Here is a 57,267-nt window from a genome sequence, read left to right as displayed (position 1 = left end):
AGTGGATGCCCATTCGATTGCAAAACGGAAGGATCGCCAGTGCCTTAGTTTTTGCTGGCCGGGCAGACCATCCGATGTATGAGGTGGACAATAGCTCCCAAACCGTTGCTCAAGTGGTAATAAATGCCAAAGGTTATTTAGGTTCCAATGCTGAGTATGTACATCAGCTCAAAGCGGTGTTGGCGGAGTTTGGGATTTCTGACGGCTACGTCAATGAAATAGCTTGTGCGCTGCACGCCAGGCGACTTGATTCGCCGAAGTAATTTGAATAAGGGGAGGGCGGAGACGTCATCCCCGAATGTATTTCTGTTACGTAGACACTGAAGTTATACACACTTGTACAGCGCCATTGCGGATGGCGCTGCGCGGTATCTATTACATTGAATTTTGGAGTTGATCATGCGCCTTCTTGAGAAAGCCCTTACTTTTGATGATGTCCTGTTGGTGCCCGCATACTCAGAGGTGCTTCCCAAGTCGGTCTCACTGGCAAGCCAGTTCACTCGTAACATCCGACTGAATCTGCCATTTGCTTCTGCTGCTATGGACACGGTGACCGAGTCGCGGTTGGCCATTGCCATCGCACGTGAAGGTGGTATTGGCATCATCCACAAAAACCTCACGCCCCAGCAGCAGGCGGATCAAGTGGCCCTTGTGAAGCGATACGAAGCGGGCATTCTCCGAGACCCGGTCGTCACGACTCCTGCAGCGACTGTGGCTGAAGTCAAAGCGCTTTCGGCCAAGCTGGGCATTTCAGGTTTTCCAGTGTGCGAGGCCGGGAAGGTCGTTGGAATCGTGACTGGTCGTGACTTGAGGTTTGAAACTCGCTGTGATCTGCCTGTTGGTGAAATCATGACGCCTCGTGAGCGACTGATCACTGTTAAGCAGGGCACGACCCCTGAGGAAGCCAAGGCTCTTCTCACCAAACATAAGCTTGAGCGCCTGCTGGTTGTTGGCGAAGACTTCGAGCTCGCAGGCTTGATCACCGTAAAAGACATCAACAAGCAGACCGAATTTCCCAATGCTGCACGCGACGCATCAGGCCGCTTGCGGGTCGGTGCGGCGGTAGGTGCAGGCGCCGGTACCGACGAGCGTGTGGAGTTGATGGTCAAGGCGGGTGTTGATGTGATCATCGTGGACACGGCTCACGGTCATAGTAAAAGCGTGATCGACCGCGTGCGATGGATCAAGCAACACTACCCGCAAGTGGATGTGGTCGGTGGCAACATCGCTACTGGAGCTGCAGCTCTGGCGCTTGTTGCTGCCGGCGCCGATGCCGTGAAGGTCGGTATCGGCCCAGGTTCAATCTGCACGACCCGTATTGTCGCGGGCGTCGGTGTCCCTCAGATCACAGCCATCGATAACGTTGCAGAGGCTCTCAAGGGTACAGGTGTGCCTGTAATCGCTGACGGTGGGATTCGATTCAGTGGGGACATTCCTAAGGCAATCGCGGTAGGCGCATCGACAGTGATGATGGGTGGCGTATTCGCGGGTACTGAAGAGGCGCCTGGCGAGACCATCCTGTTCCAAGGCCGCAGCTATAAAAGCTACCGTGGCATGGGCAGCATCGCAGCGATGCAGCAGGTACAGGGCAGCGCTGATCGTTACTTCCAGGACAGCTCAGCCGACAATCCCAACTCCGACAAGCTGGTGCCAGAGGGCATTGAAGGGCGTGTGCCCTACAAGGGGTCGGCGCTTGGCATCATCTTCCAGATGGCGGGAGGCCTGAGGGCGGCGATGGGCTATTGCGGCTGCTCCACGATCTCCCAAATGCAGGAGCATGCATCATTCGTACAGATCAGTTCGGCTGGCATGAGTGAGTCCCATGTTCATGATGTTCAGATTACTGCAGAAGCACCGAACTATCGCTCCAATTGAAGCACTGAAGTTCTAAATCTTAGTCGCGTTGCCACTCCCTTGCGACGACTATCCTGACCCAAGCTCTGCTTGGGTTTTTTATGAATTATGGGTGGACTGTGATTCTAGCGTATGTGTAGTGATATGACAGAAAGCAGTCGTCGCCTCACCAACCTATGGTTCTAGTGGGGGCAGCTCCAGCAGAAGCGCTATGTCTTTCACGATATTCTTGACTGGGCTCTTTAGTGCCAAGGCGCGCTTAGTGGGGATCATTTTTCGATGCCCTCTGACGAAGAGTGGATCCTTGAAGACTTCTCTTAATCTGACTAGCGCCCCACTCATCGCTGGCTGCTTAACGCCAAGCCGGCATGCTGCTTTACTGACACTTTGCTCGTCAAGGAGGGTGTCCAGGCACTTAAGTAAGTTAAAATCGAGATCCAGAAGTACTTTCATGGGTAATCCGTAGCAGGCCATATTGCTATATGAGTCTAGCGTTTGCTGGCGATTCTTCGCTAAATCGCTTGCTCAGGTTGTGTAAGCTTCAAATTGGCGTCAACCTGATCGAGCAGGTCGGCGTTAGTTGAGGCCCACTCATAAAGCCCCATAAGTGGCTGAAGCAATTTCTGTCCAAGCTCTGTCAGTGAATATTCGACCACAGGTGGAATAACCTGATGAACCTTCCTGTGTATCAAACCTGCTGCTTGAAGCTCCTTCAGTGTTTGATTTAGCATCTTTTTGGAAATGCCAGGCATAACTCGCATCAATTCATTGGTGCGGAAGCTCCTCATGCCCAGTGCATAAATAACCATTGAAGTCCACTTGGGGGACAGCAGGTTGTGAATCCGCCGAGGAGGGCAATCCTCGTAAACAATATATTCGCTAACGTCTGACATATGACCCTCTCAATTGGTGCGTATGCTGCATTAGTGAAGTGCGCACCTTGCATTTGTCGAGGAAATTCAAGGGAATAGGTCTATGGGGTAACCAAATGGTTACCAGGTTTCTGAAAAGTGCCTAATAGACATAATGTTCCTCGTTCGGGCACAGTGTAATGGATTTTTAAGAGCTTACCTAGGGGCTTGGCTTATGAACTTGAAGGATGTGTTTCAACCATTGAAACTGGCCCGAGGGTCAGCGCTATCAAATAGAGTTGCTTTAGCCCCTTTGACAAATCAGCAAAGTAACGATGATGGAACGGCTTCGCTTGATGATCTTCAGTGGTTTGAGATCATTGCCAGTAGCGGGTATGGCTTCGTCATGACTTGTGCTGCCAACGTCCAAGCTAATGGCAAAGCCTTTAGTGGGCAGCTTGGGATCTATTCTGATCGTCATCTGGAAGGGCTGACCAAGATCGCTTGTACCTTGAAGAAGCGCGGCGTGGTCTCGTCTGTTCAGTTGCATCACGGTGGTATGCGGGCCGCATTTGCGGATCCTGATAATCGAGTGGGGCCAACCAAGAATCTGATGTACGAGTCTCGGGCTCTGTCCAACTCTGAAGTCAAAGAACTCCGAGATGACTTCATCCGAGCGGCAAAGCGCGCTCAGATTGCCGGCTTTGATGGTGTTGAGGTGCATGCGGCTTTTGGCTGGATCCTTACCCAATTCTTGTCCCCGGCCTTGAATCGTCGGGTGGACGAATATGGCGGCAGCTTCGAAAACCGCACTCGCCTGATTAGAGAGATCATCAGCGGAATCCGTGCTGAATGCCGTAGCGACTTCCAGATCGGCCTTAGGCTCTCAATGGAGCGGTATGGTCTGGAGCTTGCTGACATCGTCCAGCTGGCTCGAGTGGTCATTGAAGAAGGGGAAATCGACTATCTCGATCTTGCGCCTTGGGACGTAAACAAAGTGGTGCAAGAAGGCGAGTTTGCTGGGCGTCGCATCATTGATCTCTTCACAGAGATTCCGCGTGGGAATGTCAAGTTTGTAGTGTCTGGGAAAATCCTAGATGCTTCGGATCTATATGATGCCCTGGATTCCGGATTTGACTTTGTCATGGTGGGCAAGGCAGCAGTCCTGGAGCCGCGTTTCCCCAAAATGATCCAATTAGACGCCAACTATAAATCCCCCGACATTCCTGTAACTCCCTCGTATCTCACTGAGCAGGGGTTAAGTGATCGTTTCATCGATTACATGAAAAACTGGGATAATTTCGTTCGTTAATGTGGAGGCATTGCTCAATGCTGAGCTATTTGTTTTTAGGTGCCAATGATGTCGCCGTTTCTGCAAAATTTTATGAGGCAATTCTGTTCCCGCTGGGTTATGAGCGAAAGGACTGGTCTGGTAAGGCAATTTTCACGTTGCCTGGCACGCCGGATGAGTGGAACGGCCCTGGAGCTGTTTACATTGCAAAACCCTACGATGGTCAGCCAGCAACTGCTGGTAATGGCACAATGGCAGCGTTCCGGACTCAGACCCGCAAGCAAGTCGACATCTGCTACGCAGCAGGCTTAATTGCGGGTGGGGAGAATGATGGAGCGCCAGGCGTTCGCGAGGAGTACAGCGAAGATTTCTACGTCGCTTACTTGCGTGATCCGGCAGGGAACAAGGTGGCGTTTTTCTGTAACTACGAGTGATGCGAAAAGGGCAGGTGATTACCTGCCCCTTCTTCTGCCGCTTAGGCTAGTACTGGGTAGATGACCTCTGCCTTCCAGGCTTCTACCGGCTGGCTGTGCAGCTCCCAGAAGTGCTCAGCAACGTCTTGAGCTTCCTTGCTGCCTGGGTTGATAAAGGCCGCTACGGTAACCGTGGCCACGTGTACGCCAAGCGTGCGGGCACTGTCGAACAGGCCAAGGGCGAGTGCTCGGATACCAGCTTTACCGATGCTCAGCGACAGGTAGTCTGGACTTGGTGCAAGACCGAAGCCGCCACCAGTCAGCAGCAGAGTACCTCCGTGGCCAGACAATGCGGATAGGGTGCTCTGGGCAGCGGTGAGCGCACCACCGATGTTGACAGCCAGATCAGAGTTGAACGTGTCTGCAGGCTGATCCTGGACGTTAGAGGCGCGCAGATTAGCTGCGTTGTAATGCACCACATCCAGACGGCCATGAGAAGCAGCCACTTGCTTGAACAGATTCTGGATTGAGGCAGGGTCAGCTGCGTCAACCGTCTGGGCCACAGCTGTAATGCCCTTGGCCACCAGCTGGGCAGCGAGAGCCTCAGTCTTCTCCTTGGTACGAGCAGCCAGGATCACTTGGTAGCCCTCTCGACCGAACCGCTCTGCAGTAGCCAGGCCCATGCCAGGGCCGGCGCCGATGCTCAAAAACGTTTTCATAGCGAACCTCCGAGTGTTGATGTCAGTAGGTTAATTCATGCGCTATGATTAGATAATTGCCGGTATCAGCAGGTGTTAAATGCAAAATCAGCATGAGTTTCCTGGCAACGTTTCGATTGATGAGCTCGCTGCTTTCGTGGCCGTGGTGCAGTTTTCAAGCTTCAAGGGGGCTGGCAAAGCGCTAGGCAAAGACTCGACGGTAATTTCACGACGGGTAGGCCAGCTTGAGACTCACCTGGGGGTTCGTTTGCTTGCCAGGAACACGCGTAACGTTGCTCTGACAGAGGTTGGTCAAACGTACTTCGCTCGAATCTCTGAGCTGCTGCGGAGCCTTGACGACGCAACAAACGAAGCCCGCAACTTCACCTCGACCCCGCAAGGGGCACTGCGCGTTTCGTTGCCTGTGACTTTCGGGAAGCAGTCTGTGGCCCCGTTGCTGCCGGCGATTTTGAAGAAGTACCCCAAGCTGAAGATCGACTCGTTTTTCACCGATCGTTATGTAGACCTGGTGGGTGAGAGCATCGATGTGGCACTGCGAATCGGCAGTCTGGACGACAGTTCGCTCGTCGCTCGAAAGATAGCCTCCTACCGCAGCATCCTGGTTGCCTCGCCGGGTTACCTGGCTGAGCGTGGAGAGCCCAATAGTCCGGAGGATCTTTGCAATCATGCCTGTTTGGGATTCTCCAATCACGCGAGCTGGCCGGACTGGATTCTCACCAATGATGTGGAGCGCAGGGCAATTCGCCCTCAAGGGCCCCTGGTGTCGGATAGCAGCGAAGTGCTGTCCATGGCGGCCGTAGCAGGCACTGGAATCATCCTCGGCCCGACTTGGCTATTTGCCAAGGAAATGCAGTCGGGAGAACTTGTCCGTGTACTGCCCGAGTGGAGAAGCGCCGGTGATGGAGGAATCTATGCGATTCTGCCGCCAGGCCGGCTGGTGCCGGCTAAATCACGAGTGTTCGTGGACGAGCTGGTTGAGGCATTGTCCTGCGATTGGCTGTGATCAGGATTCGGTAGAGGTATGGTTCTCTAACCTGGCCAGCTCGCGCAGTTGGTTGAAAACGGTGATGAACCGCGAAACCTTTCTGAGGGATGAGTGCATGGTGATCCAGTAGCTCTTCTTCAGCACGATCTCATCCGGGAGGACGCGGAGGAGGCAGGATTGCTCTGCGATGAATGTAGGCAAGATGGCGATGCCTAAATTTGACTCTGCAGCTTTCATCTGTCCCAGAATGCTGGTGCTCCGGTATTTGATATGGCCAGGGGCGGTGTATTCCGCAGGTTTTGGAACGTTCTTGGCGAGCACCATCTCCGACACATAGTCGATGAAATCATGCTCCGATAGATCTGTTTGAGCGCTAATCGCCGGGCGTGAGGACAGGTACTGCGAGGAGGCATACAGGCCTAGTTCGTAATCTTGAAGCTTGGAAGCGATGTATGGCCCGCGCTCTGGTCGGTCGATAGTGATAACGATGTCAGCTTCGTTGCGTTGAAGCGGAATCACTCGGGGAAGGGCGAGCGTTTCCACTTTCAGCGCCGGGTAGCTCGCCATGATTTGTGCGATATATCCGGGCAGGATTTGCGTCCCATAGGCTTCGTTGCAGCCAATTCGAACAAGCCCTGATACGTCAGCATTCTCGTCCACACTGGCGGTGATATGGCTATAGGCGAGCTCCATGTCCTCGGCGCTTTCGAGTATTCGCTTGCCTCGTTCGGTCAGGGTGTAGCCGTCCTGTGTCCTAACCAGTAGCTGGCCACCCAGAGTGTTTTCCAAGGCCCTCACTTTACGCGCGACAGTGGTGTGTTCCACGCCGAGGCGCCTGGCCGAAGCTGTGAGCTTGCCGGTTCTAGCAAGGTCGAGGAAGAAGCGCAGGTCATCCCAGTTCAAGGTGTCCCCTCGGAAGGTGGTGCCAATAGGTGCCACTGTAACTCGGATCAGGATTTCCCTCACTGTGCATCAATGCACAGAAGGTGTGCGCCCGGCCTGTCTTCTAGGTGGGACGTGTGGCTGATATACCTATTCCCGCACATTCAACGCCCCTGCTTTACAGGGATTCCAATAATAAGAAGTCTGGAGGATGTATGTCGTCTATCGGATTTATTGGGTTGGGTAACATGGGTTTGCCCATGGTGCTCAATCTCATCAAGGCCGGCCATACGGTCAAAGCCTTCGACGTGAATACTTCAGCAATGGATGCGGTCTTGGCTAAAGGTGGTCAAGCTGTTTTCAGTGCTTTAGACGCAGCTGAGGGCAGCGAGATCGTGATCACTATGCTGCCTAACAGCAGTGTCGTAGAAAGCGTTTACTTGGGTGAAGGTGGCTTCATCTCCCGTGGGGTCAAAGGCAAGTTGTTCATCGACTGCTCGACCATCGACCCGTCTACCTCAAGGAAGGTTTCTGCTGCGTTAGAAGCACTTGAAGGTGCTTTCCTGGATGCACCGGTTTCAGGCGGGATTATGGGCGCTCAAGCTGGCACCCTCTGCTTCATGGTTGGGGGAGGCGAGGATGTGCTCTCCCGAGCGTACCCAGTATTCGAGTGCATGGGTAAAAAGATCATTCATGCCGGTGAGCCTGGCGCTGGCCAACTCGCCAAGATCTGCAACAACCTGATGGCAGGCATCCTGATGGCGGGAACTGCAGAGGCGCTGGCCCTCGGCGCCAAAAATGGCCTGTCGCCCAAAGTCCTCAGTGAGGTGATGGTAGGCAGCAGCGGAGGGAATTTCATGGTCGAGAAATGGAATCCCTGGCCTAACCTCATGCCCGGCGTTCCAGCGAGCAACAACTATCAAGGCGGCTTCCACGTGAAGCTGATGCTCAAGGATTTGGGGCTGGCGATTGATTGCGCCCAGGACTCCAATGCTGCGGTGCCGCTCGGCGCTGCAGCCCGCAACCTCTTTGCGCTCCACGGCAGTCTGGTAGAGGGCAATGAGTTCCTGGATATCTCGAGTATCCAAAAACTGTACTTCGCAAACATCGATAACTATAAGGGGTGATCAAATGCCAAAGGCCTACTGGATTGCGCATGTCGACGTCGTAGATGCTGAGCCGTATTCCGTTTACGCAAAGCTAGCGAGCGCGTGTTTCGCTAAACATGGTGCAAATATCCTGGCGCGGGGCGGCCCTTATCAAGGACTGGAAGGCAAGGTACGCGCACGCAACGTGGTAATCGAATTCGAGTCGATGGATCACGCGCTGGCCTGTTACAACTCTCCGGAGTACCAAGAAGCCAAAGCTCATCGTGAAGGCAAGGCGGAAGCAGAGCTGCTGATCGTCGAAGGCGCTTAAATCGCGACTGCTGCATTTTCTGCACATTTGTTTTTCGTGGGGTGAAGCAAATGTGCAGCTTGTTTTGTGTTACTTGATCTGGCCACACATCGGGATGTGGCCTGGTCATGAGGCAGCAATGCAATTTAGGCACTTGAAGGCCTTTATGGAGGTGGTACGACAGGGTGGATTCACCCCAGCCTCCAAGGTGCTCCAGCTGACCCAGTCGGCGGTGAGCAAACAGATTTCTCAGCTCGAGAAAGACCTGGGGTATTCGCTCCTTGAGCGCACCGTAGGCAGAATCTTGCTGACTCCAGCAGGGCAGGTGGTGTATCGGCGCGGCGAGCAGATGCTCATGATCCGCGCAGGCCTGCAATCCGAACTGGATGAGCTTGAGGGGCTGTGTAAAGGCGAACTTCACCTCGGCCTTCCTCAGGCTGGCTGCGATGCACTGTTCGGCAAGCTCCTTGCGGAGTATCGGCTCAGCTATCCCCACGTAGCGATTCGCCTTTTTGAAGGCACGAGCAGGAGTGTCGGTGAAGCGCTACAAGCAGGGCAGATAGAGATTGGTGTCGGCTCGTCATCAGCAAAGCTTTCATTCGACAGTCAGCCGTTCTGTGATGAGCCTGTCGAGGTTCTCCTGTGTGACTCTGATTCCCTCGCCTGCGCAACGGCACTGACACTCTCTGATCTCTCAGAGCATCCATTTCTGCTCCATCAACCTGGTTTATGTCTGAATGATCGGATCCTGCAGGTCTGCGCCCAAGAAGGATTCTCGCCTCGGGTTGGTTGCCGCAGCGCCCAGCTTGATTTTCTGATTTCGCTTGCAGCCTCAGGGCAGGGTGTACTCATCCTTCCAAGGGTCGTAGCTCATGCGGTGCACAAGCCTGGAATTACCAGGGTGCCACTTCTCTCCTCCACTGAGCTTCGGTGGCAGCTCTCCTTCATTGTGGAGAAAAAGCGCTCGTTTGACGTCACCCGCGCGTGCCTGGTTGGCATTGGCGGGCGATTTCACCTCGGCTTTGCGATAGGCCACTTAAGGTCAGGAACGGCTTGCGTATAATTTGACATCGATCGTTGTCAGATATTACCTTTCTGATCGGCAGAGGAGAGGCCATTGAGCCAGTTGGGAGGAAGTAATGCAGAGGAACGCCGTCTAGAGCGTCGTAGGAGGTTGCTTACAGCATCCACTGCTGTCTTTGCACGATCGGGCTTTCGAGGCACGACTGTGAAGGCAGTCTGCATAGAAGCTGGGCTCACTGAGCGGTGCTTCTTCGAGAGCTTCCAGAGCAGCGAGGCGCTCTATTGCGAGCATCACCGCGAGATAGGCAAGCGGATCATCGACGCGATACTGGAGGTAAAGGCCGACTTGGTGGCAGGGGCTCAACAAAAGTACAAGAGATGCTCCGCCGCTTCTTTGAGTTCTTTCGTTCCTACCCAGGCGAGGCGCGTATTTTCGTAGTGGAGTCCACGTACATAAGTCCTGATGTCCATGAGGTGTGTAGAGAGTGGCGCTCGACGCTGGGTAGCATCCTGGCCGAGACCATCAACCCTGATGGTTACTCTCCAGGAGGGATGGTGCCGGCGGCAGTCGCTCGCGCACTTTCGAGTATCGCTATCGACTGGATGGAGGATGGTTTTGCTAGCCCTTGCCATGAGGTCATCCGCGCAGGGATGGCCATCGTTACGGCGTTAAGGCCAAGCGGTGCCTACTGAGATTGCTGGATGCTCCACATTTGAGAATTGAGTGAGTGTGTAATGACTAAGCATCGGGTATTGGGGATCTCAGGCAGCTTGAGATCCCAGTCGACCAACAGCCTTTTCCTGAGGGTGATGGCGTGTGCCTGCCCAGATACCGTGTCCTTCAAGATTTTCTCCGATCTAGGGCGCATTCCGATCTTCAATCCTGACGATGAGGCTGAGCCTGGTCATGTCGTGACTGAGTGGCGGGAGACGCTTCTAGGGGCTGACATGATTCTCTTGACGAGCCCTGAATATGTCCATGGAGTATCGGGTGCGATCAAAAACGCATTCGACTGGATTGCGAGTAGTGGGGAGCTGATGGGCAAGTTGCTCGCCTTTCCGAATATTTCTTCGCGAGCCAGTATTGCTCATGCTCAGCTGGCCGAGACGCTTCACATCCTGGGCACTCGAAGGGTAGAGGAGTGCAGCCCAAAAGCTACCTTGGATGAGCCGCTGATCCAGCCTGATCAAGACGTCGAAAATATCTTGAGTCATCCGCTGACTGGCCCACGTATCCGTGCGCTTTGGACGAGCATCGAGAAGCGTTTGGACGTGGATAAGGATGGTCTCGATACTCCACCAAGCCTCACTCGATATCTGTGGTAGCTCCTGAAATCGTGACCCTGCAACCTATTGCGATGCGCTTGGAGAAACCAACAGAGTCCGGGCCAGCTCAAGCCACGCCTTGGCAGCAAATGAGAGCTGGCCTTGTCGACGCCAGGCCAGGGAGATCTTCCAGGTGAGCGACGGTGACTGGATCTCTGCGACTGTGAAACTGTCGGCGTGGAGCGTATCGCAAAAGACTTTGGGGAGCAGGGTGACGCCCACCCCGAGATTGACCAGCGAGGCCATAAAGTCCCACTGACCGCTGCGTCCGCTGACCTTGGGCGTGAAACCAGCCTCGGTACAGGCATTCGTTACCAGGTCGTTGAGTGCGAAGGAGTCTCCATAGAGGATGAACTCGCTCTCTGAAAGCTCCTTCAGATCCACGGCTGTCCGCCCATGCCAAGGTGAGTTCTTGGGTGCCAAGAGGCAGAGGGGCGATTCGAACAGTGGGAGCGAATCGAACTCTGACCACAGGTCGGTCGCGCCTGAAAAATCCAGCAGTGTCCCAAGCTCCAGCACGCCATCCCGAAGATATCCCAGAGTGGCGTTGCTACCAATCTCGAAGAGCTTGAGCTCGATCTTGGGGAAGGCGGAATGGTAGGCGCCAAACACTGGAGCCAGGATGGAATGGGTCGAGGGTGAAAGCCCCATGCGTAACACGCCTCGCTCGACCTTCTGAAGATCACTTACTTCGAGCTTCATTCGGTCGTGCAGCCCCATCATTTCCTTCGCGCGCTGGTACACGATCTCACCCGCGTCTGTGACGGTGAAGCGCTTACCTTCACGTGCCAGGAGGGGAACTCCAAAGCTCTGCTCTAGCACCTGAACCATTTTGCTCACCGTTGGCTGAGTCAGATGCAGGCGCGCAGCGGCCTTGGTGAAGCTCTTCTGATCAACGACCTCTACGTAATAACGCAGAGCGCGAATGTCCATGGTTCATTCCCAGCTTGCATGATTTTCATAATTTTAATTCATTTTTTCTTTGCATGCCTTGTCGGTAGCATTTACTTAACCATTTCAGCTACTCCCCAGGAATAAAACGATGTCTTCTGTATCCCGCTTGACCGACCCTAACCCCGCAATACGCTGGGTTAGAGCAGTCGCTCAGGTGCTGCTCTTGAGTGTGATTTGGTTTGCGGCTGATCGTGGCGCGAAGATGCTAGGTCTTCCGATCTCTGGTGGCATCTTCGGGCTGGGTATTCTCGTTGTGCTGCTGCTGACAGGTGTCATCAAACCAGCCTGGGTAGAGGGTGGGGCAGAATTGATTCTTGCCAATATGCTCCTGTACTTCATTCCCCTGGTGGTGTCGGTGGTTCAGTACACGGATCTCTTCGAGACCGAAGGCTTGAAGCTACTGGTTGCCATCGGCCTCGGGTTTTTGTCTGTCTTAGTCGTCACTGCGTTTGTCGTGGAGTGGGCATGCCAGCTGATCCGGAAGCGCCAATACACCAACCTCACTGAAGCTCGAAGAAACCGCGCACTTGTGGCAGGGCAGAAATGATCATGAAAGATTCCATGCTTTCCCTGGTTTTCCTGTTTGTCACGATTGTGGTGTTTTATGGCAACCAGGCCGTCTACAAGAAGCATCAACGCATCTGGTTGATCCCCGCGATCCCAACGTCGATCTTGCTGATCGCACTGGTACAAGCAACGTCATCCAGCTACCCACTCTACTTCAAGGACACCCAGTGGCTGGTTTGGCTGCTCGGCCCAGCAACAGTAGCCTTCGCTTTGCCGATTTATCAGAATCGTCGGATCGTCCGGAAATACTGGATGGCCTTGGTAGCTGGCAGCTTGGTCAGTATCGCGGTGTCGGTCGTGGTAACGCTGCTAGTCGCCCAGGCATTGAGCTTGGATAAGGAGATTACGCGTAGCCTGCTTTCCCGATCAGTCTCTACACCCTTTGCATTGGAAGCGACTGCCAACCTTGGTGGTACCGCACAGCTCACTGGGGTCTTCGTGATTATCACTGGCTTGTTTGGGATCGTTCTCGGCGAGGTGATTTTGACCTTGATACCACTGCGCAGTCGCCTTGCAAAAGGAGCCCCACTTGGTACCGCAGCGCATGGGTTTGGTTTAAGCATTGCTCGAAGCCTTGGTAACGAGGAGGGGGCGGTAGCGAGTCTGACGATGATATTCAGTGGCGTTCTGATGGTGGTGTTGTCACCCCTGATAGCGCGGATGGTGGCGTAATCAAACGCATCTAAATCGGGTGGTCTGGCACTGTGTCCGCTCCCCAACACAAAAACGGGGGCGGGCAGGTGTCAGTTTTGGTCTATGCAGGTTGGCAGTGACAGGCAGGCCAAGCTGGCGTGCGGGCGTTAGGTTAGATCAGGACTTGGAATCGGCACGATACGCATGGATTCCAGTGTTTTTGAGCTGACAGAAGAAGGTAAAAAAATGCCCAACGCAACCAAACCCATTGGCCTGGGAATCCCGACTCCAACACCGGAAGACATCCTGGCTATCTCGGCCAACCTCGGTCTGAAAATCAGTCCGGAAGATGCGGTTGCATACGCCGAGGTAGTTGGTACCAGCCTTCACAACTACAACATCGTGGACGGGTTGCTGGCAGACCATGTCACCCCCTCCAAGATCCAACGCGAATTCATGATTCCCTCCGTTGCGGAGAACCGTAACAACGCTTGGTATGTCCGCTCGAACGTACAAGAATGCAAAACCGGCAAGCTTGCTGGTCGCACCATCGCGGTCAAGGACAGCATTCCTGTCGCAGGTTTGCCGATGGTTGCCGGCTCCAATATCTTCGATGGTTACGTACCTGACTTCGATGCAGAAGTAGTGAGGCGGATCCTCGCTGCTGGCGGCACCATCACCGGCAAAGCACATTGCGAGTATCTTTGTTTTTCCGGCAGTAGCCATACCAGTGTGGGTGGCCGGATTGGCAACCCTTGGGATCAAACCCGCTCTGCCGGTGGCTCTTCCTCTGGCTCGGCTGCGCTGGTTGCTTCCGGTGAAGTTGATATGGCGCTGGGTGCCGACCAGGCAGGCTCCATCCGCATGCCTGCTTCCTTCAGCGGCATTGTGGGACTGAAACCGACCTTCGGCCTGGTACCGTACACCGGCATCCCTTCGCTCGATGCATCCTTCGACCACGTCGGCCCGATGACCGCCAATGTTGCCGACTGCGCTCTCATGATGAGTGTACTGGCCGGCCCGGACGGTATCGATGCGCGGCAGCAGGGCGTTGAAGCTTCTGACTACGAAGCCGCACTTGGCCAAGGTGTTAAAGGCCTGCGAATCGGCATCCTGAAGGAAGCTTTTGAAGTGCCTGGAAGTGATCCCCGTGTCGGAGCCCGGGTGCGTGAAGCGGCTGGCATCCTGGAGAAGCTGGGCGCTACGGTGGTAGACGTCTCTGTCCCAATGCATCGCCACGGGCTGGATATCTGGACGACCGTAGGTTGGACTGGCATGACCGAAACCGCCATAAAAACCAATGGCTTCGGGATCATGCGCAACGACCACTACCCGGTTCACCTGATGAAATGGGTACACGAGCAGGGCGCAGGAATTCACCAGGCTCCGCCAAGCATCAAGCTGTTCTTCCTGATCTCCGAATACGCCCGTAAGCACATTGGTTGCGTGGGTTACGGCAACGGGATCAACGCCGCGCGCATCCTCCGTGGCCAGTACGACAACCTGCTGAACAAGGTTGATCTGCTGCTCATGCCGACCACGCCAATGACTGCGCTGACACTTCCTGATGCAGCGACGACTGTCGAACAAGAGCTCAAGACCTCGCACCCAATGGCCTTGAATACGGCACCGTTCGACATGACTCATCACCCGGCGATCAGCTTGCCATGCGGTGGGGTTGAAGGCTTGCCTGTGGGGCTGATGTTGGTCGGTCGCCATTACGATGAGTCGACCATCTTCCGTGCGGCACAGGCGTTTGAGAGCACTGGCGAAGGCAAGTTTCGCTAAGTAGAACCAGCTGTACCCCTAATAAAAATACGCGTATGCGGCGGCAGCTGATCAGCTGTCGTCGCGCTTCCCTGCCCGCAATAAAACAGCTGCCTGCCCAGGCAGCACTACAAAAGTGTGAGGGTGGTTTATGAGCAAGCTCAAAGAGTGGTTCCAAGGGCCTCAGGATATTACCGAGGCTGAAGCGGTTGAAGACTATGCGGTTGGTCGAGTGCCGGCACGCTACCGTTGGCCTATTCCGGCCATCATCTTGGTGTTGCTTGGGAACTCTACAGCCATGTTCTGGTTCAGCCTTGGCGCCGACATGGGCTATGAGGTGGGTTGGCCGAACATGATCTGGCCGTTGCTATACATGACGGTCATCGCTACGGTCATCGGTTCCTGCATCATGAAGCTTGCCAGCAAGGAAGGCCTGTCGATGAACCTGATGACCCGAGGCCTGGGTTTCGGGTACATGGGGTCGGCCTTCACCTCCCTCATCTACGCGGTCAACTTCATTTTCTACTTCCTGTTTGAGGGCACCATTGTCTCGCACGGCATCGCCCACTACGCAGGCATCGAAGTTGACTCGCCAGCAGGGATCGGGATCTTCGCCGCTATCGGAATCGTCACCATCTGGTTCGTCTGGAAGGGCATGTCGTCTATGCAGTTCCTGCAGACCTGGGGTGTGCCTATCTTCATCGTGCTATTTGGCTTCTGCCTCTACCAGCTGACTCACAACTACGATGTGGTGATGCCGAATGACTGGAAGCCGAAGGGGGAGGTTAACTCCGCAGCCTTCTGGGCCGTCATGAACATGGCCAACGGTCAGATCGTATTCCAGGGTTTGCTGGCCACCGACTATGGACGTTTTGCCAAGCCAGGCATCACGCACAAGGGCACCTCGGTCATCATGCTGGGTATGCTGCTGCCGATCGTGTTCGTGATGCTGTGCGGGGCTTTCCTGGCCTATACCTTGATTCCAACCCTGGAGCCGGGTGACGCCTTCTCCCTGGCCAAAGATCCTGGCTTCGTCTTCCCTGCGGTCATGGCTCTGACCGGTGTCGTCTTCACCATCATCACTCAGGTACGTATCAACGTACTGAACCTGTACTCCGGGTCGATTGCTCTGTCCAACACCATGGACATGACCTTCAACTTCCGGCCTGGTCGTCAGTGGTGGATGCTGCTTGTACTGGCGCTGGGCATCGTGTTCTACGTGTGCAACATCCTCCAATACACCGGTACCTTCCTCGCCATCACCGGCATCCTGACCAACACCTGGGTGTTCATCATTCTGGCCGACTACTACATCTGCCGGAAGGTCATGAAGCTCGCCCCTGACGACTTCATCGAGTTCCGCAAAGAGTATCTGTGCAAGTGGAACCCTTGTGGCGTGTTCAGCCTTCTGATCGCAGTGGCGATTGGTGCTGCCGGCGTACTGGGTGCGTACCCGATGTACTACGCATCATTCATCGCGATGATCGTAGGGCCGATCCTGCACGTGATCGCTACCAAGATGACAGAAGGGCGGTACTACTTCTCCGAGTTTCCCCAGGACGTGGAGACCAGCTGGAAGCCCCACGATACCTACCAGGGGCCGAAACCAGTGGTTGAGTTGAGCTGAGTTACGCAATTAGAAAGGGGCGCCAAATGGCGCCCCTTTCTATTCAATGTCATTTTCAGGGTGGTGGCATTGCGGCTCTAAGCCTGCACTCGAGAGCGAGTCTGTAGGCGTTGATTAGGTGTGGGCCCAATGAGCCTCCCATTTCCTGATGCTGCGCGAGCACAGTGGTATGGTCGGCATCGGTGAGTCGATTCGTGAAAATGAGCCACGCATGCATATGAGCCGTTGTCTGAGTTGGTGAGTAGCCAACGGTTTGAGAGAGCTTGCGTGCTTTTTGATCATCGGTGATGAAGCCTTGCCGGATTTTGGCTGCAAAAGCTATAGAGGAGAGTTCTCCCATACCGAGGCTCTTGCGGCTCTTGAGGTCTGCGATCGCTTGAAGGTCATCAATGCTACAGGAGTGACGCATGAACTTGCCTTTGGCTAGTTCTTTCCTGAGGCGCTCCCGAAGCTCCAGGTCGGCAGGTGTAGGAGCACTCCTGGTTTTGACTAGGCATTCGTAGTGCACGAATGTCGTCATGCAGAAATCGCAGTTCGCTTCTTGCGCGGCGGCGTACAGTTTGGACGAGGAAAGGATATTCCAGACAGAGCACGTATCCGCCACATTTACCTGGAAGAAAATTGAGGGATCAATAGCCATGGATGGTTCGTCCATACAATGAGGCCATGCTAGAAAGCTCGCCGTGCCCGCATAAAAGCGCCTCAGAAAGCCTTCCCAGACTGATGATCTGCCTGCTGTAAGCTTCCAGGCAGAGACTTACGTAGTGATCTGATAACCCTCGTGACAGCAGCATAGATTTTCGGATGCGTTGCTGATCAGTGAGTGTTTCAGGAAGCTCAGGGTCAATCTTGGCTTCCCTTGGAACGCGGTAGCCTCGGATGCGGGCGCTGGTAGGCTTGTCGACTAATCCTGCCGTTACCAAGGCGACGCCCAGTGCGTTGCAACTCACCCGAAATTCATTCGCCCATCGATGTGTGTCAGCTTCATCCCAGAGGGCTGGTGATGGGAGGTGTTTAAGCACTGCTGGCGGTAAGAGGTAACAGGAAGCAAATCTGTTAGCCCTGGTCTCGCGAAGATCATCCTCGTTGACATAGCTGACATTCACACCCTCAGAGCTGTCAAAAATCGCATGAGCCATCTCATGAGCAGCACTAAAGCGCTGTCTGTAAATGTCCTCGCTGTGATTGATCAGCACGCATTTTCCCGCTGTCGGGTGCAATATGAATAAGCCAGAGATCTTTGAGCTGGAGAGCCTACGGCGGAATACGTGCACACCTACGGAGCGAAACTCAGCGTAAATGTTACGCGGAACCTCCCTGTCGCTATGTCCCATTTTTTGTCGAAAGGCTTTGGCAGCCTCCTCAGCATGCCGTTTGTAGATGCGTCCGGCTGGCCTGAAATCAAACTGTTGAGGTACCCCATACAGCTGTTCAGTGAGGTACTGTTCTGTCTCGCAGAGGTACAAAAATTCTTGTATGGCTGAGCGATCCTCTTTGGTGAGGCTACGACCATGCGCGCGGTACAGTGTCTCTGTCTCCTCAAAGGGCGCAACCGTGGCGTTGGAAATGAGAAACGTGAAATCGCACCGGTAATAGTCGGCCAGTATCAATACTTCGTCGCCAGTCGGCTCCAGCGCGCCCTGCTCGATGCGAGTCAGGCGGATAGGATCGATATCAGTGGCCGCAGCGACCTCTTCGATTGTCTGCAAATGCTGGTCGCGGTAGCGAAGGAGCTTGTTGCCAAGAGATTGGAGGTTCATGCGCTGCTGGCTGTCCTTTGAGAGCCCATGCTCGAAGAACATCATAGTCCAGCAGGATTTGGTGAGGATAAATTAGAAAAGGATGGGGTAGGCTGAATTGAGTAGCCTGCTGAAAGGCTGCCCGGGATAGCCCCGAGCAACCTCTCGACAGCAACTACTTCAAGGTGATGGTGGTGTTCACACCGTCATTAACGGTCTTGTCGTCGAACCAGCGGCTGGTGACGGTTTTGGTCTGGGTGTAGAACTGGACAACTTGCTTGCCGTAAGGGCCCAGGTCACCCAGCTTGGAGCCGCGCGAGCCGGTGAAGCTGAAGGCAGGAACCGGTACCGGGATTGGGATGTTGATGCCAACCTGGCCGACATCGATCTCGCTCTGGAACTTGCGAGCCGCTGCGCCGCTTTGAGTGAACAGGCCTACACCGTTACCAAACGGGTTGGCGTTCACCAGCTCGATTGCGTCGTCCAGGGTCTCAGCTTCCAGTACCACGAGCACCGGGCCAAAGATTTCCTGGGTGTAGACGTCCATCTCGGTGGTCACACCCGAGAACAGGGTAGGGCCGATGAAGTTGCCGTCTTCGTAGCCAGGAACCTTGATGTCGCGGCCATCCATTTCCAGCTTGGCGCCTTGACGAACACCGCTCTCGATCAGATCCAGGATGCGCTGCTTGGCGCGCTTCGAGATCACTGGGCCGATGTCGGTGCCAGGCTCGGAGCCAGCGTTCACTTTCAGCTTCTGAGCCAGTTCCTTGATGTCCGGCAGCCAGTTGCGCGCCTCGCCTACCAGTACGATGACCGAAGTGGCCATGCAACGTTGGCCGGCAGCACCGAAACCAGCACCCACCAGGGCGTTCAGAGTGTGCTCACGGTTTGCATCAGGCAGTACCACCGCGTGGTTTTTAGCGCCCATCATCGACTGAACGCGCTTGCCGTGCTGGCTGCCCAGGTTGTAGACGTGGGTGCCGACGTGGGTCGAACCGACGAACGAGATGGCTTTGATGTCTGGGTTGGTGCACAGGGCATCAACGACTTCTTTGCCACCGTGCACGACGTTCAGCACGCCTGCAGGGATACCGGCTTCGAGGCCCAGTTCCACCAGCATCATGGTCGACAGCGGATCTTGTTCCGAAGGCTTCAGAACGAAGGTGTTGCCGGTGACGATAGCCATCGGGAACATCCACAATGGGATCATGGCCGGGAAGTTAAAGGGGGTGATGCCGGCGCATACACCGATCGGTTGGCGCAGGGTATAGGTGTCAACACCGCCGGCAACGTTCTCGGCGAACTCGCCCATTTGCAGGGTGCTGATCGAGCAGGCGTGCTCCACGACTTCCAGGCCACGGAAGATGTCGCCTTCGGCGTCGGCCAGGGTTTTGCCTTGCTCGGCGCTCAGAACAGCCGCGATGCGTTTCGAGTTCTCGCGGATCAGCGCCTGAAGCTTGAGCATGATGCGCATGCGGGCGCCCAGTGGCGTTTTCTTCCAGCTGTGGAAGGCACGTTCGGCAGAGTCGATCGCGGCCTTCACTTCCTCCTGGGTGGCCAGGGGGACTTTTGCCAGCACTTCTTGCGAGGCAGGGTTAACCACGTCGAGCCACTCGGTGGTTTTGGAATCGACCCACTCACCGTTGATCAGCAACTTGACCTGAGCCACTGTGGTGTCGTTCTTGTTCAGTGAAGCATTCATGAGTGTCTCCTTGGGTTACAGGCTTGAAATCGAAGCTTTTACTTGGAGGTTTCAACGGCATCTAGGTCGACGTTCTTGGTCTCTTTCAGAGCCATGAGGCCGATCACGAGGCTGATGCCCGTTACAAGCACGGGGTACCAGAGGCCGTAGTAGATATCGCCGGTGTACACCACCAACGCGAAGGAAATGGTCGGCAGCAGACCACCAAACCAGCCGTTACCGATGTGGTAGGGCAGGGACATCGAGGTGTAACGGATACGGGTAGGGAAGAGCTCGACCATCGTTGCTGCCAGTGGGCCGTAGGTCATACAGGCGATGAGGATCAAGGCAACGATGATGGCCACCACCATTGGCTTGTTCACTTGGGCAGGGTCAGCGGTTGCTGGGTAGCCAGCGTCCACGGTCACCTTCTTGATGACCTCAGCATCGAAGCCATTCATCACAGTGCTGCCAACGGCGATCTTGATCTCGCTGCCAGCAGGGCCTGCCACGGACTCGTATGGAATACCCATCTTGGCCAGGTAGGTTTTAGTCTTGTCGCAAGCGCTATCAAATTTGGCTTTGCCGACCGGGTCGAACTGGAAGTTACAAGTTGCAGGGTCAGCAGTCACAACCACAGGGGCGCTGGCGCTGGCCTGGGAGATCTGTGGGTTCCCGTAGTAGCTCAGGGCTTTGAAGAGCGGGAAGTACAGCAAGGTGGCGAGCAGAAGGCCTACCATCAGAATCGGCTTACGGCCAATACGGTCGGAGAGCGAGCCGAAGAGGACGAAGAACGGAGCACCGATCACGACACTGATGATCAGCAGCGTGTTGGATTGCGCCGGATCCATCTTCAGGAACTGGGTCATGAAAAACAGTACGTAGAACTGCGAGGTGTAGAAGGTCACGGCCTGGCCGGCGTTGATGCCGAACAGCGCGGTAAGTACGACCTTCAGGTTCTGCCAGGAACCGAATGCGTCACGAATCGGCGAGGTGCTGGTCGTGCCTTCTTCCTTCATTTTTTTGAAGGATGGCGACTCATGCATGCTCATACGGATCCAGGTCGAGATACCAACCATGATCAGTGAAAGGAGGAACGGAATGCGCCAGCCCCATTCTTCGAACTGATCGCCTGTGGCTTTGCGGCAAATCAGGATGACGAGCAGAGACAGGAGCAGGCCAAAGGTCGCGGTGGATTGAATCCAGCCGGTGAACATGCCGCGTTTGTTTCTCGGCGCATGCTCAGCCACGTAAGTCGCAGCACCGCCGTATTCGCCGCCGAGTGCCAGGCCTTGGAGCATGCGCAGAACGACGAGGATGATCGGGGCGGCAATACCCCACGACGCGTAGGTCGGTAGAACGCCTACCAGGAAGGTCGACAGGCCCATCAGGACGATAGTGGCCATGAAGGTGTATTTCCTGCCGATCATGTCGCCCAGGCGACCGAACACCAACGCACCGAACGGCCTAACCAAGAAGCCAGCGGCAAAGGTCATCAGCGCGAAGATGAAGGCAGTGGTGTCGTTCACACCAGAGAAGAAGTGCTTACCGATGATGGCGGCCATGGCGCCATACAGGAAGAAATCGTACCACTCGAAAATCGTTCCAAGGGAAGAGGCAAAAATCACCTTCTTGTCTTGCCGTCCTATCTCGTCAGAGCCAACGGTGCGCTCTTGGGCTATCTCATTCATTTGCAGTTCCTCGGCCCAGTGGGCTCGTTTTGTTTTTGTTCTTGACTGCCGGCCAGTCGAGTGGCCGCCATCGTGACCTTGCTGAAGCAGGTGCCCCGAAAACTCGGTAATGCTCGATGGTTCCTGTTGCTGACAACGGGGCCAAAGTCTCCAGTTACCTGTGGTAGTGGAACCGAGTCTATGAGTGGCCTAGCGAGTGGCACAGAGCAGAATCTGCTCAATGGATGTGCAAAAAATGGGGAATGGGCCGCTGGTCGCCCCCTACCGGCTGCACAGCCGTTTAAGCTGATGATGGAACGGCAGGCGACAAGGATTTGTGCAAATCTTGCAGGTCTGTAGTGCAAGAAACCTGGCTTGTTGCACGTGGTGCAAGGTGCGACCTTTGGTGCAGTGCAATCACTGGAGGTGAGTCATGGTTGATGTAGTGCGATTTGAAAGCTTTGGCGATGCTGATCAACTTCACCTGGAGAGCGTCCAGGTCGGTGAGCCTGCTGAAGGACAGGTGCGTCTCAGGCAGCACGCAGTAGGTGTAAACCCGCTGGATATCAGTCAGCGCCGTGGTGAAGTGAAGATCCCGCTTCCCTCGGGTATTGGCCTTGAGGGCGCCGGTGTCGTCGAGGCCGTGGGCCCCAACGTGACAAACGTGAAAGTGGGTGATCGAGTTGCATACGCAACCGGCCCGATTGGTAGCTACGCAGCCACCAGGCTCTTCCCTGCAGAGCGCTTGGTGAAGTTGCCGGATAACGTTAGCTTCGAAGAGGCGGCAGCTGTTCTGTTCAAAGGCATCACGGCTCAATACCTGATCAAAACCACTTACCCGGTCACCAAGGGCACGAACATTCTCCTCTACGGTGCTGCAGGCGGCGTTGGCCAGCTGCTGGCATCTTGGGCGAAGCACCTGGGTGCGAACGTCATTGGTGTCGTCTCTAAAGAAGCGAGCATCGAGCGGGCGCGCGCTGCCGGCTGTGATCACGTGTTCGTCTTCGACAGCGCTACTCTGGCAGCCAATGTCCAAGAAGCCACGGGTGGTAAGAAAGCGGATGTTGTATACGACGGTGTCGGTAAGCCAACCTTCGAGACATCATTGGATTGCTTGAAAGTGCGCGGTCTTATGGTTTCTTACGGCATCACGAGTGGGGTGCCAGATCCGGTAGCAGTAGGAACACTGAACGCCAAAGGTTCGCTGTACCTCACTCGGCCTGGCTTGGTTGCACATGTTGCTACGGCGGAGGCCTACCAGGAGCGTGCGGCTGACGTTTTGGACGCACTTGCCAAAGGCATCATCAAGGCTCACGTCTCTAAAACGTATCCGCTGAAAGAGGCCGCTAAGGCCCAGCAGGACATCGAGCATGGTCATTCCAAGGGTTCGATTGTACTGATCCCCTAATCAGCACATTTGCATTGTTGAGGTTGTAGATGGATCCGTTCGATAGCCGTAAAGCCGATGAACTCTCAGCGATCCTTGCGCTTGCTGACCATCAAACGTTTTCAGCGGCGGCGAAGGTTCTCGAACGGCATCCATCCGTTCTGTCCAAGCGGATCTCAGCGTTGGAAATGAGGCTGGGCGTTCGGTTGGTTGAGAGGACGACCCGCGCTGTTCGTTTCACCGACGTCGGTGCTCGATTCGTCGAGAATATTCGTGCCGCTGCCAGGCTGATCGGTGAAGCTCAGTCTGAAGCGTTACAGGACTCTTCCGAGATTCAGGGAACGCTCAGGCTGTCGCTGCCATCTGCCATGGGGCGGATGTGGCTGAGCCCGTTGATCGCTGAGTTCGCCAAGCGGCACCCGCATTTGTCCTTGGAGCTCGAGTACACGGATGAATTCGTAGATATCGTCTCCAAGGGTTATGACCTGGCCATACGCATCGGTGATCTGCCAGACAGCCGGCTTATCGCACGAAAGCTTTGCGATCAAACACGCATCCTGTGCGCTTCGCCCGAATACATCGAGCAGCGTGGAGCGCTCGCGCATCCCCACGATCTGGTGAATCACCAGTGCCTTTCCTATACCGGATTCAGCACCTTTCCTGACTGGCGCCTAGTGTCGGAAGGCAAGGCTGTCACCATCCGGCCAAAGGGGTCGATCAAGAGCAACGACAACGAAGGTCTGCTCATCGCCGCCACCCATGGTTTAGGTATCGTGGCTGGCAGCACCTGGCTGATGGCCAAGGCGATCAGCACTGGCAGGCTTGTTCGAGTTCTACCCGAGTGGACATTCAGTACCGACTCAGGCGTTTATCTTGTTAGGCCCTCATCTGCTTACACCTCTGCGAAAGTTGATGCTTTCAAAACCTTCATTGAGTCCCGTTTTTCTGCCAGGGCACCTTGGGAGGATTTAGAGGGGTAAGTCTGTACCGTGATTGAGAATTGAGTTATGGCAAAAAAACAAAAAAATGAAAACTGGGATGACTTTCGATATTTTTTGGCCGTGGCGAGGGCTGGTACCTTGTCGGGCGCTGCTGAGAGATTAGGTACAGAACATACAACTGTTGCACGTCATATTTCAGCCTTGGAAGATGGCTTGAAAATAAGACTATTCCACAAAAGCAATTCTGGCTATGAGTTAACTCCCGAAGGGGAGAGGGTGCTTAATGCTGTAGAAAGTATGGAAAGCATTTTGCTCTCCTATAAAAGTGATGAGACTGACCCAGGGCAGATTTCAGGTCTGGTCAGGATTGGTGCACCAGACGGGTTCGGGAGTGTATTCCTAGCGCCTAGAATGGCAGAGCTGACAAGGAAGTATCCGAACCTTGAGGTGGAAATCTACGCGGCGGCGCGGGTGTTTAGTCTCTCTAAGCGGGAGGCGGACATCGGCATCAGCTTGGCGACTGCAGAGCACATGCGGGTCGCTTCTCGCCGCCTGACTGACTACCGACTCCAAATCTATGCCACCCGGCAGTACCTTGACGAGTCTCCTCCCATACGAAGCCAGAAAGATCTCGAGCAGCATCCCTTCGTAGGGTATGTCGAGGATCTCCTGTTCGCCCCCCAGCTCAACTTTTCCAGTGGCTTGGAAGTAGACCTCGTCTCGCGCCTTCGTAGTACGAACCTGCTCACCCAGGTACATACAGTCTTGGGAGGGAAGGTGCTTGGCATCCTTCCGGCCTACATCGCAACGTCATTCCCTAAGCTGATCCCCGTCCTCCCGGACGAGGTCAGCATCAAGCGTTCCTTCTACATGCACGTTCATGAGGATCACAGGAAGGCAGCTCACATCCGCGAGGTGGCTAGGTTCATCGCAGAGCAGGTGGATGCCAATCGGGAGATCTTCCTCTGAAAAAATCACTGATGGCCCGCACCGCCATCAGTGAATTTTTGCACGCCGGATGTGTGTTTATTACGTTGTGAAGGCACAACCGGCGGGCGTACTGTAAATCCCATCGAGCGAAGACATTCTTAAATGCCTAAGTTCGAATGCAGATACCAGTCAATAATAATAGGTGCAGCATGCTATACGTCATCTACTGCAAGGATAATCCGTCTACTCCCACTAGGCGCGATGAATTCTATGATGCGCACCGCGCTTATTTGAAAAGCGCCCCCATCAAGATCTTGATCGCTGGGCCTTACACTTCGGTGGATAGCGACAAGAAAATCGGCAGCATGCTTGTTGTTGAAGCGGAAACGCTCGAGCAAGCCGTCGAGTTCCAGCACAATGACCCGTTCGCTCTGAACGATGTCTGGAGCGAAATCAGTGTTAATCCCTATCTGAAATCGATTGATCAGCGCTAAGTATTGATAGGTGCTATCAGCTGCCTCATGAAAGTTGCTTGATTATTCAGATGTTGCAAGTTAGTTGGTACAACCCCTCGTAGAGCAATGGAGAACAAAAATGAAGACTATCGCTTGGATCGGCCTCGGCTTCATGGGCAACCCGATGTCCAAACACATGATGAACGCTGGCTATGCCGTAAAAGGCGTGGACATCGACCCGGCTGCCTGTGAGCGCGCCGCCCAGAACGGTGTTCAGATCTGTTCGACCGTCGCTGAAGCCTGCAAAGGTGTAGAAGCTGTCTTCACCATGCTGCCAACCGGTACCGAAGTTAAAGAAGTCCTGGCCGGCCCGAATGGCGTCTTCGCCAGCATCGACCCGAACACCGTGGTCATCGACTGCTCCACCATCGGTATCGAGAATGCTCGCTCGCTGCACGCTTCCGCCAAGAAAGCTGGTCGCATCTTCGCCGAAGCCCCGGTCTCGGGCGGCACGGAAGGCGCCATCGACGCAACCCTGACCTTCATGATCGGCTGTGAAGATCCGCACGTTGCTCGCGTTAAAGAGCTGCTGAGCCCGATGGGGGAGTACGTTGCTCACGCCGGTGGCCCAGAAGCTGGCCAGGCTGCCAAGGTCGTGAACAACCTGATCATGGGTGTGTGCGTGGCCGTGAACTGCGAAGCCACCGCACTGGCTGAGCGTCTGGGCCTGAACCTGAAAGAGTTCTTCGAAATCGCCATTCGCTCCACCGCCGACAACTGGACTTTCCGTGTCTGGAACCCGGGCAAAGACGTTGTCGCGAGTGCTCCTGCCTCGAAGGGCTACAAGGCTGGCTTCAAGACCTGGCTGCTTGCCAAGGATCTGACCCTGGCCATGGACGCGGGCCGCGAAGTTGGTGCGACCATCGCCACCGCCGAAGCTGCGCACGCTCTGCTCAAGAAACACATCGAGAATGGCGGCGGCGACATGGACGCTACCTCCCTGGTGCTGGGCCTGAAAGAAGCTGCTGAGAAGGCTGTTCCTCAGAAAGCCATCGCCTGATTCGCCGTACATCTCACATCGAATGTCACCCTTTGGCCCGGAGCTCACCCTCCGGGCCGTTTTTTATCTGTCGGGAAACGCCCGAAAGGCCTATTCAGATTTGGCACGCAGAGTAGACCTTGGTAGGAGAATGACAGTTTTGGACTAAGCAGCCTGTCGCTCTCAACCAAGACACGCTCCACACCCAAGCCTATCCTCATCTGTAGAGCCTGCCTCTCGATGTCGGCAATTATCCAAGCCGCCATCGACTCACTCCTCTGGCGAGGGGGCGGCTGATGTAGGCGGTCTGGCCATAAAACCAACAGTAGCCTGACGGGGGGGAAAAATGATTGGGATTCATGATATAGGCGGCTTGCATCACCTTGGCCCTATCAATACTCGCGATGACGAGGTCTTTCATGAGCACTGGGAGGGTTTGACCTTCGCGTTGCTTTTGGTCTCGGGCACCGTGGGAACCTGGGCACTTGACGAGTTCCGTCACATCATCGAGCGCATGCCTCCAGCGGACTATCTCAAGACGCCATATTACGTGCACTGGCTCGAAGCGATTGAAGAGCTTTGCGTCCGTGATGGCCATGTAACTCGGGAAGAGCTGGAGCAGAGAAAGCAGGCAATTCTGTCCGGTCAGACGAAATTCCCAGAGTACGCCGGAACCTTGGATCAACAGGTTGTAGACAAGCTGATCGCCGGGGCCCGAAAGATCGCCTATGTAGGCCTGGAAGCTCGTCGCCCTGATCAACCTCAGTCGTTTGCCGTCGGCTCCAAAGTTCGCGCTCGTACCTTGGCTGTCCCAGGCCACACCCGCCTTCCACGATATCTTTGGGGCAAGGTCGGGGTGATCCTTTCCTACAGTGGTACCTATCCGCTGGCCGACACGGTCGCTCACCGGCGAGGTGAGCACGCTCAACCAACTTATGCGGTTCGCTTCGAGGGCAGTGAGATCTGGGGTGACAGTGCAGAGCCTAATACCTCCATCACCATAGATCTCTATGAGTGCTACATGGATCCAGTCACAGAACAATAAGCAAGAATTGAGGAACAGCTATGTCCGAGCACAAGCATCATCAGCATGACCTCTCGGAGGGGGAGGTCAGGGCGAAAGCACTGGAGTCTTTGCTGAAGGAAAAAGGAATTCTCCAAGGTGATGTAGTCGACAGCATCGTCTCCATGTACACCCAGGACATCGGGCCAATGAACGGTGCTAAAGCCATCGCTAAGGCTTGGCTTGATCCGGAGTACAAGAAGCGCCTCCTGGCCAATGCGACCAAGGCTGTGGCTGAGCTCGGTATCAGCGGCATGGAAGGCGAGAACCTGGTTGCGGTCGAGAATACTGATGAGGTTCATCATGTAATCGTCTGCACCCTGTGTTCTTGCTACCCCTGGCCTGTATTGGGCCTGCCCCCACGGTGGTACAAAGATGCGCCTTACCGTTCCCGGGTGGTGCGTGAGCCGCGCTCTGTCCTGGCCGAGTTTGGTACCGTGGTTCCTGAGTCGAAGGAAGTGAAAGTCCTGGATAGCAACGTCGAGGTACGCTACTTCATCATGCCTCAGCGACCTGTAGGCTCCGATGGTATGACCGAGAGTGAGTTGGCAGCTCTCATTACTCGCGACTCCATGGTTGGTGTCACTGTGCTCCCATCGGTAGTGAGGAAATAATCCATGTCCGTCGAGCCAAACATCAGTTGCCAGGCTGCCTCGCCAAGCGACGCTGTGAATCTTCAGATCAGTGCCATGTCGGGTGCTGAGTCCATGCCTCGAGAAAACGGCGAGCTCGTTTTTGACTCCCCTTGGCAGAGCCGTGCGTTCGGTATGGCCGTCAGCCTTTCTCAGCAAGGACTTTTCACCTGGGACAAATTCCGGGCTGAGTTAGCCAGTGCTATTAAGCGGAACAATCAAAACGGATTGACCGAGTATTATTTGTGCTGGCTGGAGGCGCTTGAAGTTTGCCTTACTCAAACCCAAACGCTCGATGCTGAAGCAATCTGCCAGCGCGAACACGAGTTTGAACATCACGAGCGCGATGAGGTTTTCTGAAGCGCCTAATAGTTAACTCCTGGGTCAGTTGTCACCCTGTGGGCGGTAACAATTGTTTCCTTGGTAAACATTCATTCATGCAGTACCTTTAAGGGGAGCAGATAGCTTGGCTATCTCTCCCCTTTTTTTGAATGGTAGATTGTTTAACTGCTCTCATCTGGTGCGCTTCGAACCAGTTTTGTGCGCCATTTTATTGATTAATCAGGTTTTTTTCTTCGTATGGCCGATTGCTGCTGAGATGAGATGGGGATGCGGCGTAAGGACATGCACTTGGCCTCGATTTTGCTACCTGAAAGGGGTGATGAACACGACTGGCTCAGCCGGGCGTAAGCTTTCGAGAGGATTGGAAAATGGCTAATTCAGTTTCTGGTGGCGTTGAGCTATTGCATGCTCCCCTAGGAGATTCGAAGATATCCAGCGGGCAATTTCTTTACGCAACGTCCTTAGTGGATACACCCAAGCGTTTTGAATATTGGCATCACGCCATTTGCACGCATTTCATTCCCGCGGAAAGTTGGAAGCCTAAGAGTAATGGCTTTGTCGGTGAGCTTAAAGGTCACAGTTTGGGTGGGCTGTTAGTCGGGCAGTATGATGCGAGCGAGCATTGCTGGCATAGGACTGCTAATAACGTCCGTTATAGTCCAGGTGATGATTTAGTCGCGTACTTCGTTGAGGATGGGTGTGTTCGGCTGGAGCAGAATGGCAACAATATTACTCTGAATTCCGGCGAGATCGCTCTGTATGACGCTGCTACACCCTTTATTCAAGAGGTTTCAGCGAAGTCGTTGTTACTTATGAGGATGCCGCGCGGAGCGCTGACAGCTCGAACTAATCGAGCCGAACGCATTGTTGGTATGAAAATCGGCAATCACAATGGTATGGCCAGCGTACTTGGCGGGCTGATGAAAGCCTCACTTTGCCTGCCTGGGGGTTCGGATAGCTCATCCCTGGCCCGCTTAGCTACAGCGTTCCTCGAAACCTTGTCGGTAGCAATTGACCTACAGGCGGGTGACGATTTTTCTCCCTCGCACGCTGATTCGCTTTACCTCAAAACCATGGCCTATCTCCAAGCCAACATTGAAGACGAGACGCTCAGCATGGAGTCGATCTCTTCTGCGATGCATGTGTCCGAGCGTACTTTGTTCCGAGCGTTCGCTAAGCACCAGTCAACACCCATGCAGCAGCTCTGGCTCGCTCGTCTGAAGCGCAGCTACGATTTGCTGGAGACAGGGCAGGTGAAGCTTGTTACACAGGCCGCCTATCAAAGCGGCTTCAGTGACGTGTCGCACTTCTGTCGTGTGTTCCGCAAAGAGTTTGGTGTAACCCCAGGTAAAGTTGTGGCGCGGATCTAGCCACTCCAGCGGTGCTTGGCACCGCTCTGTGCGTCTGAAGCTGTTGGCAGTTTTAGTCCAACAGATTGGCAGTGGCAGCCAAGCGGTGGTGACGGGCTTAGGTGATTCTGGACAGCGTACCCATCCCACATGCTTAGCTGGAGGCTGCCATGACCGTGAGTGCCATTTCCAATAACGAAATCTCTGTTCCTGCAATTCCTCTGCGTGACGTCATGCCATGGGCGATCTTTGCCGGTTTGATCCTGCTTCTCGCCTTGTATTTCGTTGGCGCTGAGCAGGGCGCCGTGTCGATGTTCGCCGGCACGGACATCCATGAGTTCGTGCACGATGGCCGGCATTCGCTTGGCTTCCCTTGCCACTAGGAGGGGTTAAGCAATGACTGGTCGTCTGCTCTATCGCGGAATGTTGGCGGGCCTGCTCGCTGGCCTTCTCGGATTCGGTTTCGCCATGGTTGTCGGTGAACCCCTTATTGACCGTGCCATCGCTCTTGAAGAAGCAGCTCCACACTCGCATGGTGTTGAGCATACTCATGAACATGCTGCGCCTGCTGATGAAGGGGTTAGCCGAGAGGTTCAGAAAACGCTAGGGCTCTTTGTTGCTATCGTGACCTACAGCATCGCTATGGGTGGAATTTTTGCCCTGGCCTACGCGTTCTGCATGGGGCGATTAGGCAAAGCAAATCCCAAGATGCTTCCGGTGCTGCTTGCTTTGTCAGCCTTTGTGATCATCTACCTGGTGCCAGCTCTCAAGTATCCCCCCAATCCACCCGCTATCGGAAATCCAGAGACATTCCAGGAGCGCACGGAGCTGTTCTTCATGATGATCCTCGTTTCAGTGGTTGCTGCTCTGATTGCCGTGAACGTCACTCGGAGGCTTTCTGGGTCGATGAGGCATGGTCGCTCGATTGCGGCAGGGGTGCTCAGTTACGCAATCATCATGGCGGCAGTTGGCGGTTCTTTCCCATCGTTCAGTGAAGTACCTGATCATTTCCCTGCTGATCTGCTATGGGATTTCAGGCTTGCGTCCATGGGTGTCCAGGCGCTGATGTGGGGGGGAATTGCGGTGGCATTCTCGCTCCTGTCCGACAGGTTGCTCGATGCTGTTCTGAATTCCAAGCCAGCCAACCCCAAACGAGCATAAACCTCGCTTCAAACCAAACTGCCGGCTAATGCCGGCAGTTTGCATTTATGGGCTTGAATGGTGTTTTGTCGACAATTACAGGGATCACTGAAGTTTTGTTGCTTCACTCCGTGCACAATACATCTGCATATGGCGCAGCCGCAGCTCGGCCTGTTTGTCATAAATACATGAAAATAAAGGATTTAATAGAGAATTCCTCATCGTTAAGTGGTGCGTTGTTGCCCTGTGGTGAAATCTAGGTGATGTTCGCATCTTTCAATGTGTCAACAATCTGGTAGTGTAGATCTCAATAAGGCGCGGCCAATTGGGGTCAGCCGGTGGCAGGTGTCGACACTATGGAACGAGCATTCAGTGCTTCTTCTGGCGGCGAACCAGAGACGATGTCCGAGCAGGTCTTCAGGCTGATTCAGTCAGCCATCGTCAAAGGTGACATCGCACCCGGCAGCAAGATTTCTGAGCCTGAGCTGGCGCGGGTCTACGGAGTAAGCCGGGGGCCATTGCGCGAGGCAATTCACAGACTGGAAGGCCAGCGGCTTTTGCTTCGTGTGCCCCATGTGGGTGCCAGGGTTGTGTCGCTGACACTTGAAGAGTTGGTTGAGCTCTATCAGATCAGAGAAGCCCTGGAGGGCCTGGCCTGTCGTCATGCCGCTGAGCGCATGAGCCAGTCAGAGGTTGATCAGCTTCGGTATGTGTTGGATGCCCATGAGAAGGATGCCGCCTTTCAAGCAGGTACTGGGTATTACCAGCAGGAAGGGGATGATGACTTTCATTACAAGATCATCCAGGGCAGCAAAAACCAGACTCTTACTCGCATGCTCTGCAATGAGCTTTACCAGCTCTTCCGGATGTACCGCATCCAGTTTTCAGCGACACCAAGTCGCCCGCATCACGCCTTCGCGGAGCACCACCGAATCCTAGACGCAATCTCCGATCGGGATGGTGAGTTAGCCGATCTTCTGATGCGCCGTCACATCGGTGCTTCGCGCCGCAACATCGAATTCCAGTTACTGAACACCGCTCAACAAAAATAATGGAGGTAGGTATGACTGCAATTTCTGCTGGTAAGCGTTTCCGTGAGGCCGTTGCTCAAGAACATCCACTGCAGATCGTAGGCGCTATCAACGCCAATCACGCGCTGCTGGCCAAGCGTGCGGGCTTCCGAGCCATTTACCTTTCCGGTGGTGGCGTGGCCGCAGGGTCGCTCGGTATCCCTGATCTGGGTATCAGCAGCCTGGATGATGTACTCACTGATGTAAGGCGCATCACCGACGTTTGCGACGTACCACTGTTGGTAGACGTAGACACTGGCTTCGGTTCTTCAGCCTTCAACATCGCTCGCACCGTCAAATCGATGATCAAGTTCGGCGCCGGCGCAATCCATATCGAAGACCAGGTTGGTGCCAAGCGCTGCGGTCATCGGCCCAACAAGGAAATTGTCAGCCAGCGCGAAATGATCGACCGGATCAAAGCGGCTGCAGATGCCCGCACGGACGATAGTTTCGTGATCATGGCTCGCACTGACGCACTTGCAGTCGAGGGCCTTGAGTCGGCTCTGGACAGGGCTGCGGCCTGTGTCGAAGCCGGTGCTGACATGGTGTTCCCAGAGGCCATCACCGAACTCTCCATGTACAAGCAATTTGCCGACCGCGTGGGGGCGCCCATCCTGGCCAACATCACCGAGTTCGGTTCGACTCCGCTATTCACGACCGATGAGTTGGCGTCCGTCGATGTGTCGATGGTGCTGTACCCGCTCTCGGCCTTCCGAGCTATGAACAAAGCGGCAGAAAACGTTTACCAATCCCTCCGCCAAAACGGCACTCAGAAGCACGTCGTGGACACCATGCAGACCCGTATGGAGCTGTACGCATCCATCGGTTATCACGACTTCGAGCAGAAGCTCGACGAACTCTTTGCACGTAGCCGGGCTTAACGGCCTGTTCCCAGACATCACGTTCAAGAACTGGAGTACGAAAATGGCCGAAGCAAAAAATTTGGGCGGAGCGGGTCTGCGCGGGCAGGTCGCTGGTCAAACTGCGCTGTCCACCGTTGGCCAGACTGGAGCTGGTCTGACCTATCGCGGGTATGACGTTCGCGAGCTGGCGCGAGGAGCGGTGTTTGAAGAAGTTGCTTACTTGCTGCTCTACGGTGAGCTCCCCACTCAGCTTCAACTGGATCAGTACCGCACCAAGCTGAAGGGGCTGCGGGAGCTGCCGCAAGCATTGAAGGAAGTGCTTGAGCGGATCCCGGCCAATGCTCATCCGATGGATGTTATGCGTACTGGCGCCTCGTTCCTGGGCAACCTTGAGCCAGAATTGAGCTTTGATCAGCAGCATGATGTTACCGATCGCCTGCTCGCCACCTTCCCGGCAATCATGTGCTACTGGTACCGATTTGCACATCAAGGTGTGCGGATCAACACCGTGAGTGAACAGCCCGGCGTAGCAGGGCATTTCCTCGAACTGCTGCATGGCAAAGCGCCGAGCGACCTGCACCGCCAGGTCATGGATGTCTCGCTGATCCTTTACGCTGAGCACGAGTTCAACGCTTCGACCTTCACTGGTCGGGTGTGCGCTTCCACGCTGCCGGACATGTATTCCTGCATCACCGGTGCGATCGGTTCCTTGCGCGGCCCGCTGCACGGCGGGGCGAACGAGGCTGCCATGGCGATGATCGAGAAGTTCTCGAGTGCAGACGAGGCTACTCGCGGCACCTTGGACATGCTTGAGCGCAAAGAGAAGATCATGGGCTTCGGCCATGCCATCTACCGCGACTCCGATCCTCGCAATGAGATCATCAAGGAATGGTCGAAGCGGCTGGCGGAAGAGAGCAGGGACACCGTGATTTTCCCTGTCTCTGAGGCCATTGACCGCGTCATGTGGGAGCAGAAGAAATTGTTCCCGAATGCGGACTTCTACCATGCATCCGCCTACCGCTTCATGGGTATTCCAACCGAGCTGTTCACTCCGATCTTCGTGTGCTCCCGCCTGACTGGTTGGGCTGCGCATGTCTTCGAGCAGCGTGCCAACAACCGAATCATTCGTCCTAGCGCCGAGTACACCGGGCACGCTGAGCGTCCGTTCGTAGCAATCAATCAACGCTGACTATATCCGCGAGCCGCTTCACGGCGGCTTGCCACTGCAATCCGTGAGCCCGCCTATGAACAACAATTATCGGAAGCAATTGCCAGGTACTCGCCTCGACTACTTCGATGCCCGTGAGGCTGTTGAGGCCATCGAACCGGGAGCATGGGCTGGCCTGCCTTACACCTCCCGTATCCATGCCGAGAACCTTGTGCGCCGCTGTGATCCGTCCACGCTGACGTCATCGCTGGAGCAGCTCATCTACCGCAAGCGCGACCTGGATTTTCCTTGGTTCCCGGCTCGTGTCGTATGCCACGACATCTTGGGCCAAACAGCATTGGTAGACCTCGCAGGCCTGCGCGATGCGATCGCTGCTCGCGGCGGCGATCCTTCCAAGGTCAACCCTGTGGTGCCGACTCAACTGATCGTTGACCACTCGCTTGCCGTTGAGTGTGGTGGCTACGATCCGGACGCATTCGTCAAGAATCGCGCGATCGAAGACCGCCGAAACGAAGACCGCTTCCACTTCATCGAGTGGACGAAGAAGTCCTTCAAGAACGTCGATGTGATTCCGCCTGGCAACGGGATCATGCACCAGATCAACCTGGAGAAGATGTCGCCAGTTATCCAGGTAAAAGAGGGCGTGGCGTTCCCGGACACGCTCGTCGGCACTGATAGCCACACCCCGCATGTCGATGCTCTCGGGGTCATCGCCGTGGGTGTCGGTGGCCTCGAGGCTGAGAACGTGATGCTGGGCCGCGCCTCTTGGATGCGACTACCCAATATCGTTGGGGTCGAGCTCCAGGGCCGGCACAACCCAGGGATCACTGCGACTGACATCGTCCTTGCGCTCACCGAGTTCTTGCGTAAGGAGAAGGTGGTCGGTGCCTACCTTGAGTTCTACGGTGAAGGTGCAAGATCGCTGACCATTGGTGACCGCGCCACCATCTCGAACATGGCTCCGGAATACGGGGCGACTGCGGCGATGTTCTCCATCGATGAGCAAACCCTGTCCTACCTGCGTCTGACGGGGCGGGAGGATGACCAGGTGCGTTTGGTGGAGACCTACGCCAAGGCCGCAGGAATTTGGGCTGATGATCTTGCTGACGCTGAATACGAGCGTGTCCTGACCTTCGATCTGTCGAAGGTAGGTCGCAATATGGCCGGCCCGTCGAATCCGCATGCACGTGTGGCTACTGCCGATCTGAAGAGCAAAGGCATTGCTGGCGACTGGACTGAAACCCCCGGCCAGCTTCCAGATGGGGCCGTCATTATCGCCGCCATCACGAGCTGCACGAACACGAGTAACCCCCGCAACGTCATTGCAGCTGGCCTGCTTGCACGTAACGCCAACCGCCTGGGGCTGACTAGGAAGCCGTGGGTCAAATCATCGCTGGCACCTGGTTCCAAGACCGTAGCGCTGTACCTCGAAGAGGCAGGCCTGTCTTCGGAACTGGAGGAGTTGGGCTTCGGGATTGTTGCCTTCGCATGCACTACCTGCAATGGCATGTCCGGAGCTCTCGATCCCGTCATCCAGCAGGAAATCATTGATCGTGACCTGTACGCTACAGCAGTCCTCTCGGGTAACCGCAACTTCGATGGTCGGATCCATCCGTATGCCAAGCAGGCTTTCCTTGCCTCGCCTCCATTGGTTGTGGCCTACGCCATAGCAGGCACTATCCGCTTCGACATCGAGAATGATGTCCTGGGCGTGGTAGACGGGCGCGAAATCAGGCTGAAGGACATCTGGCCGGACGACTCTGAAGTCGACGCTGTGGTGGCGGCAGCGGTGAAGCCAGATCAGTTCCGCAAGGTCTACATTCCGATGTTCGCCATTGAGGATGATCGTGGGCCGACAGTGGCCCCGCTTTACGAATGGCGCCCGCAAAGTACCTACATTCGTCGTCCACCCTACTGGGAGGGGGCTTTGGCCGGCGAACGCACTCTTCGAGGCATGCGTCCCCTGGCGGTGTTGCCAGACAACATCACGACAGACCACCTCTCTCCGTCGAACGCCATCATGGCGAACAGCGCAGCAGGCGAGTACCTGGCCAAGATGGGCCTGCCGGAAGAGGACTTCAACTCTTACGCCACCCACCGTGGCGATCACCTCACAGCTCAGCGCGCTACGTTTGCCAACCCCAAGCTGATCAACGAAATGGCTGTGGTCGATGGCCAGGTCAAGCAGGGCTCGTTGGCTCGTGTCGAGCCGGAAGGAAAGGTCATGCGCATGTGGGAAGCGATTGAGACTTACATGGATCGCAAGCAGCCACTGATCATCGTTGCCGGTGCTGACTACGGTCAGGGCTCCTCCCGCGACTGGGCGGCCAAGGGCGTGAGGTTGGCTGGAGTGGAAGCAATTGTCGCGGAAGGCTTCGAGCGGATCCACCGCACCAACCTCATCGGCATGGGTGTGCTGCCGCTCGAGTTCCTTCCAGGCACCACCCGCAAAACCCTCGGCATCGACGGCACCGAGCTCTATGACGTTGTTGGCGAGAGGACGCCCCGGGCCACACTGACATTGGTGGTTCGCCGTCGCAATGGCGAGTGCCTCGAGGTACCCGTGACGTGCCGTCTGGATACCGCCGAAGAAGTGTCGATCTACGAGGCAGGCGGTGTGCTGCAGCGGTTCGCTGATGACTTCCTTGAAGCCGCTTCAGCGTAGTAATTGGAGTAAGCAATCATGAGTTTTCAAGCACAGTTGCGAATCCCGGCTACCTATATGCGTGGGGGTACCAGCAAGGGCGTGTTCTTCTCCTTGGATGATTTGCCCCCTGAAGCCCAGCAGCCAGGGCGTGAACGAGACGCCCTTCTGATGCGTGTCATCGGTAGCCCAGATCCTTACGGTAAGCAGATCGATGGCATGGGCGGTGCCACGTCGAGTACGAGCAAGACGGTGATCGTGAGCCCGAGCCGTCGGCCTGGTCACGACATTGATTACCTGTTTGGGCAGGTCTCAATCGATCGTCCTTTTGTGGACTGGTCTGGGAACTGCGGAAACCTGTCCGCAGCGGTGGGTGCATTCGCCATTGCCAAAGGCCTTATGCCGTTCGAGCGCCTGCCTGAAAATGGAATGGCAACTGTCCGGATTTGGCAGGCGAATATCGGCAAAACCATCATCGCCGAGATACCGATCAGGAACGGCGAAGTGCAAGAGTTGGGGGACTTTGAGCTGGATGGGGTGACGTTCCCTGCCGCAGAAATTTCGCTCGCATTTCTAGACCCTGCTGCTGGAGAGGAGGGCGAGGGCGGAGCAATGTTCCCAACAGGAAAGGTTGTTGATGATCTCGATGTTCCGGGGATCGGTGTCATACAGGCCACCATGATCGACGCGGGAATTCCGACGATTTTCGTAGATGCAGAGAGCATTGGTTTCAAAGGCACTGAGCTGCAGGACGACATCAACGGGGATGCCGAGATACTCAAGCGATTTGAGTCCATTCGGGCCCATGGCGCTTTGCGGATGGGGTTGATTACGTCGCTCGATCAAGCCGTTGCCCGGCAGCATACGCCGAAAGTGGCCTTTGTCAGCAAACCGCAAGCCTATACATCGAGCAGTGGAAAGTCTGTAACTCCCGGTGATGTGGATCTGCTGGTTCGCGCTCTGTCCATGGGCAAGTTGCACCACGCCATGATGGGAACTGCTGCAGTTGCTATCGGCACGGCTGCTGCGGTGCCTGGAACGCTCGTCAATACCGCAGCCGGGGGCGGGCAGAGGGAATCGGTTTGCTTCGGTCATCCCTCGGGAACGCTTCGCGTCGGGGCGAGCGTTGAGCATGTAGACGGGGAGTGGAGAGTCACTCGCGCGGTGATGAGCCGTAGCGCAAGAGTCCTCATGGAGGGCGTCGTCTGCGTCCCTAAGACTTGGTAATGCCCGAAATGAGCGTCCCGGCGAGTGTGCTTGCCGGTAGACGTTCGATGCCTTGCGACCCAAATCAGGAATCACAACCGTGTTAGAACAATACCTGAACCATGTGCGTGAACGAGCTGTTGATGGTCTGCCGCCCCTTGCCTTGACCCCGGAGCAAACGTCGGGCTTGGTGGAGTTGCTGAAGTCTCCACCTGCAGGCCAAGAGCAACAGCTCTTGGATCTGATCACCCATCGGGTGCCGCCAGGAGTCGATGAGGCAGCCTACGTTAAAGCGGGCTTCCTCTCTGCTATCGCTAAGGGGAGTGCGCACTCGCCACTCATCGAGCCAAAGCGAGCCGTTGAGCTCTTGGGCACGATGCAAGGGGGTTACAACATCGAAACGCTCGTCGAGCTGCTGGATGATGATGAGCTCGCAGAGGCCGCTGCCGCACAGCTGAAGCACACCTTGCTCATGTTTGACGCATTTCATGACGTCGCTGATCGAGCAAAGTCAGGCCATCCATACGCAATGGATGTGCTCCGATCCTGGGCAGAGGGCGAGTGGTTCACCAAGCGCCAACCCATCGCTGAGAAGTACACGCTTACGGTATTCAAGGTGCCCGGTGAAACCAACACCGATGACCTGTCACCGGCCCCAGATGCTTGGTCGCGACCTGATATCCCGTTGCATGCTCGCGCGATGCTCAAGATGAGCCGAGATGGGATCGAGCCCGAAGTGCCAGGCGAGGTTGGCCCGCTCCAGCAAATTGAGAGCATTCGAGCCAAAGGCTACCCGGTTGCTTGTGTGGGGGATGTGGTAGGTACGGGATCGTCCCGAAAGTCGGCCACAAACTCGGTGCTATGGTTCTTTGGCGATGACATCCCCTACGTGCCGAACAAGCGGGCAGGCGGCTTCTGCTTCGGCAACAAAATCGCGCCAATCTTCTACAACACCATGGAAGACGCCGGGGCGCTGCCGATTGAGTTCGACGTCTCGGGCCTCAACATGGGCGACGTCATCGACGTGTACCCGCTGGCGGGTAAAGTCTGTCCACAAGGCTCCGATGATGTGCTGGCAACGTTCAGGCTTAAGACACCCGTCTTGCTGGATGAGGTTCGTGCAGGTGGCCGCATTCCGCTGATTATCGGTCGTGGTTTGACTGAGAAGGCGCGCGCCGAGCTTGGCCTGGAACCATCGACTCTGTTCCACAAGCCGGAGCAACCGGTTGATACCGGGAAGGGCTTCTCGCTCGCTCAGAAAATGGTGGGACGCGCTTGCGGTGTTGCAGGCATCCGTCCAGGTACTTACTGCGAGCCCAAGATGACGACGGTCGGGTCGCAGGATACGACTGGCCCTATGACACGTGACGAGCTGAAAGATCTGGCCTGCCTGGGCTTCTCAGCAGACTTGGTAATGCAGTCCTTCTGCCATACCGCTGCGTATCCCAAGCCTGTGGATGTGGTGACTCATCACATGCTTCCAGATTTCATGAAGAACCGAGGCGGCGTCTCGCTTCAGCCTGGTGACGGGATCATCCACAGCTGGTTGAACCGGATGCTCCTGCCCGACACTGTGGGCACGGGCGGTGACTCGCATACCCGCTTCCCCCTGGGCATTTCGTTCCCGGCAGGCTCCGGCCTCGTAGCCTTTGCGGCGGCTACCGGTGTGATGCCTCTCGACATGCCGGAGTCCGTTCTGGTGCGCTTCTCTGGCAAGCTTCAACCTGGGATTACCCTGCGTGACCTCGTCCATGCCATTCCTTACTACGCAATTAAGGAAGGCCTGCTGACTGTCGAGAAGAAGGGTAAGAAAAACGTTTTCTCCGGACGCATCTTGGAGATCGAAGGCCTCGATCACCTGACCGTCGAGCAAGCATTCGAGCTCTCGGACGCCTCCGCCGAGCGCTCTGCTGCCGGCTGCACGATTAAGCTCCCTGAGAAAGCGATTGCTGAGTACCTGAACTCGAACATCACGCTGCTGCGCTGGATGATCACCGAGGGTTACGGTGATGCCCGTTCACTGGAGCGCCGTGCCAAGGCGATGGAGGAGTGGCTGCGTGCACCTTCTCTCATGACAGCTGACGCCGACGCTGAATACGCCGCTGTCCTCGAGATCAATCTGAACGAGATTCGTGAGCCCATCCTTTGTGCTCCGAACGACCCTGACGATGCGAGGCTTTTGTCTGACGTCTTCGGTGACAAGATCGACGAGGTGTTCATCGGCTCGTGCATGACTAACATTGGTCACTTCCGGGCGGCCGGCAGGCTTCTGGATAGGGTTGTGGGTTCGATTCCGACACGGCTTTGGCTGTCGCCGCCGACTAAAATGGATCAGCATCAATTGATGCAGGAAGGATTCTATGGCGTCTTCAAACGGGTTGGGGCGCGTACTGAGATTCCAGGCTGCTCGCTTTGTATGGGCAATCAGGCTCGAGTGGCATCGAATTCCACCGTGGTGTCGACCTCGACGCGTAACTTCCCTAACCGCTTGGGCGACGGTGCAAACGTCTACCTGGCATCTGCTGAGCTGGCGTCCGTCGCTGCGATCCTTGGCAAGCTGCCAAGCCTGGACGAGTACATGCATTACGCTGAAGTGATCGAGAAAATGTCCGGTGACATCTACAAGTACCTCAGCTTCGACCAGATCGCGAGCTTCAAAATGGCTGCAGAAAAGGCCCGAATTTCGGCAATCTCTATGTAACCTGTGATGTGAACGAGTGCTCCACGATCTAAGTGGGGTACTCGCTCACAGCTCTTCGCCTTGCAAAGAGGCCACGCATGTTCGAATACAAGTCAGTCAAAACTGCGATTCTCGAAGTGGCCTACCTGGAGTGGAATCCTAACGGCACCAAGACCGCTGTGCTGATCCATGGGTGGCCTGATAGTCCCGCATCCTGGAAAAGCGTGGCCCCAGTGCTTGCTGACGCTGGCTATCGAGTGTTGGCGCCGGCGCTTCGAGGTTACTACCCCACCAGATTTCTTAAGCCAGAAACGCCGCGCAGCGGCCAGCTTTCTGCGTTAGGCCAGGACCTTCTCGATTTTCTCGACGCAATGAATATCAAGCGAGCAGCACTGATCGGTCATGATTGGGGCGCGCGTGCGGCAGCCAACGCATGTGGTCTGCGGGAGGGAATGGCAACTCATCTAGTGATGCTATCCGTTGGGTACGCTACTAATGGCCCCACGCAAACCCTGTCACTTAATCAGGCCCAGAACTTTTGGTATCAGTGGTACCTGGCAACGAAGCCTGGAGAACAAGCGCTTCGGGACGATCGCGTGGCCTTCGCCAAGCACATGTGGGATACCTGGTCACCCCCTGGATGGTACGACGATAGCGAGTTCCACGAGGCTGCTGAAGCTTTTCAGGGAGATGACTGGCATTTGATCGTAATGCATTCCTACCGGCATAGATGGGCCATGGCTGAAACCGATCCTGCTTATGCTGAGGCTGAAGCCGCCCTAAGCTCGCCCATTATTTTGTCTCTTCCGGCACTCATACTACATGGGGAGGCAGATAGGTGTACTCACCCCACTACCTCCGAAGGCAAGGAGAAGTTCTTCATCGGTAGGTATGAAAGATTTGTCTTGGCTGGAGTGGGGCACTTCCCACAACGTGAATCTCCGTTGTTGGTTGCGGAAAAGTTGCGTGAGTTCCTAGCTTGTAAAGAATAGCAGTCTAGAGAATGGTGCAACATCAAAAGGCCGCCTTAACAGGCGGCGAAATACCAAAATGCAGAATATATAGCGTAGATGAGTCGATGTAAGAGCAAGATTTTGTGGCTATAAGTAAGGGGAAGTGGTCCTGGTGTGGTGTTTCGCAAGTAACACTCGTATTTTGGTCTAGGCTTTTCAGCATTCGAAATGCCCTGGGGCAACGATATGAAAACCGGCCGTCCTGCTACCCCGATTGAGCTCAGCGACGAAGTACCATCGAACTGCTTCGTCGCTCCCGACAGCGTAAAGGCCCTGCTGAATCCCGCATTCGGGCCGAAATCATCTTGGCGTGCGCAGGTGGAGAGTCAGGTGCCTCGATCGCCCGCAGGCTCGGCATCTGTGTGCACACAGATGGACCTTAGACTGGGGGTATCATTTTCAAACCATCCAAAGCATACCCTCAGATTTGCCCCCAATGTAGCAAGCCACTGGAAGTGAGTGGAGCTCCAAGGTCTGTGGAAAGGCAGAAGCAATCAGATAAACAGCCTATCCAACGACACCTAAAGACTATCAGGGTCGCCAAAGAACATCTGTATCCGCGACCGCAACCACCGCTCAGCCGGGTCATTGTCCTGTGCGCCGCGCCAGGCCATGTGCAGCTCGAACGTACGCACCTCCATCGGCAGGTCTTCAGCGCGCAGCCCACCGGCTGCGGTCAAGGCATCGGCGGTGTAGTCCGGCACCGTGGCAACGATATCGGTGCCCGCCAGCAGACTCCCCAGACCGTTGAACTGCGGCACGGCCAGCACTACATGGCGCTTGCGGCCGATTTCTTCCAGTGCCTCGTCGATGAAGCCCGACAGGTCGCCGGCAAACGACACCAGCGCATGCGGCCGCTCGCAGAAGTCGTCGAGGGTGATGCTGCCTGGCACGCTGTCGGCGCGCAGCAGCTTGGGCTTGCTGCGCCTTAGCACCTTGCGCTTGGCATTGGCCGGCAGCTCGCTGGTGTAGCTGACGCCAACGGAAATTTCGCCCGAGGCCAGCAGGTTCGGCATCAGCAGGTAGTTGACCCGGCGCACCACCAGGACAATGCCTGGTGCTTCGGCGCGGATACGCTTGAGCAGCTGCGGCAGCAGTGCGAACTCGGCGTCGTCCGACAAGCCGATGCGGAATACCGCGTTGCTGGTCGCCGGGTCGAACTCGGCAGCGCGGCTGACTGCAGTGGAGATCGAATCCAGGGCCGGCGACAGCAGGGCGAAGATTTCATGAGCGCGTGCCGACGGCTCCATGCTGCGGCCGGTACGCACGAACAGCGGGTCGTCGAACAGGTTGCGCAGGCGCGACAAGGCCGCGCTGATCGCCGGCTGGCCGAGGAACAGCTTCTCGGCCGCACGGGTCACGCTACGCTCATGCATGAGGGTTTCGAACACGATCAGCAGGTTGAGGTCTACGCGACGCAGGTCGTTTCGATTCATCGGTGCGCTTCGCCTAAAGTGGGGCAGGGGTGAATCTTAAGGCCAAAGGCTGTTACCCTGCACCGATTTCCGGGGGCCAATGCACAGGAAAGTCAGGTGCCCAATCGATGACAGGCATGTCGACTATTAATAGCCACTGATGGTCTAACGGTAAAAGCCCGGATAAAGTCCGTGGTAATACGAGATTCACACAGGCGAGGTATGCGATGTCCCGCATGATCCGTTTCCACAAGTTCGGCGCTGCCGATGTGCTCCGTTGCGAGGAGCAGGCCGAACCGTCACCTGCCGTCGGCGAGGTGCAGATCCGCGTCGAAGCGATCGGCGTGAGCTGGTATGACGTGCTCTGGCGCCAGAACCTGGCACCCTCCCAAGCGCGTCTGCCTGCAGGGATCGGCCACGAGATGGCCGGTGTGGTGACGGCGGTTGGCGAAGGCGTCGACGACATCGTGGTGGGCGACCGGGTCGCCAGCTTCCCGGCCACCAGTGCCAACGAGCACCCGGTGTATGGCGATGTCATCGTCCTGCCGCGCACCGCAATCACCCGTTATCCGGAAATCCTCACGCCTGTCGAGGCCAGCGTGCATTACACGCCGCTGCTGATCGCTTACTTCGCCTACGTTGATCTGGCGCGCGCCAAGGCCGGGCAGACCGCACTGGTCACCGATGCCAGCCATTGTGCCGGGCCGGCCTTCGTGCAACTGGGCAAGGCGCTCGGCCTCAAGGTCTTCGCCGCCACAAAGGAGCCTGAGCAGCGTGAATACCTGCTGGGTCTGGGCGCCGACAAGGTGATCGTCACCGAAGAGCAGGACCTGCTGATGCAGGTGGGCAAGTACACCGACGGCCGCGGCGTCGACATGGTCCTCGATGGCATGGGCGGGCCGCAGATGTCGCTGCTCGGTGATGTGCTGGCGCCACGTGGCAGCCTGGTACTGTATGGCCTGCAGGGCGGTAACCAGACACCGTTCCCGGCCTGTGCGGCGTTCCAGAAGAACATCCAGTTCTACGTGCACTGTATCGGCAACTTCACGGGCAAGCCGGAACTGGGCATCAGCCAGGATCAGGTGGCATTGCAGCGGGCCTTGCGCGATATCAACCAGTTCACTGCCGACCAGTTGCTGACGCCGCAGATCATCAAGGTCTATCCGTTCGCCGAAGTGGTCGAGGCTCATCGCTACATGGACGAATGCCCCTGTGGTGGGCGAGTTGTACTGGATATGGCGCCGCGCTGACGGCATGTTTGGCAACGCAAAAAACCGGGCTGATGCCCGGTTTTCTGTATTTCGACTGTCTATATTTCATGCGCTCGAAGCGGTGAGCTTTGTAAGTTGATGTTGCTGGGTAATCGTTATCAATTCCTTAGTGGCCTTTTCTGGTCTATGCCCTGAGATTCGCCGATTTCTGAATGGTTTTTCCATCGGTATCTGTATCTTTAAATCCCTAATCAAGACTCGATAATGGAGTATTGATCGTTGGCGCAAGGAGCGTGCAGTGGAACAAGGCAGGTATGGCGGTGCGCGGTTGAAGGTGGTCGGGAGTAATCGAGCGGGCTCATATTTTTCAATGGTGTGGCGACAGCGTTTTGCAACTTATAAGTTTCCTGGCTGATTGTAGGAAATTTCTTCAAATTAAATCGCGGCGCCCAGGCCCTGATGGCGCGCTTTTGTGTTGAATGAAGTTGTGAGGTAACGCCGTGAGTATTGTTCACGATCAGGCGATGCACTTTATATATCAGCAGGTGCTGGAGCGTCTGTTGAATCATATGTCCAAGGAACAGCGCGTTTCGTTACAGCTGTTGATCCAGCGTTTACTGGTGACCGCTGGCGGGCCTGAATACATCGGTACGTTCAGGTTACTGGTGGTTCAGGGGGGAGACCGACGTAGCGCCCGGCTGTTGGCCATCCTGCGTGCTGCCCAGCTCAGCATCGCCTTGCGCGCACCGGTCACTTTCAAATTGCGGGTACTGGTGACCTGCCTGCCAGCATCCAGCAGCGCGATGCTGGAGCAGCATGACCGTATCTTCAATACCTTGTTCATGCATGACGATCCGCGGGTGCAACTGCAGATGGTCGAACAGGCCGCCGTGGTGCCTTTCTGCCGGCAGGCTGACGCTGCAGCCCAGCACCTGCCGTTGTCACGTGAAGCCTTGCTGTTGTTCGGCCATCTCGTCGATGCGCGCCCTGAAGCCCTGCTGGGCAGTCGGACGCATCTGGAGCTGGCCGACGCCATTCGTCTGGCACTGGTCGCCTACCCGGGCACTGATGCGCTGGTAACCGCCATGCCTGCCAGGCAGCGACGGCGCTTTGCAGCCTGGGCCCGGCGCAGCTTGCGCCTGGCAGGGGTAGCCAGGCCAGACTCGCTGCATCAATGCGTGTACAGCCTGGCCCGCTGGCTGGCCCCGTTGCATGCCGTCGCAGGTGCACCGGGTGAGGGGATCGGCACGCCGGACCTGATGCAGGAACGGGCTTTGCCGCTGCGGGTGCTGATGATCGACGATCTGCTTGCCCAGTTGCTCGGTGAAAGCGAACTGGACCGTGTGCTGGGCTGTGGCCTCGAACCGGTGCGCGAAAGCCCACCATTGTCGGTATTTGTCGACCCTCAGGCGTTGGCGCAGCTGCACGACATAGGCGGGCGCTGCAAGGCGCCTGGCGCGCCCAGGCAGGCATTGCGCCTGGTCAATCAGGATGTGCCAGGCAAGCCCCAGGCACCTCAGCAGCCGCGTTTCGCCAAGGCCTACGGGCTTGAAAACACCCAGCTCGCCTGCCTGTTGTACCGGCCGTTTGCCAACCAGGGAGCGGGGCTGGAGCGGTTTCTGCAATGTCGTCACGCCGACATGCTGGTCGCCTTGCCTTACCTGCATCGGGCCTTGCAAGGCAAACCTTGCCCCGATGCCGTCAAGGACTGGATCGTGAACACCAGTGGCCTGCCACTGGCGCAACTGCGCATGGTCTACAAGGGGCGTTTGGGGCCGGGTGTGCGCAAACTGCTGGCCAACCTCGCGCGCCGGGATGTGCAATTGCGGTTACTGGGCCGCCAGGTTGCGGTGGGCACTGCGACGCGCAAGGCTTCATCCTGATGGGACGCGAGTTCGCCTATCAGGCGGTCTACCGCTATCTGGTGGCCTTGATCGACGAAGCCGAGCGGGGCGGGCAGCCTCGCTTGCCGTCGCTGAGGGCGTTGTCCAGGCGCTTGCACGTCTCATTGGCCACGGTGCAGGCGGCCTACAGCTTGCTCGAGCACGAAGGGCGTGTGCAGTCGGTGCCCAAGTCCGGCTATTTTGCCCAGACGGGTGTGCAGGCTGGCCGGGACGATGTGGCCCCCGTGCTGCCCGTGCAGCCGCTGCTGGAGCGCGCGCTGTTCGCCCACGAGCGGCGCCTGGGGCGGCTGCGTGCGCGGCCCGTGCGGATACTGGGCGGGCCACGCTTGCGTGATGCCCTGGCAGAGCGCTACACCCGGTCTTCCCGCCTGTACTGGCGATCCGAGGATGTGCATCTGGGCCCTGATGTGCAGGCTTTGCTGGAAACGCTACTGCAGGCCCTGGCTCTGCGGGGCAGTACCGTGCTGGTCGCCTCACCGTGTTGCTGGCGTATCTTGCGCGCCTTGCAACGTTGCAACATGCGGGTCCTGGAGGTACCGCTGGATGCCTGCGGCAGTCCGGATATCGGCAGCCTGTCCAGGTTGCTGGGCTGCGAGCCGGTGCGCATGGTGATCATGCCTTCCTGTCTGAGTACCCCGGTCGGCCGCCTGGTCCCCCAGCGCGATCAGCAGCGGATCGCCGACTTGCTGGCCATGCACCCGGTCTGGTTGCTGGAGAACGATCTGGACAGCGAGCTGTGTTTCTCCCTGCCACCGAGTTCCCGCCTGCGTGACTGGGTGGACCCGCGCTGGCTGCTGGTGCTGGGTTCGCTGGAGGCGACAGTGGGGGGCGAGGCACCTTATGCCTACCTGCTGGGGCGCCATGCGGCCCTGGCAGAAACGTTCGCCCAGCGCGCCTTCCAGCTTGCCCCGATGCGGCAACAGGCGCTGGCGCAGATGATCATTTCAGGTGAGATCGATGAGCACCTGGCTCAGGCGCGGTTGGCATTGCAGGGGCGTATGGAGCAGCTGTGCCAGCACCTGCGCGCCGTGTTGGGCGGGCAGGTGGACTTCGACATGCCTGAGGGCGGGTATGCCTTGTGGGTGCGCCTGTCGCCGGCGATGGTGAGCGCTCAAGCCGTAGCGGCGACGGCGGAATCGGCCCTGCAGGTGTTGGCCGGTGAGCAGTTCAGCGCGCACGGGCGTTATCGGCAGTACCTGGCACTGACCTGGCTGGGTGAGCAGCCCAAGGCACTGAACGAGGCACTGGAGAGCCTGGCACGGGGGTTGGCGTTTGACGCCATTCGTCGGTAGGCCGGCGCAATGACCCATGGTACTTGCCTGCCTGTGTGGTCTGTATGTATAAACAGTGCTTACTCTTGCTGCCTGACCCCGTCTTGTGATCGCTCACTCCGTCGATGACCCGTTGTACTACCTGCACAATTTCCGCCAGGTGCTGCGGTGGGTCGAGTCACGTTATGCCGACCTGCTCGATGAGCAGGAACTGGCCTTCCTGCATGCCTTTGCCCAACTGGCGCAACCGGCCCAGGCGCTGATGGTGCGCATGGTGATGCGCAAGGGAGAGCTGTTTCGTTGCGACCGCCTGGACTATGCCGAAATCGGTGACAGTGCGGCTGCCTTGCAGCCGCTGTTGATGCTGGGCTGGGTTCGCGAGCCTGAGGCCCTTAGCCTCGAACAACTGTTCGCGCTGCTGCGCAAGGACGAGCTCGCCCTTGGCTTCGCCGGGCAACTGACCCGGCCGCGGGCGGCCAAGGGTGACCTTTTTGAACAACTGCGGCCGCTATCGTTGGGCCCCCGGCCTTTGAAGCAGTGGTTTGCCCGGGCCCCGGTGAATATCGTGCAGTGGTGCCTGCAACCGCTGTGCGATCGCATGCGCCTGCTGTTCTTCGGCAACCTCTACCAGGACTGGTCGGACTTCGTGCTGGCCGATATGGGCCTGCTGCGATTCGAACAGGTCCCCTTCAGCCCCGACTCACGTGCCCTGCAGCGGCGTAGCGAAGTCGACCAGGCCATGGCGTTGCACCAATGTGCCGAGCGTCTGGAACTGGGCGAGGAGCCGGCATCGGTCCTGGCAACACTGGCCAGCCTGACGATCGACAACCCCTGGCTGGCCCGGCGCCATGGCCGGCTGCTGTTCGCTGTGGGCCAGCAGTGCGAGCGCCGCGCAGACTGGGACCAGGCCCTGTCGGTGTATGCGCGTAGCAGTCATGCGCAAGCACGGGTCCGTCAGGTGCGTGTGTTAGAACGCAGCGAGCGCTGGGAGCAGGCCCACGCATTGGCCAGGCAGATGGCTGCCGCGCCGGCCAACGCGTTGGAAGTGCAAGCACTGGAGCGCATGTTGCCAAGGCTGGCCCGCAAGCTCGGCGGCCCTGCACAGCCACGACGGCGCGCTGCACCGTTGCAGCTGATCGAGCTGGAGCTGCCGCGCGAGCAGGCTGCGCTGGGTGTCGAGGAAGCGGTGCGCCAGTATCTGGAGCAAACGGGTGGGCAGGCCCACTACGTGGAGAACACGCTGTTCAACAGCCTGTTCGGCCTGTTGTGCTGGGAGGCGATCTTCGCTCCGGTGCCTGGGGCTTTTTTCAACCCTTTCCAGGCGGCGCCCCAGGACCTGCATGACAGCGATTTCCAGCAACGGCGCGAGGCACAATTGGCTGTCTGTCTGGGCCGTCTGGACGATGATTCCCATCGCCAGGCCATCCTCGACTGCTACGTGGCCAAGCAAGGCCTGCAATCGCCGTTCGTATTCTGGCCCATGCTCAGCGAAGCGTTGCTCGAGCAGGCGCTGGCGTGCCTGCCTGCCGCGCACCTGAAACACTGTTTCCTGCGCCTGTTGCAGGATATCCGCAACAACCGCGCCGGCATGCCGGACCTGATCCAGTTCTGGCCGGAGCAGCAGCGCTATCGGATGGTCGAGGTCAAGGGCCCCGGTGACCGCTTGCAGGACAATCAACTGCGCTGGTTGGCGTTCTGCGCCGAGCACGGCTTGCCCGTGGCGGTCTGCCATGTGCGCTGGAGCGAGCCCGCGTGAGCTATCGCGTGGCGGTGCGGGCGTTGTGCGAGTTCAGCGCCAAGGTCGGTGACCTGGATCTGCGCTTTACCCCGTCACCCACGGCGCAGGAGGGTATCGAAGGGCATCGCCGGGTGGTCGCCCTGCGCGCCGCAGGCTATGAGGCGGAAGTCGCCCTCGAGGGCGATTACCAAGGCTTGCAGGTACGCGGGCGCGCCGATGGTTACGACCCGGTCGCCAATCGCCTGGAGGAGATCAAGACCTACCGCGGCGACCTGGCGCGGCAGCCGGCCAATCACCGCCAGCTGCACTGGGCACAGGCCAAGGTCTATGCCTGGCTGCTGTGCCAGGCGCGGCAGTTGCCCGCCATCGAGGTGGCGTTGGTTTACCTGGATGTCGACAACGACAGCCAGACGCTGATCAGCGAGCACTACCGTGCCGATGCCTTGCAGTGCTTCTTCGAAACCCAGTGCCAACGGTTTCTTGCCTGGGCCCAGGCTCAGCAACAGCGTCTTGCCGAGCGCGACCGGGGCCTGCAGGCCCTCGGCTTTCCTTACCCGCAGTTCCGCCAGGGCCAGCGGCAGCTGGCCGAAACCTTGTACAAGGCCGTGAGTACGGGGCGCTGCCTGATGGCCCAGGCCAGCACCGGTATCGGCAAGACCCTCGGCACCTTGTTTCCACTGCTCAAGGCCATGGTGCCGCAGCAGATGGACAAGGTGTTTTTCCTCACGGCCAAGACTCCCGGCCGGGCGCTGGCGCTGGACGCGCTGGCGCAGATCAGTGCGGGTACGCCGCAACCGGCGTTGCGCACCCTTGAGCTGATTGCCCGGGACAAGGCCTGCGAATACCCGGGCAGCGCCTGCCATGGCGAGTCCTGCCCGTTGGCCCGAGGCTTCTACGACCGCCTGCCCGCTGCGCGCGAAGCAGCGGCAACGCGGCCCATGCTCGACCGCGCGGGCTTGCGCGAGGTGGCGTTGGCGCACCAGGTCTGCCCGTATTACCTCGGCCAGGAAATGGCCCGCTGGGTGGACGTGCTGGTGGCCGATTACAACTACTATTTCGACGCCCACGCCTTGCTGTTCAGCCTGACCCAGCTCAACCAGTGGCGGGTTGCGGTGCTGGTGGACGAGGCGCACAACCTGGTCGAGCGCGGCCGCGGCATGTACAGCGCCAGCCTCGACCAGGGCCAGCTGCTCGCCTTGCGCCAGAGCAAGCCGCAGGGGCTTGGTAGCGCCCTGGACCGGCTGAATCGGCAGTGGAACGCGCTGTACAAGGCGCAGCAGGCTCCGTATCAGGCCAGCGAGCAGTTGCCGGAGGCTTTTCTGCGTGCCTTGCAGCAATGCATCGGGTTGATCCAGGAACGCATGAACGAAAAGCCCGCCGAGGTCGATGCCCCGGTACTTCAGTTTTTCTACCAGGCGCTGCAGTTCAGCCGCGTGGCCGAGCTGTTCGATGAACATTTCCTGTTCGACGTCAGCCTGCGCGCAGGCCCGCGCAAACGGCGCCTGGCCACTCTTTGCCTGCGCAATGTCACCCCGGCCCGGCTGCTTGCCCCGCGCATGCAAGCGGCGCGCAGCGTGACGCTGTTTTCCGCCACCTTGAGCCCACGGCATTTCTATACCGACCTGCTCGGCATGCCGGCCGATACCGCCTGGCTGGAGGTGGCAGCCCCGTTCCGTGCCGAGCAGCTCCAGGTGCGCATCGCCAGCCAGGTCTCGACCCGCTATCGCCAGCGCCAGGCTTCATTGGCACCGATCACCGAGCTGATTGCCGAGCAGTATCAGCGCCAGCCAGGCAACTACCTGGCGTTCTTCAGCAGCTTCGAATACCTCCAGCAGGTAGCCAGCCTGTTCGCCGAACGTCATCCCGGCATCCCTGCATGGGCTCAGGCGCCGGGCATGGACGAAGCCGCGCGCCAGGCTTTTCTGGAGCGTTTCGTGGCAGACGGGCAGGGGGTGGGCTTTGCCGTGCTCGGCGGGGCGTTCGGCGAGGGCGTCGATTTGCCTGGAACGCGCCTGATCGGGGCCTTCGTCGCCACCCTCGGCCTGCCCCAGGTCAACCCGGTGAACGAGCAGTTCAAGCAGCGCCTGGGCCGGCAGTTTGGCGCCGGTTTCGACTACGCCTACCTGTATCCGGGCGTGCGCAAGGTGATCCAGGCCGCCGGGCGGGTCATTCGGGGCGACCAGGACCGCGGTGTGCTGGTGCTGATCGACGAACGCTTCGCTGAACAACGGGTGCAGCAGATGTTCCCCGCGTGGTGGCAGTTGGCCGTTAAATAATCCCTGGTAGCCCCATCGCACGGCATTGCAACTCCCAGTACACTGCGTGTTCAAACACCAACATCCGCTGAACTCGAGGTTTTTGCATGACGCTCAGTCCTTTGGCAGGCAAGCCGGCTCCGGCCAGCGTGCTGGTCGATATCCCCCGCCTGCTCACCGCCTACTACACCGGCCGCCCTGATGCAGCCGTGGCGGCCCAGCGTGTGGCCTTCGGCACCTCGGGGCACCGGGGCAGCTCGTTCGACCTGAGCTTCAACGAGCACCACGTGCTGGCCATCACCCAGGCCATTTGCCTGTACCGCCAGGAAAACGCCATCGACGGCCCGCTGTTCATCGGCGCCGACACCCACGCGCTGTCCGCGCCGGCCGCCGCCAGTGCCCTGGAAGTACTGGCCGCCAACGGCGTGCAGGTGATGCTGTCCAAGGACGACGAATATACCCCGACGCCGGCGGTGTCCCACGCCATCCTCTGCTACAACCGTGGCCGCAGTCAGGGCCTGGCCGATGGCATCGTCATCACCCCGTCGCATAACCCGCCACAGAGCGGTGGCTTCAAGTACAACCCGCCCAACGGCGGGCCGGCCGACAGCGATGTGACCAAGTGGATCGAGGCCAAGGCCAACGAACTGCTGGCCGCGGGCCTTGCCGGAGTAAAGCGCATCGAGCATGCCCAGGCCCTGCAAGCCAACACTACCCAGCGCCATGACTACGTGGCCACTTACGTGGCCGACCTGGAAAACGTCATCGACTTCGACGTCATTCGCAGCGCCAACCTGCGCCTGGGTGTCGATCCGCTGGGCGGGGCAGGGGTGCGCTACTGGTCGGCGATCGCCGAGCGCTACCAGTTGAACCTGGAAGTGGTGAATACCGAAGTCGACCCGACCTTCCGTTTCATGTGCGTGGACTGGGACGGCCAGATTCGCATGGACCCTTCCTCGCCTTACGCCATGCAAGGGCTGATCGGCCTGCGCGAGCGCTTCGACGTGGCGTTTGCCTGCGACCCCGACCACGACCGCCACGGCATTGTCACCGCGGACGGGCTGCTGCAGCCGAACAACTACCTGGCGGTGGCCATCGACTACCTGTATCGCCATCGCCCGCAATGGCGCAGCGATGCCGCGGTGGGCAAGACCGTGGTTTCCAGCGGCATGATCGACCGCGTCACCCAGCGCCTGGGCCGTGAATTGTACGAAGTGCCGGTGGGCTTCAAGTTCTTTGCCCAGGGCCTGTTTGATGGAACGCTCGGCTTCGGCGGTGAGGAAAGTGCCGGTGCGTCGTTCCTGCGCAAGGATGGTACGGTCTGGGCGACTGACAAGGACGGCCTGATTCCCGCGCTGCTGGCTGCCGAGATGACTGCCCGTACCGGGCGCAACCCGAGCCAGGCCTACAACGACCTGACTGCAGCGCTGGGCAAACCGTTCGCCACCCGTGTCGAAGCCAAGGCCGATGCGCGGCAGAAAGCGGCATTGAGCAAGCTGGCACCCGAGCAGGTGAAGTCGACGGAACTGGCGGGTGAGCCGATCGTGCAGATCCTGAGCAAGGCGCCGGGCAATGGCCAGGCGATCGGTGGCTTGAAGGTGATGACGGCCAACGGCTGGTTTGCCGCACGGCCTTCGGGGACCGAAGACATCTACAAGATCTACGCCGAGAGCTTTGTCGACGAGGCGCACCTCAAGCGCCTGGTGGAAGAGGCTCAGGTGCTGGTGGATGCGGCAATCGCCTGATTGAACCCATGGGGCCGCAAAGCGGCCCCACTGGTCCTGACAAGTCAGGCAACATCGACCAGCACGATTTCGCTGTCCTCGATGGCCGTCACGCGCAGTACTTCCTCCTGCTCGATCGCCACCCCATCCCGGCCCTTGGCCCGCAGCCCATTGACCTCTACCAGCCCCTTGGCCGGCACCAGATAACCCCGGCGCCCGGCATCGAAGCGGTATTCGGCGGTTTCACCAGCACGCAAGGTTGCTGCCAGCAAGCGAGCATCGGCGCGGATCTGCAGGCTGTCCTCATCTCCCGAACGGCCACTTGCCAGGGTCACGAAGCCCTCGCCACGCTCACCTTTGGGGAATGGGCGGACACCCCATGACGGTGCATCGCCAACCTTCTCAGGCACGATCCAGATCTGGAAGATGCGCGTGTCCACTTCTTCCCGGTTGTACTCGCTGTGCACGATGCCGCTACCGGCACTCATCACCTGCACATCGCCAGCCTCGGTACGGCCTTTGTTGCCCAGGCTGTCCTGGTGGGTAATGGCCCCTTCACGCACATACGTGATGATTTCCATGTCGCGGTGAGGGTGGGGCGGGAAGCCGCTGCCGGCAGCTATCAGGTCGTCGTTCCAGACCCGCAGGTTGCCCCAGTGCATACGCGCCGGGTCGTAGTATTCGGCGAACGAGAAGTGATGGTGGGCGTCGAGCCAGCCGTGGTTGGCGTGGCCAAGGCCTTCGAAGGGTCGCAGTTGCAGCATGGTCGTGCTCCGTTAATCAGTGGAATGAGGCCATGATGCGTCAAAGATAGATCGAAAATAAGCGTAAATATCGGCTTGATATTATCAGTTAAATGGATTGAAAGTAGCGATGTGGATTATGCGATTCATCGCCTAATCCACTGATCTGAAAGCATTCGCTGGCGATTTTCAGTGGATGCGGCGAACATGACCGCTGATTCGATTTACAACGGAGTGACCGTGGCCCACGAGCAACCCCTGGCCCCCGCCGAACTGACCCCGCCTGCCCAGTTGCCTTGGCTGCGCCGCTTTGTCGCCCGCCTGCTGGGCCGCGGCCTGAGCCGCCTGCAAGCGCAGCACCGCGAGTCCTGGAGCCTTGGCTACGAGGCCGGGCGCCAGGTGCTGGTGATTCGCGACGCACGCCCCGATGCCGCCGCCGTGCCCGGGCAGGACGACAGCCTGTTCGACGATTGGCGTTTGCCGCTGAGCGCCGAACTGAAAAAGCGCTTCAAGGCCGACGTTGCCCGACGCCTGCCCGCAGAGGCCCAGCCCAGTGCGGCGCAATGGAAGCTGATTTTCAGCGACACGCCGTCCACCTGTGTGGTGGCCGGCGCCGGGGCAGGCAAGTCGACCTCGCTGGTACTGCGCATCCTGCTGCTGCGTCAGTACCTGGGTTACGAGCTCGATGCGATGACCGTGGTCACCTTTACCCGCGAGTCGCGCAAGGATTTCATCAAGCGCCTGGTGCAGGTGTTCGCCCTTTGGCAGCTTGACCTGCAGCCGGCCAAGGCGCGCGAGCTGGTGCGCACATTTCATTCACGGATTCTGCCTCTGGTGCGCAGCCTGCCGGGCTTCGGCCAGGTGCGGGCGTTCGAAACGCTGGGTAACGAAATGCCAGCCGGGCGAGAGACCGAAGCCGACAGCAACCCGTTCGACCTGCGCCTGAACGATGCCCAGCGGCAACAGCTGAACCAGTGCTACAGCACCCTGCTGGGCGAGAGTCCACGCTTTGCCGAGCTGGTTGGCCAGTTGCGCAGCGAAGCGTTGCAGCTCAAGCCACTGGACCCCAACAACCCTGAGGTACAGAAGCGCGCACAGGTCACCCAGTTGGCCGCCCAGCGCGATGAAGAACTGTGCGACGTGATCGAGGACCTGTGGTTCGCCGCTGGCGTCTGGCCGATCAAGGGCATCGAGCCTTGCCGCGAAACAGTCGAGATCCGTGGCAGCCGCTTTCATGTGCATGGCCGCCTGGCCGGCCAAGGGCCTTTACTGGTGCTGGGCTTCGACCCGGCGGAAAGCGCCCAGTACCAGCGCCCCGGCGCCAAGCTGGCGGTGCGTGCCGAGTGGGCGGTCAAGCGCACCTTGCTGCAGGCGTTCTGCGACAAGCCCCTGATCTGGCTCGACAACTATGCCATGGCCCGGCGCCTGGCCGCGTCGCTGGCAGGCGATGCCGTGGCCGGGCCCGGTTTCGAATACAAGGTCAAAGGCGAGCTCGCCCCGGCGCCGCTGCTCGATGCCTTCGTCGGCGCCGCCAATTTCATCGAAAATCTTGGCCTTGAAGTGAACCCGGCCGTGGCCGCCATGAGCTTCCCGTCCGGCGATAGCGACGCGCTGTTCTTCGAAGCGTTGGCCCTGTACTGGAAAGCCTTGGAGGCGCACCTGCTGGACCAGTCGCCACCGGTGATGAGCTACAACCGCATGTTCGCCCTGTTCGGCGAGAACAACCCGGAGAACCTGCGGTTGCTTCCCGACCCGCTGTTGCGGCCAATGGCGCACCTGATGATCGACGAATTCCAGGATGTCTCGCCGCAAATCGTCAGCTGGCTGCGCGCCTGCCTTGTGGAAATCCGCCGTCGCGGTCCTGCCTTGCACACCGGGCGCAATGCTCAGCATGCTTCGCTGATGTGCGTGGGCGACGACTGGCAGTCGATCTACGGCTGGCGCGGCAGTTCGCCGAAGTACTTCATGGAATTCACCAAGGCCTTCCCGTCGCCGGCCAATACGCGTGTGATGCTGGTCGACAATTACCGATGCCAGCAGCAGGTGATCGATGCTGCCGAGCACCTGGTGAAAGGCACGCCAGCAATTGCCGGCAAGAAAGCCCGGGCCTGTGGCCCGGCGGCCGCATTGCCGAACTCGCCGGTGAAGGTGTTCGACCGTGACGAGGCGGCCCTGGGTGAAACGCTGATCGAGCATTACCAGAGGGGCGAAACAGTAATGATGCTGTACCGCAAGGGCAGCGACAGGGTGCTGATGAGCGAACACCTGCAAAGCGTCCTGCACGCCGAGGCGGCGCTGCCGGTCGAACAGCGCCGGCTGCGCCAGCTGACCTACCACAGTGCCAAGGGCTTGCAGGCCGACGCGGTGTTCATGCTGGGTGACTGCCAATACCTGACCAGCTCGCCCTACAAGAACCAGGTCTATCGGCAGGCCGGGCTGGGAAAGGCCGGTGATACCCAGCCGTTCGATACCGCCCAGAGAGAGGAAGTGCAGCGCCTGGCCTATGTCGCACTGACCCGCGCCGCGCAGCATTGTTACTGGCATGTGGAAGTAGCCAACGGTGACACGGCAACGGCGCCACGGGCATCAAGCCAGGTGGATGGCCGGCAGATCTTTTTCGAAGACCTGCGCGGCCAGTAGCAGATTACCTGTTGTTGCGATCCTGCTCGCCTGTGAGTTGCTCGAACAGCGCCTCGCGCTGCAGGTCACGCCCGGATTGCAACTGCCGACTGGCCTGCTGATAGAGTGCGCTGCTCAAGTCCACTCTTTGCAGAGTGCCGTTCGCCCCCAGTGATGCGCCGGGCAACGCTTCGCGCAATGCCTGGAAAACCGCGTCGTCCAGCGAGGTCACGGCTTCGCTTTCGGCATCCAGGCAGTAGTCCAGGTACTGCAACCCCAGGTACCAACGCTCATCCAGCGTCTCGAAACGGTTGCCGAAGCGCTGCATCAGGTAACGCTGCCAGATAGGCTGGCGTGCTATCCAGCCCCTGCGTTCGGCGGCCGTATCATCAAGCATCCGTACGGCTTGCTCGACGTTGCTCTCGACATTGCTCGAGATCATGGCGAGATCGCGATAGAGCATGCCTTCGCTGGCTTCAGGAAACTCAAGATACCGGTACAGCGATTGGCGTAATGCCAGTCGAATTTCAATCAGGTCAGTGCCGCCTCGCAGCAACGCTTCGTCATCGAGGTCGTCCAGGAGATCCAGGGCTGGCAGGGGCTGGGTATCATGTTGATTGTCGACAGCCAGCCGCTCCCGAGTTAGCGGGGCCTGCCGTGCGAGGCGCGCAAGCTGGATGCGCTCGCCCAATGCATTGACCATCTCGCGGCGGTACAGCTTCCTGAAATAATTGAACAAGAAATAGGGGCGGGGTGCTTCCTCGGCCAAAACCTTGAAAGTTTGCGCCTCCAACTGCAATGCACTGAAAGCATCAGCGCCAGCGTCCTCGCAGGTAGGCGGGTAATCTTGCGCAACCGTATTCAGATGTTTGCGCAGCGCCTGATCCTGCCTGGCCTGTTCGAGCAGTTGCCAGACCTGCCTGGCCATTCTGTCACGGCCGCGTAGCGCCTGGTCAGAACTTCCCGCGCGCTCGACAACGTCACGCAGGTGGCGATTTTCGTTTTCTTCGAACAAGTCTTGCCATAACCGTCGTTCCTCATCATTGGCCCCTTGGAGCCACGGGTGATCGGCAATGTCCGATACA

51 protein-coding genes (2 of these 51 cut by a window edge) are annotated in these 57,267 nt (G+C 57.6%); 39 read left to right on the top strand and 12 right to left on the bottom strand.

Going from position 1 to position 57,267, the window contains the following annotated elements:
• Together ACIPW4_RS03730 and guaB are read left to right on the top strand one after the other, a co-directional pair.
• Positions 1-263 carry the final stretch of a gamma-glutamylcyclotransferase gene (locus tag ACIPW4_RS03730; protein ID WP_400654899.1) on the top strand. 409 nt of this gene lie to the left of the window's left edge, so the window shows 263 of its 672 coding nt (coding positions 410-672); the start codon falls outside the window, past its left edge; the stop codon is at positions 261-263.
• 133 nt (positions 264-396) lie between these two features.
• On the top strand, positions 397-1,875 hold the full coding sequence (gene guaB / locus ACIPW4_RS03725; protein WP_400655561.1) for an IMP dehydrogenase: 1,479 nt from the start codon (positions 397-399) through the stop codon (positions 1,873-1,875).
• Between the two features lie 153 nt (positions 1,876-2,028).
• Here the strand turns inward: guaB and ACIPW4_RS03720 are convergent, their stop codons facing one another.
• Both ACIPW4_RS03720 and ACIPW4_RS03715 read right to left on the bottom strand, forming a co-directional pair.
• The gene (locus ACIPW4_RS03720) at positions 2,029-2,307 is read right to left on the bottom strand and encodes a LysR family transcriptional regulator (protein ID WP_400654897.1); all 279 of its coding nucleotides are present in this window, start codon (positions 2,305-2,307) and stop codon (positions 2,029-2,031) included.
• 59 nt (positions 2,308-2,366) lie between these two features.
• Positions 2,367-2,747 (bottom strand): winged helix-turn-helix transcriptional regulator, encoded by a 381-nt coding sequence (locus tag ACIPW4_RS03715; protein WP_400654894.1) that lies wholly within the window; start codon positions 2,745-2,747, stop codon positions 2,367-2,369.
• 193 nt (positions 2,748-2,940) lie between these two features.
• Between ACIPW4_RS03715 and ACIPW4_RS03710 the strand changes: the two genes are divergently transcribed.
• Both ACIPW4_RS03710 and ACIPW4_RS03705 read left to right on the top strand, forming a co-directional pair.
• Positions 2,941-4,017: an NADH:flavin oxidoreductase gene (locus tag ACIPW4_RS03710; RefSeq protein ID WP_400654892.1), complete on the top strand. Its 1,077-nt coding sequence runs from the start codon at positions 2,941-2,943 to the stop codon at positions 4,015-4,017.
• Between the two features lie 17 nt (positions 4,018-4,034).
• On the top strand, positions 4,035-4,430 hold the full coding sequence (locus ACIPW4_RS03705; RefSeq protein ID WP_400654890.1) for a VOC family protein: 396 nt from the start codon (positions 4,035-4,037) through the stop codon (positions 4,428-4,430).
• 41 nt (positions 4,431-4,471) lie between these two features.
• On the opposite strand, the gene ACIPW4_RS03700 is transcribed toward ACIPW4_RS03705, so the two are convergent.
• Entirely contained in the window at positions 4,472-5,128 is a 657-nt protein-coding gene (locus ACIPW4_RS03700) for an SDR family oxidoreductase (protein WP_400654887.1), read from the bottom strand.
• 79 nt (positions 5,129-5,207) lie between these two features.
• Between ACIPW4_RS03700 and ACIPW4_RS03695 the strand changes: the two genes are divergently transcribed.
• Positions 5,208-6,131, top strand: a complete 924-nt coding sequence (locus ACIPW4_RS03695; protein ID WP_400654884.1) for a LysR family transcriptional regulator — start codon at positions 5,208-5,210, stop codon at positions 6,129-6,131.
• Here the strand turns inward: ACIPW4_RS03695 and ACIPW4_RS03690 are convergent, their stop codons facing one another.
• Entirely contained in the window at positions 6,132-7,016 is an 885-nt protein-coding gene (locus tag ACIPW4_RS03690) for a LysR family transcriptional regulator (RefSeq protein WP_400654881.1), read from the bottom strand.
• 194 nt (positions 7,017-7,210) lie between these two features.
• On the opposite strand from ACIPW4_RS03690, the gene mmsB reads away from it, so the two are divergent.
• From mmsB to ACIPW4_RS03665, 5 genes are all read left to right on the top strand, one after another.
• Complete coding sequence (mmsB, locus tag ACIPW4_RS03685; protein ID WP_400654880.1) at positions 7,211-8,122, top strand: 3-hydroxyisobutyrate dehydrogenase; 912 nt, start codon at positions 7,211-7,213, stop codon at positions 8,120-8,122.
• Positions 8,123-8,126: 4 nt separating this feature from the next.
• Positions 8,127-8,414, top strand: a complete 288-nt coding sequence (locus tag ACIPW4_RS03680; RefSeq protein ID WP_400654877.1) for a DUF1330 domain-containing protein — start codon at positions 8,127-8,129, stop codon at positions 8,412-8,414.
• A 118-nt stretch (positions 8,415-8,532) separates the two neighbouring features.
• Positions 8,533-9,456 carry a LysR substrate-binding domain-containing protein gene (locus ACIPW4_RS03675; protein ID WP_400654875.1) on the top strand — a complete coding sequence of 308 codons (924 nt, stop codon included), beginning with the start codon at positions 8,533-8,535 and terminating at the stop codon, positions 9,454-9,456.
• A gap of 54 nt (positions 9,457-9,510) precedes the next feature.
• Complete coding sequence (locus tag ACIPW4_RS03670; protein ID WP_400654874.1) at positions 9,511-9,855, top strand: TetR/AcrR family transcriptional regulator; 345 nt, start codon at positions 9,511-9,513, stop codon at positions 9,853-9,855.
• Between the two features lie 296 nt (positions 9,856-10,151).
• Complete coding sequence (locus tag ACIPW4_RS03665) at positions 10,152-10,742, top strand: NAD(P)H-dependent oxidoreductase (protein WP_400654872.1); 591 nt, start codon at positions 10,152-10,154, stop codon at positions 10,740-10,742.
• 24 nt (positions 10,743-10,766) lie between these two features.
• Here the strand turns inward: ACIPW4_RS03665 and ACIPW4_RS03660 are convergent, their stop codons facing one another.
• A complete protein-coding gene (locus tag ACIPW4_RS03660) occupies positions 10,767-11,675 on the bottom strand; it encodes a LysR family transcriptional regulator (RefSeq protein WP_400654870.1) in 909 nt (302 codons plus the stop codon).
• 109 nt (positions 11,676-11,784) lie between these two features.
• Here ACIPW4_RS03660 and ACIPW4_RS03655 point away from each other — a divergent pair, with 109 nt between their 5' ends.
• From ACIPW4_RS03655 to ACIPW4_RS03640, 4 genes are all read left to right on the top strand, one after another.
• Positions 11,785-12,243 (top strand): CidA/LrgA family protein, encoded by a 459-nt coding sequence (locus ACIPW4_RS03655; RefSeq protein WP_400654868.1) that lies wholly within the window; start codon positions 11,785-11,787, stop codon positions 12,241-12,243.
• A gap of 2 nt (positions 12,244-12,245) precedes the next feature.
• Complete coding sequence (locus tag ACIPW4_RS03650; protein ID WP_400654866.1) at positions 12,246-12,935, top strand: LrgB family protein; 690 nt, start codon at positions 12,246-12,248, stop codon at positions 12,933-12,935.
• Positions 12,936-13,100: 165 nt separating this feature from the next.
• Positions 13,101-14,684: an amidase gene (locus tag ACIPW4_RS03645; protein WP_400654864.1), complete on the top strand. Its 1,584-nt coding sequence runs from the start codon at positions 13,101-13,103 to the stop codon at positions 14,682-14,684.
• Positions 14,685-14,814: 130 nt separating this feature from the next.
• Positions 14,815-16,290, top strand: a complete 1,476-nt coding sequence (locus ACIPW4_RS03640) for a purine-cytosine permease family protein (RefSeq protein ID WP_400654861.1) — start codon at positions 14,815-14,817, stop codon at positions 16,288-16,290.
• A 55-nt stretch (positions 16,291-16,345) separates the two neighbouring features.
• On the opposite strand, the gene ACIPW4_RS03635 is transcribed toward ACIPW4_RS03640, so the two are convergent.
• The 4 genes from ACIPW4_RS03635 to ACIPW4_RS03620 form a co-directional block, all read right to left on the bottom strand.
• Positions 16,346-16,930: a hypothetical protein gene (locus ACIPW4_RS03635; RefSeq protein WP_400654860.1), complete on the bottom strand. Its 585-nt coding sequence runs from the start codon at positions 16,928-16,930 to the stop codon at positions 16,346-16,348.
• On the bottom strand, positions 16,920-18,092 hold the full coding sequence (locus ACIPW4_RS03630; RefSeq protein WP_400654858.1) for an XRE family transcriptional regulator: 1,173 nt from the start codon (positions 18,090-18,092) through the stop codon (positions 16,920-16,922). Before ACIPW4_RS03630 ends, ACIPW4_RS03635 begins: the two co-directional genes overlap by 11 nt.
• A gap of 112 nt (positions 18,093-18,204) precedes the next feature.
• A complete protein-coding gene (locus ACIPW4_RS03625; protein ID WP_274091923.1) occupies positions 18,205-19,731 on the bottom strand; it encodes a CoA-acylating methylmalonate-semialdehyde dehydrogenase in 1,527 nt (508 codons plus the stop codon).
• Positions 19,732-19,769: 38 nt separating this feature from the next.
• Positions 19,770-21,401 (bottom strand): MFS transporter, encoded by a 1,632-nt coding sequence (locus ACIPW4_RS03620; protein WP_400654856.1) that lies wholly within the window; start codon positions 21,399-21,401, stop codon positions 19,770-19,772.
• A 412-nt stretch (positions 21,402-21,813) separates the two neighbouring features.
• On the opposite strand from ACIPW4_RS03620, the gene ACIPW4_RS03615 reads away from it, so the two are divergent.
• The 18 genes from ACIPW4_RS03615 to ACIPW4_RS03530 all read left to right on the top strand — a co-directional run bounded on the left by ACIPW4_RS03615 (position 21,814) and on the right by ACIPW4_RS03530 (position 41,281).
• On the top strand, positions 21,814-22,788 hold the full coding sequence (locus ACIPW4_RS03615; protein ID WP_400654854.1) for a quinone oxidoreductase family protein: 975 nt from the start codon (positions 21,814-21,816) through the stop codon (positions 22,786-22,788).
• A gap of 29 nt (positions 22,789-22,817) precedes the next feature.
• Positions 22,818-23,747, top strand: a complete 930-nt coding sequence (locus tag ACIPW4_RS03610) for a LysR substrate-binding domain-containing protein (protein WP_400654852.1) — start codon at positions 22,818-22,820, stop codon at positions 23,745-23,747.
• Positions 23,748-23,774: 27 nt separating this feature from the next.
• Positions 23,775-24,677: a LysR family transcriptional regulator gene (locus ACIPW4_RS03605; protein WP_400654850.1), complete on the top strand. Its 903-nt coding sequence runs from the start codon at positions 23,775-23,777 to the stop codon at positions 24,675-24,677.
• A 170-nt stretch (positions 24,678-24,847) separates the two neighbouring features.
• On the top strand, positions 24,848-25,132 hold the full coding sequence (locus tag ACIPW4_RS03600) for a YciI family protein (RefSeq protein ID WP_400654848.1): 285 nt from the start codon (positions 24,848-24,850) through the stop codon (positions 25,130-25,132).
• Between the two features lie 100 nt (positions 25,133-25,232).
• On the top strand, positions 25,233-26,153 hold the full coding sequence (locus ACIPW4_RS03595; protein ID WP_400654847.1) for an NAD(P)-dependent oxidoreductase: 921 nt from the start codon (positions 25,233-25,235) through the stop codon (positions 26,151-26,153).
• Between the two features lie 325 nt (positions 26,154-26,478).
• Positions 26,479-27,177 (top strand): nitrile hydratase subunit beta, encoded by a 699-nt coding sequence (gene nthB, locus ACIPW4_RS03590; RefSeq protein ID WP_400654845.1) that lies wholly within the window; start codon positions 26,479-26,481, stop codon positions 27,175-27,177.
• Positions 27,178-27,197: 20 nt separating this feature from the next.
• Complete coding sequence (nthA, locus tag ACIPW4_RS03585; RefSeq protein ID WP_400654844.1) at positions 27,198-27,809, top strand: nitrile hydratase subunit alpha; 612 nt, start codon at positions 27,198-27,200, stop codon at positions 27,807-27,809.
• A 3-nt stretch (positions 27,810-27,812) separates the two neighbouring features.
• Complete coding sequence (locus ACIPW4_RS03580) at positions 27,813-28,187, top strand: nitrile hydratase accessory protein (RefSeq protein WP_400654841.1); 375 nt, start codon at positions 27,813-27,815, stop codon at positions 28,185-28,187.
• Positions 28,188-28,537: 350 nt separating this feature from the next.
• A complete protein-coding gene (locus tag ACIPW4_RS03575) occupies positions 28,538-29,539 on the top strand; it encodes a helix-turn-helix domain-containing protein (RefSeq protein WP_400654839.1) in 1,002 nt (333 codons plus the stop codon).
• 149 nt (positions 29,540-29,688) lie between these two features.
• A complete protein-coding gene (locus ACIPW4_RS03570; RefSeq protein WP_179052638.1) occupies positions 29,689-29,901 on the top strand; it encodes a CbtB domain-containing protein in 213 nt (70 codons plus the stop codon).
• A gap of 13 nt (positions 29,902-29,914) precedes the next feature.
• On the top strand, positions 29,915-30,679 hold the full coding sequence (locus ACIPW4_RS03565) for a CbtA family protein (protein WP_400654837.1): 765 nt from the start codon (positions 29,915-29,917) through the stop codon (positions 30,677-30,679).
• 335 nt (positions 30,680-31,014) lie between these two features.
• Positions 31,015-31,710, top strand: coding sequence for a GntR family transcriptional regulator (locus ACIPW4_RS03560; protein WP_400654836.1), 696 nt, complete (start codon positions 31,015-31,017; stop codon positions 31,708-31,710).
• Positions 31,711-31,721: 11 nt separating this feature from the next.
• Positions 31,722-32,609 carry a methylisocitrate lyase gene (gene prpB / locus ACIPW4_RS03555; RefSeq protein ID WP_400654834.1) on the top strand — a complete coding sequence of 296 codons (888 nt, stop codon included), beginning with the start codon at positions 31,722-31,724 and terminating at the stop codon, positions 32,607-32,609.
• A 43-nt stretch (positions 32,610-32,652) separates the two neighbouring features.
• Positions 32,653-33,780, top strand: coding sequence for a 2-methylcitrate synthase (gene prpC, locus ACIPW4_RS03550; protein WP_400654832.1), 1,128 nt, complete (start codon positions 32,653-32,655; stop codon positions 33,778-33,780).
• A 55-nt stretch (positions 33,781-33,835) separates the two neighbouring features.
• Positions 33,836-36,424: a Fe/S-dependent 2-methylisocitrate dehydratase AcnD gene (gene acnD, locus ACIPW4_RS03545; protein WP_400654830.1), complete on the top strand. Its 2,589-nt coding sequence runs from the start codon at positions 33,836-33,838 to the stop codon at positions 36,422-36,424.
• 18 nt (positions 36,425-36,442) lie between these two features.
• Positions 36,443-37,630: a 2-methylaconitate cis-trans isomerase PrpF gene (gene prpF / locus ACIPW4_RS03540; RefSeq protein ID WP_400654829.1), complete on the top strand. Its 1,188-nt coding sequence runs from the start codon at positions 36,443-36,445 to the stop codon at positions 37,628-37,630.
• Positions 37,631-37,709: 79 nt separating this feature from the next.
• The gene (gene acnB / locus ACIPW4_RS03535; protein ID WP_400654827.1) at positions 37,710-40,310 is read left to right on the top strand and encodes a bifunctional aconitate hydratase 2/2-methylisocitrate dehydratase; all 2,601 of its coding nucleotides are present in this window, start codon (positions 37,710-37,712) and stop codon (positions 40,308-40,310) included.
• A 77-nt stretch (positions 40,311-40,387) separates the two neighbouring features.
• A complete protein-coding gene (locus ACIPW4_RS03530; RefSeq protein ID WP_400654826.1) occupies positions 40,388-41,281 on the top strand; it encodes an alpha/beta fold hydrolase in 894 nt (297 codons plus the stop codon).
• Between the two features lie 542 nt (positions 41,282-41,823).
• On the opposite strand, the gene ACIPW4_RS03525 is transcribed toward ACIPW4_RS03530, so the two are convergent.
• A complete protein-coding gene (locus ACIPW4_RS03525; RefSeq protein WP_400654824.1) occupies positions 41,824-42,738 on the bottom strand; it encodes a LysR family transcriptional regulator in 915 nt (304 codons plus the stop codon).
• A 206-nt stretch (positions 42,739-42,944) separates the two neighbouring features.
• Here ACIPW4_RS03525 and ACIPW4_RS03520 point away from each other — a divergent pair, with 206 nt between their 5' ends.
• The 6 genes from ACIPW4_RS03520 to pgm all read left to right on the top strand — a co-directional run bounded on the left by ACIPW4_RS03520 (position 42,945) and on the right by pgm (position 52,841).
• A complete protein-coding gene (locus ACIPW4_RS03520) occupies positions 42,945-43,967 on the top strand; it encodes a zinc-dependent alcohol dehydrogenase family protein (RefSeq protein WP_400654822.1) in 1,023 nt (340 codons plus the stop codon).
• A 461-nt stretch (positions 43,968-44,428) separates the two neighbouring features.
• On the top strand, positions 44,429-45,811 hold the full coding sequence (locus ACIPW4_RS03515) for a hypothetical protein (protein WP_400654821.1): 1,383 nt from the start codon (positions 44,429-44,431) through the stop codon (positions 45,809-45,811).
• A complete protein-coding gene (locus tag ACIPW4_RS03510; protein WP_400654819.1) occupies positions 45,811-47,124 on the top strand; it encodes an aminotransferase class I/II-fold pyridoxal phosphate-dependent enzyme in 1,314 nt (437 codons plus the stop codon). Before ACIPW4_RS03515 ends, ACIPW4_RS03510 begins: the two co-directional genes overlap by 1 nt.
• An 85-nt stretch (positions 47,125-47,209) precedes the next feature.
• On the top strand, positions 47,210-48,859 hold the full coding sequence (locus ACIPW4_RS03505) for a VRR-NUC domain-containing protein (RefSeq protein WP_400654817.1): 1,650 nt from the start codon (positions 47,210-47,212) through the stop codon (positions 48,857-48,859).
• Positions 48,856-51,117, top strand: coding sequence for an ATP-dependent DNA helicase (locus ACIPW4_RS03500; protein WP_400654815.1), 2,262 nt, complete (start codon positions 48,856-48,858; stop codon positions 51,115-51,117). The genes ACIPW4_RS03505 and ACIPW4_RS03500 overlap by 4 nt, the downstream gene beginning before the upstream one ends.
• A gap of 86 nt (positions 51,118-51,203) precedes the next feature.
• Positions 51,204-52,841 carry a phosphoglucomutase (alpha-D-glucose-1,6-bisphosphate-dependent) gene (pgm, locus tag ACIPW4_RS03495; protein WP_400654813.1) on the top strand — a complete coding sequence of 546 codons (1,638 nt, stop codon included), beginning with the start codon at positions 51,204-51,206 and terminating at the stop codon, positions 52,839-52,841.
• Positions 52,842-52,885: 44 nt separating this feature from the next.
• On the opposite strand, the gene ACIPW4_RS03490 is transcribed toward pgm, so the two are convergent.
• Positions 52,886-53,584: a pirin family protein gene (locus ACIPW4_RS03490; protein ID WP_400654811.1), complete on the bottom strand. Its 699-nt coding sequence runs from the start codon at positions 53,582-53,584 to the stop codon at positions 52,886-52,888.
• Between the two features lie 186 nt (positions 53,585-53,770).
• On the opposite strand from ACIPW4_RS03490, the gene ACIPW4_RS03485 reads away from it, so the two are divergent.
• A complete protein-coding gene (locus tag ACIPW4_RS03485) occupies positions 53,771-56,203 on the top strand; it encodes a UvrD-helicase domain-containing protein (RefSeq protein WP_400654810.1) in 2,433 nt (810 codons plus the stop codon).
• Positions 56,204-56,207: 4 nt separating this feature from the next.
• Here ACIPW4_RS03485 and ACIPW4_RS03480 read toward each other — a convergent pair whose 3' ends face one another.
• Positions 56,208-57,267, bottom strand: partial view of a dermonecrotic toxin domain-containing protein gene (locus ACIPW4_RS03480; RefSeq protein WP_400654807.1) — the end only. Its footprint extends 3,812 nt past the window's final position; 1,060 of the gene's 4,872 nt are visible here — the last part of the coding sequence; the start codon falls outside the window, past its right edge; its stop codon occupies positions 56,208-56,210.

Source organism: Pseudomonas sp. NPDC089996, assembly GCF_044748405.1.
Classification (GTDB): Bacteria; Pseudomonadota; Gammaproteobacteria; order Pseudomonadales; family Pseudomonadaceae; genus Aquipseudomonas.
This window is presented reverse-complemented; position numbering and strand designations above follow the sequence as displayed.

What these genes read in the sequence shown, in the direction of transcription:
- ACIPW4_RS03720 (WP_400654897.1), bottom strand. Translation starts at nt 2,307, where the DNA reads ATGAAAGTACTTCTGGATCTCGATTTTAACTTACTTAAGTGCCTGGAC.
- ACIPW4_RS03715 (WP_400654894.1), bottom strand. Translation starts at nt 2,747, where the DNA reads ATGTCAGACGTTAGCGAATATATTGTTTACGAGGATTGCCCTCCTCGG.
- ACIPW4_RS03710 (WP_400654892.1), top strand. Translation starts at nt 2,941, where the DNA reads ATGAACTTGAAGGATGTGTTTCAACCATTGAAACTGGCCCGAGGGTCA.
- ACIPW4_RS03705 (WP_400654890.1), top strand. Translation starts at nt 4,035, where the DNA reads ATGCTGAGCTATTTGTTTTTAGGTGCCAATGATGTCGCCGTTTCTGCA.
- ACIPW4_RS03700 (WP_400654887.1), bottom strand. Translation starts at nt 5,128, where the DNA reads ATGAAAACGTTTTTGAGCATCGGCGCCGGCCCTGGCATGGGCCTGGCT.
- ACIPW4_RS03695 (WP_400654884.1), top strand. Translation starts at nt 5,208, where the DNA reads ATGCAAAATCAGCATGAGTTTCCTGGCAACGTTTCGATTGATGAGCTC.
- mmsB (WP_400654880.1), top strand. Translation starts at nt 7,211, where the DNA reads ATGTCGTCTATCGGATTTATTGGGTTGGGTAACATGGGTTTGCCCATG.
- ACIPW4_RS03680 (WP_400654877.1), top strand. Translation starts at nt 8,127, where the DNA reads ATGCCAAAGGCCTACTGGATTGCGCATGTCGACGTCGTAGATGCTGAG.
- ACIPW4_RS03675 (WP_400654875.1), top strand. Translation starts at nt 8,533, where the DNA reads ATGCAATTTAGGCACTTGAAGGCCTTTATGGAGGTGGTACGACAGGGT.
- ACIPW4_RS03665 (WP_400654872.1), top strand. Translation starts at nt 10,152, where the DNA reads ATGACTAAGCATCGGGTATTGGGGATCTCAGGCAGCTTGAGATCCCAG.
- ACIPW4_RS03660 (WP_400654870.1), bottom strand. Translation starts at nt 11,675, where the DNA reads ATGGACATTCGCGCTCTGCGTTATTACGTAGAGGTCGTTGATCAGAAG.
- ACIPW4_RS03655 (WP_400654868.1), top strand. Translation starts at nt 11,785, where the DNA reads ATGTCTTCTGTATCCCGCTTGACCGACCCTAACCCCGCAATACGCTGG.
- ACIPW4_RS03650 (WP_400654866.1), top strand. Translation starts at nt 12,246, where the DNA reads ATGAAAGATTCCATGCTTTCCCTGGTTTTCCTGTTTGTCACGATTGTG.
- ACIPW4_RS03645 (WP_400654864.1), top strand. Translation starts at nt 13,101, where the DNA reads ATGGATTCCAGTGTTTTTGAGCTGACAGAAGAAGGTAAAAAAATGCCC.
- ACIPW4_RS03640 (WP_400654861.1), top strand. Translation starts at nt 14,815, where the DNA reads ATGAGCAAGCTCAAAGAGTGGTTCCAAGGGCCTCAGGATATTACCGAG.
- ACIPW4_RS03635 (WP_400654860.1), bottom strand. Translation starts at nt 16,930, where the DNA reads ATGGCTATTGATCCCTCAATTTTCTTCCAGGTAAATGTGGCGGATACG.
- ACIPW4_RS03630 (WP_400654858.1), bottom strand. Translation starts at nt 18,092, where the DNA reads ATGTTCTTCGAGCATGGGCTCTCAAAGGACAGCCAGCAGCGCATGAAC.
- ACIPW4_RS03625 (WP_274091923.1), bottom strand. Translation starts at nt 19,731, where the DNA reads ATGAATGCTTCACTGAACAAGAACGACACCACAGTGGCTCAGGTCAAG.
- ACIPW4_RS03620 (WP_400654856.1), bottom strand. Translation starts at nt 21,401, where the DNA reads ATGAATGAGATAGCCCAAGAGCGCACCGTTGGCTCTGACGAGATAGGA.
- ACIPW4_RS03615 (WP_400654854.1), top strand. Translation starts at nt 21,814, where the DNA reads ATGGTTGATGTAGTGCGATTTGAAAGCTTTGGCGATGCTGATCAACTT.
- ACIPW4_RS03610 (WP_400654852.1), top strand. Translation starts at nt 22,818, where the DNA reads ATGGATCCGTTCGATAGCCGTAAAGCCGATGAACTCTCAGCGATCCTT.
- ACIPW4_RS03605 (WP_400654850.1), top strand. Translation starts at nt 23,775, where the DNA reads ATGGCAAAAAAACAAAAAAATGAAAACTGGGATGACTTTCGATATTTT.
- ACIPW4_RS03600 (WP_400654848.1), top strand. Translation starts at nt 24,848, where the DNA reads ATGCTATACGTCATCTACTGCAAGGATAATCCGTCTACTCCCACTAGG.
- ACIPW4_RS03595 (WP_400654847.1), top strand. Translation starts at nt 25,233, where the DNA reads ATGAAGACTATCGCTTGGATCGGCCTCGGCTTCATGGGCAACCCGATG.
- nthB (WP_400654845.1), top strand. Translation starts at nt 26,479, where the DNA reads ATGATTGGGATTCATGATATAGGCGGCTTGCATCACCTTGGCCCTATC.
- nthA (WP_400654844.1), top strand. Translation starts at nt 27,198, where the DNA reads ATGTCCGAGCACAAGCATCATCAGCATGACCTCTCGGAGGGGGAGGTC.
- ACIPW4_RS03580 (WP_400654841.1), top strand. Translation starts at nt 27,813, where the DNA reads ATGTCCGTCGAGCCAAACATCAGTTGCCAGGCTGCCTCGCCAAGCGAC.
- ACIPW4_RS03575 (WP_400654839.1), top strand. Translation starts at nt 28,538, where the DNA reads ATGGCTAATTCAGTTTCTGGTGGCGTTGAGCTATTGCATGCTCCCCTA.
- ACIPW4_RS03570 (WP_179052638.1), top strand. Translation starts at nt 29,689, where the DNA reads ATGACCGTGAGTGCCATTTCCAATAACGAAATCTCTGTTCCTGCAATT.
- ACIPW4_RS03565 (WP_400654837.1), top strand. Translation starts at nt 29,915, where the DNA reads ATGACTGGTCGTCTGCTCTATCGCGGAATGTTGGCGGGCCTGCTCGCT.
- ACIPW4_RS03560 (WP_400654836.1), top strand. Translation starts at nt 31,015, where the DNA reads ATGGAACGAGCATTCAGTGCTTCTTCTGGCGGCGAACCAGAGACGATG.
- prpB (WP_400654834.1), top strand. Translation starts at nt 31,722, where the DNA reads ATGACTGCAATTTCTGCTGGTAAGCGTTTCCGTGAGGCCGTTGCTCAA.
- prpC (WP_400654832.1), top strand. Translation starts at nt 32,653, where the DNA reads ATGGCCGAAGCAAAAAATTTGGGCGGAGCGGGTCTGCGCGGGCAGGTC.
- acnD (WP_400654830.1), top strand. Translation starts at nt 33,836, where the DNA reads ATGAACAACAATTATCGGAAGCAATTGCCAGGTACTCGCCTCGACTAC.
- prpF (WP_400654829.1), top strand. Translation starts at nt 36,443, where the DNA reads ATGAGTTTTCAAGCACAGTTGCGAATCCCGGCTACCTATATGCGTGGG.
- ACIPW4_RS03530 (WP_400654826.1), top strand. Translation starts at nt 40,388, where the DNA reads ATGTTCGAATACAAGTCAGTCAAAACTGCGATTCTCGAAGTGGCCTAC.
- ACIPW4_RS03525 (WP_400654824.1), bottom strand. Translation starts at nt 42,738, where the DNA reads ATGAATCGAAACGACCTGCGTCGCGTAGACCTCAACCTGCTGATCGTG.
- ACIPW4_RS03520 (WP_400654822.1), top strand. Translation starts at nt 42,945, where the DNA reads ATGTCCCGCATGATCCGTTTCCACAAGTTCGGCGCTGCCGATGTGCTC.
- ACIPW4_RS03510 (WP_400654819.1), top strand. Translation starts at nt 45,811, where the DNA reads ATGGGACGCGAGTTCGCCTATCAGGCGGTCTACCGCTATCTGGTGGCC.
- pgm (WP_400654813.1), top strand. Translation starts at nt 51,204, where the DNA reads ATGACGCTCAGTCCTTTGGCAGGCAAGCCGGCTCCGGCCAGCGTGCTG.
- ACIPW4_RS03490 (WP_400654811.1), bottom strand. Translation starts at nt 53,584, where the DNA reads ATGCTGCAACTGCGACCCTTCGAAGGCCTTGGCCACGCCAACCACGGC.
- ACIPW4_RS03485 (WP_400654810.1), top strand. Translation starts at nt 53,771, where the DNA reads ATGACCGCTGATTCGATTTACAACGGAGTGACCGTGGCCCACGAGCAA.